Source organism: Aestuariimicrobium sp. Y1814 (assembly GCF_050113895.1).
Classification (GTDB): domain Bacteria; phylum Actinomycetota; class Actinomycetes; order Propionibacteriales; family Propionibacteriaceae; genus Aestuariimicrobium.
Genome location: NZ_JBNJRW010000001.1, coordinates 392,920 through 447,770 on the forward strand (window position 1 = coordinate 392,920; position 54,851 = coordinate 447,770).

A 54,851-nucleotide genomic window follows, 5' to 3' on the forward strand; every position below is an offset into this window, starting at 1 on the left:
GGGACAAGGTGATGCGCACGAAGGGCGCACGCCTCGACGAGGCCGGCCGGGCACAGCTGCAGGAGGATCTGATGAGCCCGTGCACCGAGGAGGTGGCCGTGTTCGGCGAGTTCTCCCACCTCGTGAGCCAAGCGCGGCGCCAATTCGTCGTCGTCGACACGGCACCCACCGGCCACACGCTGCTGCTGATGGATGCCACCGGTTCCTACCATCGCGACATCATGCGCGGGATGGGCTCAGCCACCCCCGTCACCCCGCTGATGCGATTGCAGGATCCGGAGCTGACGAAGATGGTGATCGTCACACTGCCGGAGGCCACACCGGTGCAGGAGGCCACCGACCTGCAGGAGGAGCTACGCCGCGCCAGCATCGAACCATGGGCGTGGGTGGTGAACCAGTCACTGGCGGCCTCGTCCACGTCATCCCCGCTGCTGAAGGCGCGGGCCTCGGCTGAAGAACCGCACCTCGACACCGTCGGGAAACAGGCCCATCGGACAGCGGTGGTCCCCCTGCTGGCCGCCGAGCCCACCGGCGCGGACGGACTCAGGGCTCTGATCGGCTCACTCCTCCCCTCCGGATAGGAGGCCGAGCAGGCACAACTTCACCTTCCGTTGATGGTTCAACTACTCTGGGTCATCCAGACGAAAGGTTGCACCCACATGAAGATCGGCATCATCCTCGGTTCCATCCGCGAGGGGCGCAAGGGCAAGTCCGTGGCGGACTGGGTCATGGGCATCGCGAACGAACGCACCGACGCCGAGTACGTGCTCATCGACCTGGCGCAGTTCGACCTGCCGCTCCTCAACGACGCGCAGGTGCCCGCCCTGCCCTCGGCGCACGATGAGTTGGCCATCCACGGAGTAGGCCCACACCCTGCCGGCCTCGAAGCCCAGACCACCGGCCCTGGTCTCGGGGAAGGCCACCAGGTCACCCTCGCGGGTGCCGGCGATGACCACCTGCACCTCGACATTGCGTACGCCGGCTGCCACCCCCACCGAGTAGTCACCCACCTGCACCAGCGTCGGCCGGATCGGACGCGACCAGCCGCCGTGGAAGTGCATCCAGTCCGACTCGGGGGTGATGGCCACACTGAGCTGCCCGAACTGCGAGAACGGGTCGTCCAGGGTGACCAACTGCCCCGGCCGCAGGCGCAGGGTGCCCAGCACCAGTCCCCCACGCCGGACGGCCAGGAACGGGGGGTCGACGTCCTCATGGGGGCGCAGCAGGTCGAGGTGTACCGTCACGTCGTCCAGTGGCACCGGGAAGCTGTCGGTCACGGTGAACCCGGCATAGCTCGGGGCCGCGGACTGCAGGTCGGTCGCGGCCTGCTCGTCATCGTCGCTGCTGCCCAGCATCCGCCACAGCGCGGTCCCGAGGGCGGCGATGGACAGGGTTGCGGCGCCGGCCGAGAGCAGCTGGCGCCGGGTTCGGTGGCGCCGGCCCGCTGTGCCACCTCCTGGTCGGACAACGCGACCTGCGGCCAGCCGGTGTCTGCGACGGTGTCGAGTCCTTCGGCCTGCCAGCGGAAGCCCTTGGCCTGCTTCAGCAGCTGGTCACGCAGTTCGGCGCGGGCACCGGCCTCGTCGAGCCGTGCCCAGCGGGCACGCACCGCAGCATAGGCCCGTTCAGCGAGGTCGGCGGCGGTGTCGGTGTCGCCGGTGAGGGCGAAGGCCAGCTGCGTGGTCCGATCCCTCGTGCGCGCGACAAACTCCGCGAAGTCGTCTTCGCCGGGGTCGACGAAGTCAGCATCGTCGCGTGCCATGGCCCCATCCTGCCACGGGCGGCCAAGCCGACCACCCACACCTCAGCAGGGATCAGGAGCCCAGCAGCACGCTGTAGTGCTCGCCCTCATACGTGGTCCATGACATCTCCAGGGCATACGGCTCGCTCTGGGGCGGCACCAGGCCGACGACCACGTTCTGGACGACCATGGTCACCTCCACCTCGTAGCGGGGGCCTTCGGGGATCGCGACGTCCTGGGCGTCCCACACCCCGAACACCAGGCTCCCGTCCCGCAGCCGGAGCTGGTGCATCGGCAGGCTGCCGACCGTCTGGAGGCTTTCCACCTCCTCGATGCCGCTGCGCGCGACCAACGAGTTGGCGGTCAGGTAGGCCCACACCGGCCTGCTCTGGAACCGGGTTCCCCACGCCCGCTCCTGGGGGAAGACGACCAGTTCGCCGTCGGGCGAGCCGCCCACCGCCAGCTCGACATTGTCGTTGACCGGGGCGAGCCCGATGCTGAGCCCGTCGACGGAGACCAAGGTGGCATGGGCGCCGGGGGCGGCCCGTTCGCCGTACACGTTCATCCACTCGACGGGGTCGCTCATGCCGACTGCCAGTCGTCCATGGTCCCGGGAGACCAGGGCCACCAGTTGGCCGCGCTGCAGGGTCAGCGTGCCCAGGACGAGCCCGTTGCTGCGGACCGCGAGCCACTGCCTGCCGCGTTCGTCGCGCAGGTGGTCGAGGTCCAGCGTGCCGTCGGCGAGGGGAACCGACTGGGTGCCCACCACCTCCAGCCCGGGGTAGTCCGGCGGTGGCGGCGAGCCGGGGGCCGACTGGTCGCCCGGCAGTGCGCGCCACACCCCGGCACCCAGCGCGGCCACTGCCAGCCCACCGAGCCCGGCGAACAGCACGGTGCGCCGGGTCCGGCGCTCCCCGGCCCGTTGCGCAGCAGCCTCCCCGGAGACAGGGATCTCGGGCCAGCCGACCTCGGCCACCTGCACGAGTTCCTCGTCCGACCAGGCCGACCCCTTGGCCAGGCTCAGCAGCTGGTCGCGCAGCTCGGCGCCGGCGCCGGCCTCGTCCAGCTCCGACCAGCGGCCCCGGACGCGGGCGTAGGCCCCCTCAGCCAGGTCGGCGGCGGCGTCGACGTCCCCGGTCAGGGCGTAGGCGAGCCGACCGGCCCGGGCCCGGGTGGCGGCGACGAAGTCGGTGAAGTCATCCTCGAGCGGGCTCGCGAAGTTCTCCTCGTCGCGCAACATTCAGCCCAGCTGCAGGTTCGCGATGACCTCGTCCAGGTCGTCGAGCTTGACCAGCACCTCGCGGGGCTTGGAGCCTTCCGAGGGGCCGACGACACCGCGGGTCTCGAGGATGTCCATCAGGCGACCGGCCTTGGCGAAGCCGACCCGCAGCTTGCGCTGCAGCATCGAGGTCGAGCCCAGCTGCAGCTCCACCACCAAGCGGGCGGCGTCGATCACCAGTTCCAGGTCGTCACCGATGTCCTCGGCCGGCTTGGCTGCCCCGCCGGCCGGGGCCACCACGTCTTCGCGGTACTGCGGCTTGACCTGGTCCTTGATCGTGTCGGCGACCTCGCGGATCTCCTTCTCGGTCACCCACGCACCCTGCACACGCACCGGCTTCGAGGCACCCATGGGCAGGAACAGCCCGTCACCCTGGCCGACGAGCTTCTCGGCGCCGGGCTGGTCGAGGATGACGCGGGAGTCGGTCATCGAGCTGGTCGAGAAGGCCAGCCGCGATGGCACGTTGGCCTTGATCAGGCCGGTCACCACATCGGTGGACGGACGCTGGGTGGCGAGCACCAGGTGGATGCCCGCGGCGCGGGCCAACTGGGTAATGCGGACGATGGAGTCCTCCACGTCACGGGGGGCCACCATCATCAGGTCGGCGAGCTCGTCGACGACGACCAGCAGGTAGGGGTAGGGCGCCAGTTCACGCTCGCTGCCCTCGGGCAGCTTGACCTGGCCGGCCCGGACGGCCTTGTTGTAGTCGTCGACGTGGCGGAAACCGAAGTTGGCCAGGTCGTCGTAGCGCATGTCCATCTCGCGCACGACCCACTGCAGCGCGTCGGCGGCCTTCTTGGGGTTGGTGATGATGGGGGTGACCAGGTGCGGGATGCCCTCGTAGTGGGTCAGTTCCACCCGCTTGGGGTCGACCAGGATCATCCGGACCTCGTCGGGGGTGGCGCGCATCATGATCGAGGTGATCAAGGAGTTGATGAAGCTCGACTTGCCCGAGCCGGTGGCACCGGCCACCAGCAGGTGCGGCATCTTGGCCATGTTGGCCACCACGAAACCGCCCTCGACGTTCTTGCCCAGGCCTACGGTCATCGGGTGGTGGTCGTTGACGGCCTTCGGGGAACGCAGCACGTCACCGAGGGAGACCACTTCCTTGTCCTGGTTGGGGATCTCGATGCCGATGGCCGACTTGCCGGGGATCGGCGACAGGATGCGCACGTCGGGCGAGGCGACGGCATAGGCGATGTTCTTGCTGAGCGCGGTGACCTTCTCAACCTTGACGGCGTGGCCGAGTTCGACCTCGTAGCGGGTGACGGTCGGGCCGCGGGTGTAGCCGGTGACGGTGGCGTCGATGCCGAACTGGGTCAGCACCTCGGTCAGTCGTCCCACGACGGCATCGGAGGCGGCGCTGCGGGCCTTGGGCGTGCTGCCGGGCTTGAGCACAGCGGGGTCGGGCAGGACGTACTGCACGTCGCCGGTGAGGGTGTGCTGTTCGACCCGCCCCTGCGGGGCCGGGCTGTGCTGTGGGGCCTGGATCTGGCCGGGTGCCGCACCCGGCGCCGAACCCGGGGCGAGGCCGGCGGTGGTCGGCGCGGCCGCCGGTTCGGGGGCACTGTTGAAGGCATCCAGGTCGAAGACCTCGTCCTCGTCGGGGGTGGCCGACAGCAGGTCGGTGGCCTCCAGGTCGTCCGGGGCGGCATCGAAGTCGGGCTCGTCCGGCTCGAACTCGTCGGGGTCGTCGCGCAGCAGCGGGCTGTCGTAGGCCTCGTCAACCCCGAGGTCGAGCTTCTGCTTGCGGGGCCGGGCGGCGCGGCGTTCGGCGGCCTGGACGCGAGCGGCCTGCAGCCGGTCGCCGATCTCGTGGATCGGCATGCCGATGATGACCACCAACCCGAACAGGGCGAGCAGCACCAGCAGCGGCACCGCCACCCAGGTCGTCAGCAGTTCGGTCAGCATGCTCGAGGAGATGTAGCCCAGTGCCCCACCGGCCGAGCGCAGCGCCGCCTGGTCGGCGGGAGTGGGCAGCCCACGGGCGATGTTGACCAGCCCCAGCACGCCGAACAGGGTGCACGACCAGCCGATGATCTGGCGGCCGGTGGCCCCGTTGCGTTCGGGGTGTCGCATGGTGCGGTAGGCCATCGCCAGGAAGCCGAGCGGCAGCACGTAGCTGAGCGCGCCGAACACGGTGGAGAACCCGATGCCGATCCAGCTTCCCACCGGGTCGGGCAGGCCGTACCAGAACTGGGCGGCCGTCACGATGGCCAGGCCGAGCAGGAACAGTCCCTGCCCGTCGCGGCGCACCTGCGGGTCGATGTCCTCGATGCCCTCACCCAGACCACGGAAGGCATTGCCCACCAGGTGGGCCAGCCCGTTCCACAGCGCGGCCAGGCCACGCAGGATCGGGTTTCCGCCCGACTGGCGCGCAGGTCGCGCGGCCGGCCGACGGGTGGTTGATTTCTTTCCGGACGACCGCGAACCGGAAGAGCGCGTGCTGCTGCTCTTGGCCCGCGGTGGGGAAGACACGCGGGTCGCCATGGTGGGTAGGTTACCGACCGTTGACCGGCGGGGTGCTCTGCCACACCGGTGCCATGCCGGATTCGGGTGGGCAGGCTCAGGCCGGACCCGGGTTCAGCTGAAGTGGTCCCAGCCGCCGGGGCCCTCTGGCTGGGTCCCGTCGACCAGGACGCAGGGGTCGGTGCCACCCGGCAACCGGCGGACCTCACCGATGGTGGTCCACCCCTCGGGGACGAAACCCTCGTCGAAGGTGGCCACCAGGGCCTGGTCCTCGCCGCCGGTGAGCGCGAACTCCAGCGGGTCGATACCGGTGGCCTGGCCGACGACGCGCAGCGGTTCGTCCACCGGCACCAGCGAACTGTTGATGTCGATCACCACCCCGGAGGCCCGGGCGATGTGGCCCAGGTCGGAGCGCAGCCCGTCGGAGACGTCGATCATCGCGGTGGCCCCGGAATCAGCGGCGACCCGGCCCTGGCCGTAGGGCACCTCGGGCATCCGCTGGGCTGCCACGGCGGCCCTCGGGGAGCGGAACCCGCGCTGCAGCGTGGTCAGCCCGGCCGCAGCCCAGCCGAGTCGTCCGGCGAAGGCCACCAGCTGGCCGGGGACCGCACCGGAACGCAGCACCGGCGGCTGGCCGTCGGTCTCCCCGATCACGGTGACGGCGATGGTGACCGACTCGCCGCGGGTGGTGTCGCCGCCCACCAGCACCAGCCCCGCCCGGGTCGCCTCGTCGACCATGCCGGCCAGCAGGTCGGCCACCCACGCCACGGGAGTGGTGGCGGGTGCGGCCAGCCCGACGACCATGGCCACCGGACGAGCGCCCATGGCCTCGATGTCGGAGGCGTTCACCGCCACGGCCTTGTGCCCGATCTCGCGCGCCTCGGCCCAGTCGCGACGGAAGTGGTTGCCCTCGACGAGCATGTCGGTCGAGACCACCGCAGACCCGCTGACCAGGAACACCGCAGCGTCATCACCGGGGCCCACCGAGACCGCCGGTGAGCCGGGCAGGCCGGCGAGGAGTTCTCGCAGCAGCCCGAACTCGCCGACCTCGCCGAGTGTGCGACCGCCCTGGTGACCCGGCGCCGACTGCGTCATGATGCCTCCCTGCTGCTGTGCTGGGGCCACGCTACCGTGGTGGGCGAAACCTATGTCGACGACGAGCTGGGGGACGGATGCGACGAGTGCTGGCGAGTGCTGTCGTGGCGCTGCTGGTGGCCGGCTGCAGTGCCGGCCCGCCGCCGTTGCCGCAGCCGAGCCCGACCGGGGTGGTGGCGCAGGAGTGTGCCGCGGTGATGGCGGCCCTGCCCGCCACCGTGATGGGCCAGGGCGACCGGGTGGTCGACGGCCTGGTGGCGACCTGGGGCGACCCGCGGATCAGTCTGCGCTGCGGGGTCGAACCACCCGCCGGCCTCGACCGGACCAGCCCCTGCGACGAGTTGAACGGCATCGGCTGGTACTCCGAGGAACCCGGTACCGCCTTCGCGTCGACGTGGCGGTTCACCACGATCGGGCGCAGCGGCTACATCGAGGTCATGGTCGACGAGGGGCACTCCCCTGCCGGTGATGCGCTGATGGATCTCAGCGGGGCGGTCAGCAAGATGATGCTGGTGACCCCCTGCGCCTGAGCGCAGGCCCCCTCAGCCCCGGCGAGTCAGCGCAGGCCCAGGGGGCGTGCGAGCGCCAGGCCCAGCAACTCGTCGATGAGTTCGGGGTAGCTCATACCAGTGGCCTGCCACAGCGAGGGGTACATCGAGTACTGGGTGAAGCCCGGCATGGTGTTGATCTCGTTGACCAGCACCTGGCCGTCGGGCAGGGCGAACATGTCGACCCTCGCCAGGCCCTCGGCGTCCATCGCCTCGAAGGTGCGCACGGCCAGGGCCTGGGCCGCGGCCTCGAGTTCGGGCTCGACGGTCGCCGGGATGTCGAGGGCGACCTGCTCCCCGGGAAGGTACTTGGCCTCGAAGTCGTAGAACCCGTCAGTCAGCATCCGCACCTCGCCGAGCAGCGAGGGTCGCGGCGGCGCCCCGTCACGGCCCTGCAGCACGGCGCACTCGATCTCACGCACCCCGGTCAGGCCGTGCTCGATGACCACCCGCGGGTCGTGTTCGCGCGCGGTCTCGATGGCGTCGGGCAGGTCGGCCAGGTCGGTGACCCGGGTGATGCCGATGGACGAGCCGGCCCGGGCGGGCTTCACGAACAGCGGCAGCCCCAGTTCGGCGACTCTGGCCAGGGTCTGTTCGCGGCGTTGGACCCAGTCGGGGTCGGTGACCAGTTGCCAGGGGCCCTGGGCAATCTGGTGGCGGGCGAAGCTGGTCTTCATCAGCGCCTTGTCCATGCCGTTGGCACTGGTGGCCACCCCCGAGCCGACGAACCGGATGCCGGCCATCTCGAACAGGCCCTGGATGGTGCCGTCCTCGCCGTAGGGGCCGTGCATCAGGCTCATCGCCACGTCGATGGTGGCCACCGGGCCGGGTTCCCCCTCGACCCGGTACAGCACTCCCCCGTTGCCCAGCACCACTTCGGGGTGCTCCCCGCTGACCGTCGGCAGCTGCCCGTCGACGGTCTTCATGGCGGCGGCCACCTCGACGGGCACCAGGGTCCAGCGTCCCTCGGCGGTGATCCCGACCGGGACCACGTCGTACTTGTCGGTGTTGATGGCCGCCAGCACGCTGGCCGCGGTCAGGCACGAGACCGGGTGTTCGGAACTCTTGCCGCCGAACACCAGCAGCACGGTGGGTCGCTCAGTTGCGGTCATCAGCGCCATCCTCGAGTTGGGGGGTCACAGGCTATCGGGGTCGAGCGTCGGCTTGCTCGCCACGCGCTGGCCGCTCTTGAAGTCCCAGCGGCCCTCCGCGGGCGGCTGTTCCTCACGCAGTTGGGCCAGCAGGTCGGTCAGGGAATCCATCACCCGGTCGGTGGCGGCCCGCACGGCCTCCGCCTCCCGCTTGGTGCCCAGGTGCACCCGCAGGTCGGACAGGTCGACGGGGTCGCCACAGACCACGCTGCAGTGCTTGCGGGGGATCAACCGGGGCCAGGTCGGCCGCCCGTTGGGCATGATCTCCTGCGCGCCCCACTGGGCGATCGGGATGAGCGGCCAGTCCCCCTGCAGCGCCAGTCGGGCGGCGCCGGTGTGGGCGCTCATCGGCCAGTAGTCGGGGTCGCGGGTCTCGGTGCCCTCGGGGAAGATCGTCACCGCGCTGCCGGCCTCCAGCGCTGCGCTGGCGGTGACCAATGCCTCACCGGCGCGCGCCGACTTGCGGTACACGGGGATCTGGCCGCACTGGCGCGCCAGCCAGCCGATCACCGGCATCGACCACAGCTCGGCCTTGCCGAGGAACCGTGGCCAGCGGCCCGACCAGATCATGTACTCACCCAGGATCAGGGCGTCCATGTAGGACATGTGGTTGCTCACCACGACCACTCCCCCGGTGCGGGGCAGCTTGTGGGAGTTGAACCAGGTGCGCCCGAACAGCACGGTGCAGGCGCCGTGGACGAGCCGGGCCAGTCCCCGGAACACCGGCTCTGCGCGTTCGGAGTTGGCCCGGCGCAGCGACCACCACCTCCGCTCGGAGGTGTCGTCCAGGACGACGTCTGGTGCCTGGGTGGCCATCGGTTCCCCTTTTCCTGCGCTGCCGCATGCTCTGCCACAGGCTACCGAGGAATGCCTCGACTGCGCGCGCAGGACGCACCGGCATAGACTGCCGGCCATGACCCAGCAGATGCTCACCCTCGGCCCGGCCACCGAGTCCGGCTGGTCGGCGGTCACCGACCGCGGTGAGCGCGTCGAGGTGCCCCGCGCGGTGGCCGGGGACCTGAGGCCGGTCACCGGGCAGCGGGTGGTGGCCGAACTGCACGAGCAGGGCTCGATCACCCGGATCACGATCGGCGGCACCGGCGTCGGGCTTCCCCTGCACCAGCCCTGATCAGCACCGACTGAAACAACAGCGCCCCGCCACTGGTCCTCAGTGGCGGGGCGCTGCTGGTCGGGCTGGGTCAGCCGGCGGTGCGGGCCGGCAGGGTCTTCGGCTTGAAGCTCGGACGAGCGGCCTCGTAGACGGCGATGTCGTCCTCGTGGCCCAGGGTCATCGAGATGTCGTCGAGGCCCTCGAGCAGTCGGTGCCGGGTGAACGGGTCGATGTCGAAGTTGACGCTGGTGCCGTCGGCCAGGGTGATGGTCTGGTCGACCAGGCTGACGGTGATCTCGCTGCCGGGGTTGGCCTCCACCCACTCCCACAGCTGCTCGACGACGTCCTGCTCGACCACGGCCACCAGCAGGCCGGCCTTGCCGGAGTTGTTGCGGAAGATGTCGCCGAAGCGGCTGCCGATGACGACCTTGAAGCCGTAGTTCTGCAGCGCCCAGACGGCGTGCTCACGCGAGGAGCCGGTGCCGAAGTCGGGACCGGGGATCAGGATCGTCGCGGCCTTGTAGGCGTCCTGGTTGAGGACGAACTCGGGGTCATTGCGCCAGGCGGCGAACAGCCCGTCCTCGAAGCCGGTCCGTGTGATCCGCTTCAGGTACACGGCCGGGATGATCTGGTCGGTGTCGACGTTGCTGCGGCGCAGCGGGACCGGGACACCGGTGTGGGTCGAAAACTTGTCCATGATCAGTCCTTCAGTTCTTGAGGTCGGCCGGGGAGCTCAGGTGACCGGTGATCGCGGTGGCGGCAGCAACGGCCGGGGAGACCAGGTGCGTGCGTCCACCCTTGCCCTGACGACCCTCGAAGTTGCGGTTCGAGGTCGAGGCGGCCCGCTCGCCGGGGCTCAGCTGGTCGGGGTTCATGCCCAGGCACATCGAGCAACCGGCCGCGCGCCACTCGGCGCCGGCGTCCAGGAAGACCTGGTCCAGACCCTCGGCCTCGGCCTCGATGCGCACCCGCGCCGAGCCGGGGACGACCAGCATGCGCAGGCTGTCGGCGATCTTGTGGCCCTTCAGCACGCTGGCGGCCAGGCGCAGGTCTTCAATGCGGCCGTTGGTGCAGGAGCCGAGGAAGACGGTGTCGACGGTGATCTCACGCATCGGGGTGCCGGCCTCCAGGGCCATGTACTCCAGGGCGCGTTCGGCAGCCGAACGGTCGACCGGGTCGGTGAAGGTCTCAGGGCTGGGCACCGCACCGGCCAGCGGGACACCCTGCCCGGGGTTGGTGCCCCAGGTGACGAAGGGGGTCAGCTCGGCGGCGTCGATGATGACCTCACGGTCGAAGACCGCGTCATCGTCGGTGCGCAGGGTCTTCCAGTACTCCAGGGCGGCATCCCAGTCGGCGCCCTCGGGGGCGTGCGGGCGACCCTTGATGTAGTCGAAGGTGGTCTGGTCGGGAGCGATCATGCCGGCCTTGGCGCCCCACTCGATCGACATGTTGCAGATCGTCATGCGACCTTCCATCGACAGCGACTCGATGGTGGTGCCACGGTACTCGACGATGTAGCCCTGGCCGCCGCCGGTGCCGACCTTGCTGATCAGGGTCAGCACCAGGTCCTTGGCGGTGACGCCCTCGGGCAGCTCACCGTTGACGGTCACGGCCATGGTCTTCGGCCGCGCCTGCGGCAGGGTCTGGGTGGCCAGCACGTGCTCGACCTCGGAGGTGCCGATGCCGAAGGCCAGCGCCCCGAAGGCACCGTGGGTGGAGGTGTGCGAGTCACCGCAGACGATCGTCATGCCCGGCTGGGTGATGCCCAGCTGGGGGCCGATGATGTGCACGACACCCTGGTCCTTGTCACCCAGGGAGTGGATGCGCAGGCCGAACTCCTTGGCGTTCTTGCGCAGGGTGTCGACCTGGGCCCGGCTGACCGGGTCGGCGATCGGGGCGAGAATGTTGAGCGTCGGGGTGTTGTGGTCCTCGGTGCACAGCGTGTTCTCGGGACGACGGACGCTGCGTCCGGCGAGCCGGAGTCCGTCGAAGGCCTGCGGGCTGGTCACCTCATGGACCAGGTGCAGGTCGATGTACAGCAGGTCGGGTTCGCCCTCGGCCTGTCGGACGACGTGTGCGTCCCAGAGCTTGTCGCTCAGCGTCTTGCCCATCACCACTCCGGATTGTCGTTGCTGCGCCATCCCCAGGGAGGGGACGGGTGTTCCATGAGGTCAACACTAACAGTTGGCATTTCACAGGTTGAGACCGTAGTCTCACTACATGGACGAAAGCTCAGGTGTCGGCGTACTCGACAAGGCAGCACTGGTGCTGGGAGCCCTGGAGGCCGGCCCCACCACCCTGGCTGGACTGGTCACTTCCACGGGCCTGGCCCGCCCCACGGCCCATCGACTCGCGGTGGCGCTGGAGCACCACCGGCTGGTCGGCCGTGACCTGCAGGGGCGTTTCGTGCTCGGCCCGCGGCTCGCCGAACTGGCTTCGGCCGCCGGTGAGGACCGCCTGCTGGCCACCGCCGGCCCCATTCTGGCACGCCTGCGTGACATCACCGGGGAGTCCGCCCAGCTGTTCCGCCGTCAGGGTGACGTGCGCATCTGCGCCGCCGCCGCTGAGCGCCCCTCGGGCCTGCGTGACACGGTGCCGGTCGGTTCGTCGCTGACCATGACCGCCGGCTCGGCCGCCCAGGTGCTGCTGGCCTGGGAAGAGGCTGACCGGATGCAGCGGGGCCTGGCCCAGTCGAGCTTCTCGGCAGTGGCGCTGGCGGGTGTGCGCCGCCGTGGCTGGGCCCAGTCGATCGCCGAACGTGAACCCGGGGTGGCCTCGGTTTCGGCGCCGGTGCGCGCCCCGTCCGGCAAGGTGATCGCCGCTGTGTCGGTGTCGGGCCCGATCGAGCGCCTGACCCGCCAGCCGGGTCGGCTCCATGCTCCCGCGGTGATGTCGGCCGCCGAGCGACTCTCTGAGGTGCTGCGCCGCGCTGCCATCACCGAATGAGCTGAGCACGAGCACCAGGGCAAAGCACAGGGCCCGCTCCCTCTGGGGAGCGGGCCCTTGTGTTGTTGGTACCCCCGACCGGATTCGAACCGGCGCTACTGCCGTGAGAGGGCAGCGTACTAGGCCGCTATACAACGGGGGCGAGCTAGAAGAGGCTAGCCGACTGCGGGGCAGTGACGCAAATCTTCTGCTGCGCAGGGGTACTAGGACTCGAACCTAGAACAAATGAACCAGAATCATCCGTGTTGCCAATTACACCATACCCCTAGGCTGCCCATTGCGCCCCTGACAAGCGCTTGTGACGCTCATCCGGAACCCGTGGGCAACGAGGAACAACTCTAGTGGATGCCTGCCGGGGTCGGCAAATCAGGGGGTCGTGGTGGCCACCTTGAGCCTGCGTCCGAGCCACCAGCAGGCCAGCGCCACCAGGGCGAAGCCGGCCACGTCCATCAGCGCCTGGGTGGGGCCGATGGCCTGGACGGCGCGGGTGCCCGCTACCGAGCCGGTGAACACCGCGTAGCCGAAGGCGAACACGTTGTTGGCGACGTGGGCGGCGATGGCCGCCTCGAGCCCGCCGGTGATCACCACCAGCAGCGCAGCCAGCAGCCCGAAGGCGAACCGGTCGATGAACAGCCAGATGTTCTGCACGCCGTGGAACAGGGCGAAGACCAGCGCTGAGGCGACGATGCCGACCCAGCGGTGGCGTGACAGTGAGCCGATGCCCTGCAGCAGGTAGCCGCGGAAGAAGTACTCCTCCCCCGCCGCCTGCAGCGGTGAGCACAGCACAATCACCAGCACCCACCACCACCAGCCGTGGGGGGCGCTGAACTCGGGGATCGAGCCCTGGCCGATCCACAGCACGAGGTTGAGCAGAACCGCGGCGATGGGCAGGCACAGCAGTAGGTAGCGCCAGCGCAACCCGGGTTGCACGCTGGAGAGGAACTGGCGGGGCCGGCGGTGCCACCCGACGACCATGACCATCGAGATCGGGATCAGGGTGGCCAGGGCGAGGTGGCCCGCCACCAGCCCCTGCGGCATCTCGTAGGCCGTGGCGCGGGCGAACCATTGCCCGAAGGTGGCGCCCTGCCCCCAGATGAGCCAGAACAGGCCGTTGAGCAGTTGGTTGACGATCGGGACGACCAGGGCGTAGCCGAACAGCGCGAAGGCCAACCCGAACCATGAGCGGACCGGCCAGTGGTCGGGGCCGCGCAGCACCGCGCTGTAGGCCACCCCCGATTCCGGGGGCCGGATGGGCTGCCGGCTGCCACCGAGGGCGATGACGGGGTCGTGCGGGGGCAGGTCTGCCGGGGGTCGTGCGGGGCTCACTGTTCTTCCGCCACCACGGTGTTGGTCAGCGTGCCGATTTCCTCGATGGTGATGCTGACCTCCTGGCCGGGTTCCATGGGGCCGACGCCGGCGGGGGTGCCGGTGAGGATCACATCACCGGGCAGCAGGGTGGTGAACGAGGAGATGAAGCTGATCAGCTCGGGGATGCCGAAAACCATCTGGTCGGTGTTGCCGTCCTGCTGGGTCTGCCCGTCGAGGGTGGTGGTGATGGCAAGGTTTGCCGCTTCGTCCAGCCCGAGGTGGGTGACGATCCACGGCCCGAGCGGGCAGAAGGTGTCCCAGCCCTTGCCACGGGCCCATTGGGGTTCGGCCTTCTGCAGGTCGCGGGCGGTGACGTCGTTGGCGATGGTGTAACCGAAGATCACTTCCGCGGCACGCTCCGGGGGGACCTGCTTGCAGATGCGTCCGATGACGACAGCGAGTTCACCCTCGAAGTTGAGGTCATTGGTCGCCGTGGGGCGCACGATCGCGTCCTGGGGCCCGATGACGGTGGTGTTCGGTTTGAAGAAGACCAGTGGGCTCTCGGGCACCTCGTTGCCGAGTTCCTTGGCGTGGGCGGAGTAGTTCCGCCCGACCCCGACCACCTTGGAGCGTGGGATCACCGGGGCGAGCAGGCGCACCTGCCCCAGGTCGTGGCGCACACCGGTGAAGTTCACCGGACCAGCCAGCGGGTCGGCGGTGAGGGCGGCAATCGTGTCTGGGTGGTCGCCGCCGTCGGCGGCGAGTTCGACGATGCCGTAGGCGGGGTCCTGACCGGGGGCGGAGAATCGAGCGATGCGCATGCCCCAAGACTAGGGGTCGTTGCCCCCGACCGGTTCGACGCTCGACTGGTCCGTCCGCCCGACTGGTTCGTCCGCCCGACTCGTTCGTCCGCCTGCGTGCCCGGGGTGCCCCTGCTCTGCCACACTGTCGCCATGTCTGAATTCGCGGTAGTGGAACTGATCCGGACCAAGCGCGACGGGGGCAGCCTCAGCGATGCGGAAATCGACTGGCTGATCCGTGCCTACACCCAGGGGGTGGTTGCCGACGAGCAGATGTCGGCGATGGCGATGGCAATCCTGTTCCGGGGCCTGGACGACCGCGAGTTGAGCACCTGGACGAACGCGATGATCAACACCGGCGAGCGGCTGGACTTCTCGGGGTTGTCGCGCCCGACGGCCGACAAGCACTCGACCGGTGGTGTCGGTGACAAGATCACCCTGCCGTTGGCGCCGTTGGTGGCGGCCTGTGGGGTCGCGGTGCCGCAGTTGTCGGGGCGTGGGCTGGGCCACACCGGTGGCACGCTGGACAAGCTGGAGGCGATTCCCGGGTGGCGCGCCGAGTTGACCAACGAAGAGGCCTACCGCCAGCTCGAGGACGTGGGGGCCGTGATCTGTGCCGCCGGTTCGGGCCTGGCACCGGCCGACAAGAAGCTCTATGCGCTGCGTGATGTGACCGGCACGGTCGAGGCGATCGCACTGATCGCGAGTTCCATCATGAGCAAGAAGATCGCCGAGGGCACCGGTGCGCTGGTGCTCGACGTGAAGGTCGGCTCGGGGGCGTTCATGAAGAACCTGGACGACGCCACCGAGTTGGCGCGCCGGATGGTGGCGCTGGGCACTGCGGCCGGGGTGAACACCACTGCCCTGTTGACCCGGATGGACACCCCGCTGGGGATGACCGCCGGCAATGGCCTGGAGGTTGCCGAATCGGTCGAGGTGCTGGCCGGTGGTGGCCCGGCCGATGTCGTGGAACTGACCCTGGCGCTGGCCCGCGAGATGGTGCAGGCCGCCGGGGTCGATGTCGACCCGGCCGCCCGGCTGGCCGACGGCTCGGCAATGGATGTCTGGCGCCGGATGATTCGTGCCCAGGACGGTGACCCGGACGCGCCGCTGCCGGGCGCCCAGCACGTCGAGGTGGTCAGCGCTGATCGTGACGGGGTGCTGGCCGAACTGGACGCGATGGCCGTCGGGGTGGCTGCTTGGCGTCTGGGCGCAGGTCGCTCACGCAAGGAGGACCCGGTGCAGGCGGCAGCCGGCGTGCGGATGCTCGCCAAGCCCGGTGACCGGGTCCAGGCCGGCCAGCCGCTGCTGGAGTTGCACACCGACACCCCCGACAGCATCGCCCGCGCGCAGGAGGCGCTGGTCGGTGGCTGGATGATCGCCGACCAGGCCCCCGAGTCGACCCCCCTGGTGATCGACCGCATCACCGCCTGACCCAGGGGCCAGCGCAACGGTGCAGGGGGTTCTCCCCCGCGAAGCAACCGCGTGGGCTGTGGCCACGGGAGATCAACGACCCGTGGCCTCACGACCCGCGGGGGGTGCAGGGGGTTCTCCCCCGCAACAGGCCCATCGCGCACTGGCCACGGGAGCGGAACGCCTTCCCCCTGACGACCCGCGGGGGGTGCAGGGGGTTCTCCCCCGCAACAGGCCCATCGCGCACTGGCCACGGGAGCGGAACGCCTTCCCCCTGACGACCCGCGGGGGGTGCAGGGGGTTCTCCCCCGCAAACAACTACGCGTAATGCTTGACCAGGCCGTAGAGGTAGGCGTCGGAGAGGGCCTCCCAGGAGGCTTCGACGACGTTGGTGCCGACGCCGACGGTGGTCCAGGTCTCGTCCTCGTTCACGGTGTCGATCAGCACCCGGACGATGGAGTCGGTGCCGTGGCCCTGTTCGACGATGCGCACGGCGTAGTCGACCAGGTTGTAGTGCTCGACGGCCGGGTGCTCCTCGACCAGTGCTTCGCGCAGTGCGGCGTCGAGGGCGTTCAGCGCACCGTTGCCGGTGTGTTCGTAGGTCTTGTCGCCGAGGTGGATGGTGGCCACCGAGTCGCCCTCACCGTCGGCGGCGTGGGTGGTCGAGACCGTCCAGGTGTCGACGATGAAGGGCTTGTCGAGGGTGCCGAGTTCGTCACGCAGCAGCAGTTCGAAGCTGGCGTCGGCCGACTCGTAGGAGTAGCCGTCGGCCTCCCGCTGCTTGACGGTGTCGGCCACTCGTGAGGCGGCCTCACGGTCGGTGAGCTCGACCCCGAGTTCCTCGGCCTTGATCAGCACGTTCGCGCGGCCGGACATGTCGGAGATCAGCATGCGCATGCGGTTGCCGACCAGGTCGGGGTCGATGTGCTGGTAGAGGTTGGCGTCGACGCGGATGGCGCTGGCGTGCAGGCCGGCCTTGTGGGCGAACGAGGAGCGCCCGACGTAGGGCTGGCGGGCCTGCGGGGACTGGTTGGTGATGTCGCTGATGGCGTGGCTGATCTTCGTCAGTGATTCCAGGCCGCGCCCACCGAGCACGTCCCAGCCGTACTTGAGCTGCAGGTTGGCGACCACGGTGGTGAGGTCGGCATTGCCGGTGCGTTCGCCGTAGCCGTTGATGGTGCCCTGCACGTGCATGGCGCCGGCCTCGAGGGCGGCCATCGAGTTGGCGACCGCGCAGCCGGTGTCGTTGTGGCAGTGGATGCCGAGGTCGACACCGATGGCCGTCGCGGCCGAGACGATGTCACCCATCCGGCTGGGCAGCATGCCGCCGTTGGTGTCGCACAGGACGACCACCTCGGCGCCGGCCTCGGCCGCGGTCCGCAGGACCTCCAGGGCGTAGGTGCGGTTCTCGAGGAAGCCGTCGAAGAAGTGTTCGCAGTCGACGAAGACGCGCTTGCCCTCACTGACCAGGTGGGTGACGGTGTCGCTGACCATGGCCAGGTTCTCGTCCAGGGTGGTGCGCAGCGCCTGCTCGACATGGCGGTCGTGCGACTTGGCGACCAGGCAGATCAGCTCGGTGCCGGCGTCACGCAGGCCGGCGACCTGCGGGTCGTCGGCGGCCTTGACCCCGGCCTTGCGGGTCGCCCCGAAGGCCACCAGCTGGGCGTTGCGCAGGTTCAGCTGCCGGGTGGCGGCCTCGAAGAATGCGGTGTCGTTGGGGTTGGCGCCCGGCCAGCCGCCCTCGATGTGACTGACGCCCAGTTCGTCCAGCAGGCCTGCGATGCGCAGCTTGTCGGCGACGCTGAGCCGCAGACCTTCCTGCTGGGCGCCGTCGCGCAGGGTGGTGTCGTAGATGTGCACCCGTTCGGGGGCCACCGGGCTGGTCGTCATTGAATCTCCAGATCAGGCATCAGGGTGTGGGTGCAGACCCCCACAGCCCACCCAGTCTCGCGCTCACCCTCCTGCGCGCCCGGTGGCGTCCGTCACGTGGGACACCTTGCCCGGGGCCGTCTGCCGCGCTGTGCAGCGGGGGGACGAGGTGAGATGTGCGCGGCCGGGTCGCGGTCGGGTCCTAGGCTTGGCGGCATGAATCAGACCCCCACCATCGCAGTCATCGGCGGAGACGGCATCGGCCCCGAGGTGACCGCGGAAGCACTCAAGGTCCTGCGGGCCACCGTCGGCGAGAACGCCTTCACCTTTGTCGACTACGACCTCGGCGCCACCTACTGGCAGCGCACCGGTGAGGTCCTGCCCGACACGGTGCTGGAGGAGTTGAAGGGCGTCGACGCCATCATCCTGGGTGCGGTGGGGGCGGCCCCCGGCTCGAGCGAGATCCCCAGCGGCCTGCTGGAACGCGGCCTGCTGCTGAAGCTGCGCTTCGCGCTGGACCATGCGGTCAACCTGCGGCCCAGCGTCCTCTACCCCGGGGTCGCCACCCCGCTGGCACCCTCGGTCGTCGAGGGACGCACCATCGACTTCGTCGTCGTCCGTGAGGGTACCGAGGGCCTCTACTGCGGCAACGGTGGTGCGGTGCGCGTCGGCACCCCCCAGGAACTGGCCACCGAGGTCAGCATCAACACCGCCTTCGGCGCCGAGCGGGTGATTCGGGACGCGTTCGAGCGGGCCACCCGGCGCCGCAACAAGCTGACGCTGCTGCACAAGCACAATGTGCTGGTCAATGCCGGCGGCTTGTGGAACCGACTGTTCAACGAGGTCGGTGAGGAATACCCGCACGTGCAGCGTGACTACCTGCACATTGACGCCGCCATGATCAAGATGGTCGTCGACCCCGCCCACTTCGACGTCATCGTCACCGACAACCTGTTCGGCGACATTGTCACCGACCTGGCGGCGGCCGTGACCGGCGGCATCGGGCTGGCTGCCTCGGCCAACATCAACCCCAGCCGCGAGTTCCCCTCGATGTTCGAGCCGGTGCACGGCTCGGCCCCCGACATCGCCGGCCAGCAGATCGCCGACCCGACCGCCGCCATCAGCTCCATGGCGCTGCTGCTCGACCACCTGGGCCGCCGCGAGGACGCCCAGCGCATCGAACAGGCGGTGCACGCCGACATCACGACACGCACGGGCGCGCGTTCCACCAGTGCCGTGGGTGACGCGATCGCCACCGCTGTGGCCGGCTGAACCCCCAGTATCACCAGCACTACCCCACCGCGCCCGGTGGCCTGCACGCATCGCGTTCAGCAGGCCACCGGGCGCGGTCGTTCGTGCACAGTTATCCACCCCTGCCCATGCGGGCAGGGTGGCTGCGGCTAGTGTGATTCACACATCCTTCGCGCCAGGGAACGCTTCGGTGGCTTCCCGTGGGGGCTCGGAACCACGGTGGTGTCGAGCACTGGAATCCCCACCGGTGGCTGCACTCACTGTGCGCGGGCTCACGTCGCGACAAAGGAGCTGCACAACATGAGCTACGTCATTGGAATGGACTTCGGAACCCTGTCAGGGCGCGCCATCGTGGTGAACGCTGAGACCGGCGAAGAGGTCGGCACCGGGGTGATGGACTACCCCAGCGCTGTCATCGACCGGGAGCTGGCAGGCAAGAAGCTTCCCCCGGACTTCGCCCTGCAGGACCCGCAGGACTACCTTGACGCGATGGTTCACTGCATTCCGACGGCCATCAAGGAAGCCGGGATCGACCCCAGCGAAGTCAAGGGCATCGGCCTCGACCACACCTCCGCCACCGTGCTGGTCACCACCGAGGACGGCACCCCGCTGAACCAGCTCGAGGAGTTCAAGGACAACCCGCACGCCTGGATCAAGCTGTGGAAGCACCACGGCGGCCAGGACCAGGCCGACCGCATCGTCGCCCTCGCCGAGGAGCGCAATGAGGACTGGCTGGGCCGCTACGGTGGCGTGCTGTCCTCGGAGCTGCTGATGCCGAAGGCCCTGGAGACCCTCGAGAAGGCCCCGGACGTCTACAACGCCGCAGTGCACATCGTCAACGCCCTGGACTGGATCCCGTGGCAGCTGACCGGGAACCTGGCCTACGCCGAGGGTGACTCCGGCTACAAGCGCCAGTACCAGGACGGCGCCTACCCGTCCAAGGAGTACCTCAAGGCCCTCAACCCCGACTTCGAGAACGTCTTCGAAGAGAAGATGCCGGCCCCGATCGTCCCGCTGGGTGCACCCATCGGCACGCTGACCCCGGAATGGGCCGAGAAGCTGGGCCTGGGCACCGATGTCACGGTGGCCTCCGGCAACATCGACGCCCACGTCACCGCCACGGCCGTGAAGGCCGTCGAGCCCGGCCAGCTGACCGGCATCCTCGGCACCTCGGTGTGCTGGGTCGTTTCCGGTGAGGACTACAAGGAGGTGCCCGGCACCTTCGGCATCGTCCACGGCGGCATCGTGCCCGGCTACTGGGGCTTCGAGGGTGGCCAGACCGCGGTCGGCGACATCTTCGCCTGGTTCGTCGAGAACTGTGTGCCCGGCAGCTACCAGGCCGAGGCGGACGAGAAGGGCGTCAGCCTGCACGCCCTGCTGACCGAGAAGGCAGCCTCCCAGGAGGTCGGCGAGCACGGCCTGCTGGCCATCGACTGGCACAACGGCAACCGGTCCATCCTGGCCGATGCCAACCTGTCGGGCCTGATCGTCGGCCAGACGCTGACCACCCGCCCCGAGGACCAGTATCGTGCGCTGCAGGAGGCCTGTGTCTTCGGCGCCCGTCGCATCATCGAGAACTTCGAGGAGCACGGCGTGCACATCAGCGAGATCGTCGGCGCCGGTGGCCTGCTGAAGAACGAGTTCCTGATGCAGCTCTACGCCGACATCACCCGTCGTCCGCTGTCGGTGGCCACCTCAACCCAGGCGCCGGCGCTCGGTGCGGCCATCTACGGCGCGGTCGCGGCGGGCCTGTACCCCGACGTGTTCGCAGCCTCGGAGGCGATGGGCGGCAAGGAGGAGAACAAGTACACCCCCGACGAGGAGCGTGCCGCCAAGTACGACCGGCTCTACGCCGAGTACGTCAAGCTGCATGACTACTTCGGTCGCGGCGGCAACGAGGTCATGCACACCCTCAAGCAGATCCGCCGGGAAGCCACGGGGGGGGAGTGATGGTTGCGCTGTCGGACTTCACCCCCGAGCAGCAGACCGAGATCCAGCGCACCCGTGAGGTGGTGGCCGCCCTGCACGCCGAACTCCCCCGCTGGGAGCTCATCGTGTGGACCGCGGGCAACGTCTCGCAGCGGGTCGCCGGGCTGGACCTGTTCGTGATCAAGCCCTCCGGGGTCTCCTACGACGAGTTGAGCGCGGAGACGATGGTGGTCTGCACCCTCGACGGCGAGAAGATCGACGACGGCACCCCCGAGCACCTACGTCCCTCCTCGGACACCGCGGCGCATGCCTACGTGTACGCGAACATGGACCGGGTCGGTGGCGTGGTGCACACCCACTCGACCTACGCCACGGCGTGGGCGGCCCGCGGGGAGGAGATCCCCTGCGTGCTGACCATGATGGGCGACGAGTTCGGTGGGCCGATCCCGGTCGGCCCGTTCGCGATCATCGGTGACGACTCGATCGGTCGCGGCATCGTGGAGACGCTGAAGGACTCCCGGTCCCGGGCGGTCCTGATGCAGAACCACGGCCCGTTCACCATCGGTTCGGATGCCAAGGACGCGGTCAAGGCCGCCGTCATGGTCGAGGAGGTGGCGCGTACCGTGCACATCGCGCGCCAGCTCGGGGACACCATCCCGATTCCCCAGGACAAGATCGACCAGCTGTTCGACCGCTACCAGAACGTGTACGGCCAGAAGTAGCCGGGCGCACACACGACCAAAGGCACGGGGCCTGGACGAAAGTCCAGGCCCCGTGCCTTGTGTGTCGTTGGTGCCGGACCGGCGGCGGGCCCGGTCAGCCCACCTGTCCGGGGATCACCGTGTTGTTCTCGGCGGCCTGCTCGGTGGCCACACCGGAGTACTTGCTGATCAGCGAGCTGAGGTCGACACCGGTGGTGTTCTTGATCAGCTCCATGGTCTGCACCACGTTGTCGGTGACCTGCTTGGGCAGTGCGGCCGCACCGTCGGTGGAGACCACGGTCAGCTTGTCGATGGCACCCATCGGGGCAGCGACCTTCTCGGCGACCTGCGGCAGCACCTCGACCAGCATCTGCAGCACGGCGGCCTCGTTGTACCGGGCGAAGGCCTCGGCGCGCTTGTTCATCGCCTCGGCCTCGGCCTGGCCGGTGGCCAGGATCGCCGATGCCTGCGCCTCACCCTCGGCACGCAGTGCCTCGGCCTCGGCGATACGGCGGGCCTTCTCGGCCTCACCGCGACGAGCACCCTCGATGGCTTCGGCCTCGGCCAGCGCCGAGCGGCGGGACTTGTCACCCTCACCGGTCAGGCGCGCGGTCTCGGCTTCTGCCTGGGCGCGGGCGATGGCGGTCTGCTTGGCCGCCTCGGCCTGGAAGATGTCGGAGTTCTTCTTGGCCTCTGCCTCGGTCTCGATGCGGTACCGCTCGGCGTCGGCCGGCTTGCGGACCTCGGTGTCGAGCTGGCGGTCCTTCAGGGCCGCCTGCCGCACGGCCACCTTCTCCTGCTCGGTGAGGATGGCCTGGTCACGGTCGGCCTGGGCCAGTGGGCCGGACGCAGCAGCCGTGGCGGCGGCCGCGTCGGTCTCGGACTTGATCTCGGCGGTCTTCAGCATCAGCTCACGCTGGCTGATCGCGATCTGCTGCTCGGCGGCGATCCGGGCCTGCTCGGCCTCCTGGCGGGCGGCGGCTTCGGCGACCGAGGCGATCTGCTGCACCTTCGCGGCCTCGGGACGACCCAGGTCGCTCAGGTAGGAACCGTCGTCGGTGATGTCCTGGATCTGGAAGGTGTCGAGCACCAGGCCCTGGCCGGTCAGCGAGGCCTCGGACTCATCGGCGACCCGCTGGGCGAAGGCGGCGCGGTCACGGATGATCTGCTCGACCGACAGCGAACCGACGATGGAGCGCAGTGAGCCTGCCAGGGTTTCCTGGGTGAAGGTCTCAATCTCGTCCTGCTGGGTGAGGAAGCGCTGGGCGGCGGCGCGGATGGAGTCCTCGTTGCCGCCGACCTTGACGATGGCCACACCGTCGAGGTTCAGCTTGATGCCCTGGCCGGAGACCGCGCCCCGGATCTGGACCATGATGCGGCGGCTGGACAGGTCCAGGTTGTGCAGGCGCTGCACGAACGGGATCACGAAGACACCGCCACCCATCACGACCTTCTGGCCGGACAGGTCCGTGGACACCACGCCGGTCTCGGGGTTGCGGACCTCACGCCCCTTCTGGCCGGTGACGATGTAGGCCTCGTTGGGGCCGGCGACCTTGTAGCGGCTGAGGATCAGCAGCACCAGCAGCACCAGCAGCACGACGAGCGCGCCGATGGCGATCCAGAGTACGGGCATGGTGTTTCTCCTTGTCGATGGGGCGGGAGCGGTAGGTGGGCGGGGGGATGAGGGGCAGGTGTCGGGGCCGAGCCTAGCGGGCGATGAGTTCGTCCGACCCGCGGGTGAGTGACGAGATGGTCAGCCAGTCCAGCCTCAGCCCCAGCTTGGCCAGCGAGGTGTTGGCGCGTGCCACCACCCGCTGGGCCAGGTCGACACGGTCAGCCAGCTGGTCGTCGGACGAGGCTGCCACCACCGCGGCGACGGCGGCTTCGATGAGCTCACCGGCCACGGGGTCGATGGTGTCCTCGGCCCCGGCGAAGTGCTTGGCTGCGGTGCGGATGGCGTCGTCGTCCGAGCCGACCAGGACGTCGGCGTCCATGACCACGGTGACCTCGGAGCCGTCGGCGGCGGGCACGGGGCCGGCGGTGGTGGTGATGGGTCGGGCCGCCAGGTCGAGGCTGCGCTTTCGCCGGGGCCACCAGACGAACCCGCCGGAGTTGGTGATCACGCGGGACCCGTAGACGTCGGCGCGGCCCTCACCGGCCATCTTGTGGGCTCCGGCGCCGTAGACGAACAGCGCGACGGCCAGGATGAACAGCCACATCGCGATGTCGATCAGTGTCTCCACGGGTGGTCCTCTCAGGGCAGGTTCTGGTCGGGGCCGGGTTCAGGGACACCGGGGGGCAGTTCATGGGTGGGGGTGACCTCCACGGCGGTGGCCGAGAGCACGTCGGAGATCCAGACGCTGGACCCGGCTTCGACCGCGACCTTGGCCTTGGCCGAGTACTTCGTCCGGTGACCGTTGACGCTGAGGCGGATCTCGCCGTAGCCGTCCTCGGGGATGGCGGTCAGTACGGTGGCCTCGCGGCCCACCAGCGAGCGAGTGTTGACCGAGGTGCCGGTGGCGGAGTTCTTGAGCTTGCGGGTGAGCCAGATCGTGAACCAGCTGAACAGCAGGCCCATCACCACGGCGACGGGCACAGCGATCCACAGCGTGGAGAAGATTTCCTGGGCGATGGCGCCGCCGAAGCCGAACGCGCCCACGAAGGCACTGATCGTGGCCACCGAGAAGACGTCGTTGTCGAGCATGCCTTCGAAGGGCACCGAGAGGTCGAGGAAGTCGCCGAGCACAAGTGCCAGAACCAGGACCACGAGTCCGATGCCGCCGATGATCAGGAACTCCATGCGCCCCCCTTCCGAGCGTCCAGTCTAGCGGGGACGGGTCTGGGGCCCGCTCCCCCGCAGGTGACGCGGGACGGGGCCGATCAACAGGGGCCCAGCAACAGGGGCCCGCTGCGGGCTGGTGTTGGCCCCCGCACTGCTATGCTTGGTCTTAGTTGTTTGAGGTTTACCCCTGCGTTTCAAGCTTCACGGCCTCCGTTCCCAGCGGATATGCCACAGGGTTGCGATAAAGGTTCGCCTCCAGCACCAAGAGGGCGCAACCGTGCTTTCGCTACACCTATGGAAAGGCCACATCATGGCTACCGGAACTGTTAAGTGGTTCAACGCTGACAAGGGCTTCGGCTTCATCTCCCCCGACGACGGCTCGGCCGACGTCTTCGTGCACTTCTCGGCCATCCAGTCGAGCGGCTACCGCACCCTGAACGAGAACGACAAGGTCTCCTACGAGGTCGAGCAGGGCCCCAAGGGCCTGCAGGCCGTCCAGGCCCAGGTCATCTGATCTGCTCCACCCGGTGAGCTGACCTGCTCAGCGAACTGAAACACCACAGCCCGCCCCTTTCGGGGCGGGCTGTGGTGTTTCTTGCCGGTGTCCTGGTGGACCCTCGTCAGCGCGAGACCGAACCCTCGACGTAGTCGGAGTCGGCGGGCTTGACCCACGACATCAGCTTGCGGAGGTCCTTGCCGACGGCCTCGATCTGGTGGGACTCACCCTCGGCGCGCAGCTGCTTGAACTCCGGGGCGCCGGCGTCCTGGTCATCGATGAAGCGCTGGGCGAAGGCACCGCTCTGGATGTCGGCCAGCACGGCCTTCATGTTTTCCTTCACGTGCGCGTCGATGACCCGCGGCCCGGAGACGTAGTCGCCGTACTCGGCGGTGTCGGAGATGCTCCAACGCTGCTTGGCGATGCCGCCCTCGTACATCAGGTCGACGATCAGCTTCAGCTCGTGGAGGCACTCGAAGTAGGCGATCTCGGGCTGGTAGCCGGCCTCGACCAGGGTCTCGAAGCCCTGCATGATCAGCTGCGAGGCGCCGCCGCAGAGCACGGCCTGCTCACCGAACAGGTCGGTCTCGCACTCCTCGGTGAAGGTGGTCTCGATGCCGCCGGCGCGCAGGCCACCGATCGCCTTGGCGTAGGCCAGGGTGAGGTCCTTGGCGTGGCCCGAGGCGTCCTTCTCGACGGCGACGAGCACCGGCACGCCACGGCCGTCGGAGTACTCGCGGCGCACCAGGTGGCCGGGGCCCTTGGGGGCGACCATGCACACGTCAACACCCTCGGGGGCGGTGATGTAGCCGAAGCGGATGTTGAAGCCGTGGGCGAAGAACAGGGCGTCACCCTCCTCCAGGTGGGGGGCGATCTCTTCAGCGTAGAGCTTGCGCTGCACCTGGTCAGGGGTGAGGATCATGATCAGGTCGGCTTCCTTGGCGGCGTCGGCCACGGACAGCACCCGCAGGCCCTCAGCCTCGGCCTTGGCGCGCGACTTGCTGCCCTCGGCGAGGCCGACACGCACGTCGACGCCCGAGTCACGCAGGTTCAGCGCGTGGGCGTGGCCCTGGGAGCCGTAGCCGATGATGGCGACCTGACGGTCCTGCAGCAGGGTCAGGTCGGCATCGGAGTCATAGAACATCGTGGCCATGGGTGGTGGTTCTCCTTCAGTGGATTTCTCCGCAGGCCATCGGCCGACGGATGGATGGGGGTTGTCTCGGGCTCAGCCCTGCAGCTCTCGCTGCCGGTCCGAACGGGTCTTGTCGGTGATGGCGCGCCCGCCCCGGGCCAGCGCGACGTGGCCGGAACGCACGAGTTCGAGGATGCCGAACGGTTCCAGCATCGCGACCAGGGCGTCGAGCTTCTCCCGGCTGCCGGTGGCCTCGATGGTGATCGACTCCTGGCTCACGTCGACGGCCTTGCCGCGGAACAGTGAGACGGTGTCGATCACGTTGGAGCGGTTCTCGATGTCGGAGCGGACCTTGACCAGCATGAGCTGGCGCTGCACGGCCGAGGCGTCGAGTTCGAGCACCTTGAGCACCTCGATCAGCTTGTGCAGCTGCTTGACGATCTGCTCGAGGATCTGTTCGTCCTCGACACCGGCGACCACGGTCATCCGGCTGACCTCGGGGTCATCGGTCATGCCGACGGTCAACGACTCGATGTTGAAGCCGCGCCGCGAGAACAGGCTGGCGATGCGGGCCAGGACGCCGGGGCGGTTGTAGACCAGCACACTCAGGGTGTAGGTGTTCACAGCACTTCCTCTTCCCAGTCAGGGGCCATGTCCCGGGCGATCTTGATGTCGTCATTGCTGGTGCCGGCAGCCACCATCGGCCACACCATGGCGTCCTTGTTGACGACGAACTCGACCACCACAGGGCGGTCGTTGATCTCCATCGCCTTCCGGATGACGTCGTCGACCTCGTCCACGGTCTCGGCGCGCAGGCCGACCGCGCCCATCGCCTCGGCGAGCTTGGGGAAGTCGGGCACCCGGGTGGAGTGGAGTTCGGTGTTGGAGTAGCGGGAGTCGTAGAACAGGGTCTGCCACTGCCGCACCATGCCCAGCACCTGGTTGTTGATCACGGCGATCTTGATCGGGATCTGCTCGAGAGAGCAGGTGGTGAGCTCCTGGTTGGTCATCTGGAAGCAGCCGTCACCGTCGATGCCCCACACGACGGCATCGGGGTTGCCGACCTGGGCACCCATGGCCGCGGGCACGCAGTAGCCCATCGTCCCGGCACCACCGGAGTTCAGCCACTTGCGCGGCTTTTCGTGGGGCAGGAAGTGGGCGGCCCACATCTGGTGCTGGCCCACGCCGGCGGCGAAGATCGTGTCGGGCCCGGAGATCTCGCCGATGCGCTTGATCACGTACTGCGGGCTCAGGGTGCCGTCCTCGGGCTCGTCGTAGCCGGTCGGGTAGCGACGCTTGAGGCTGGCGGTGTACTCGTTCCACTGGGTCAGGTCGGGCAGGTCGTGGTTGCGCAGCGCCTGCACCAGGCCGGACAGAACCTCCTGCGCGTCGCCCACGATCGGCAGGTCGGCGATGCGGTTCTTGGAGATCTCGGCCGGGTCGATGTCGGCGTGGATGACCTGCGCGTCGGGGGCGAAGGACTCCAGCTTGCCGGTGACGCGGTCGTCGAAGCGGGTGCCGATGGCGATCAGCAGGTCGGAACGCTGGAGGGCGCCGACCGCTGCGACGGTGCCGTGCATGCCGGGCATGCCCATGTTCAGTTCGTGGCTGTCGGGCAGGGCACCACGGGCCATCAGGGTGGTCACCACGGGGATGCCGGTCAGCTTGACCAGTTCAGCCAGTTCGTCGCTGGCCTCGGCCCGGACGACACCGCCACCGATGTAGAGCACCGGGCGCGACGACTCGGCGATCATGCGGGCGGCAGCCTTCAGCTGTCGGGCGTGGGGCCGGGTGGTGGGCCGGTAGCTCGGCAGCTTCACCGTCTCGGGCCAGATGAACGGTGCACTGTCCTGCAGCGCGTCCTTGGCGATGTCGACCAGCACCGGGCCGGGACGACCGGTGCTGGCGATGTGGAAGGCTTCCTTGATCGCCCGCGGGATGTCGGAGACGTGGGTGACCAGGTAGTTGTGCTTGGTGATCGGCATCGTGATGCCGCGGATGTCGGCCTCCTGGAAGGCGTCGGTGCCGATGAAGCTCGAGTTCACCTGGCCGGTGATCGCGACCAGGGGCACCGAGTCCATGTAGGCGTCGGCGATCGGGGTGACCAGGTTGGTCGCCCCGGGCCCGGAGGTGGCGATGCAGACGCCCACCTTGCCGGTGGAGGCCGCGTAGCCCTCGGCGGCGTGCCCGGCTCCCTGTTCGTGGCGGACCAGGATGTGGCGCACCTTGGAGTCGTAGAGCGGGTCGTAGGCGGGCAGGATCGCCCCGCCCGGGATCCCGAAGGCGACCTCTACACCCATCCGCTCGAGTGAGGTCACCAGTGCCTGTGCACCGGTGAGGATGGTCGGGGCTTCATCGCCTGCCATGTCGTGTCCTTTCACCGAGTTGGTCAGATGTGGGTGTGCGGGTCGAGTGTCCCATGCAACAAAAAACCCCCGAGGCCACTTGGGGCACACGAGGGAGCGCTGTCGTCTATCGGGACGGACGTCAGCGCTGGGGAACTACGAGAATTCGGAACTGCACACGTTCACAATGACCCATCCAATCGCCCCGGTCAACCCGACCCCGTCCGGTCTCAGGTGGTGGACGCCGGCCGGACACGGGTACGGCGCCGATCCCGCGGTGGAATCGGCGCCGGGCCAGCTGTGTGTCTGCGCGAGTCAGTGGCTCACTCGTCGCTGGGGGCGGGGGTGCCGGCGGCCACGGTCGCGGGCTTGATGGTGGTCAGCGCCCAACCGATCAGACCGAACATCAGGCCGAGACCGACCACGAGGGCGGACAGGCCGTAGGTGACCACCGAGGTGAACAGCGAGGAGCGCAGGAAGGCGGCATTCATCGCGGTGTTGCGCTGCTGGGTGGCCTTGTCGAGAGCGGCCTGGGCAGCTTCACGCTCGGAGTCGTTGGTGGCGGCCTCGAGGTCGGCGCGCGCCTTGGACTGGTCGGCACCGAGCTGGGCGTAGGTCTTGCCCTCAGCACCGGCCAGCGCGTGCTTGTTGATGGTCTCGGCCTGGCCGAAGGCGGTGATCGGTCCCTGGACCTTCTTGCCGGCAACAGTCATGCCCAACACCTTGTCGGCGTCACCGGGGACGGTGATCTGTTCCTGCTTCAGTTGGGAGGTCACGATGTTCCAGGTCACGATGCCGGCGATCACCATGACGAGGCCGGCGGCGATGGAGACAATGCCAATGATCTTGGCGGGCTTCGAACTCATCAGAGCCCTTTCTGGGTTGGGCGACGGAGTGACGCCAGGTGGGACAACTACGACGTTCTGTAGTCGATGAGAAGAGACTAGATCACCCCTGTGGCCTGCGCCACAGAGGGGGTCGTCAATTGGGTGTCTTTTCAACGACACGCGCGGCGACGGGCCGGGTCAGGGCAGGACGCGGGGGTGCCGCCACCCCAGCCACGGCAATCACGGCGACCCCCAGCAGGGGCCCGACAGCGGCCAGGGCTGACTCCCACGGGCCGGGCACGGCGCTGCCGGAGGCCACCAGTTGGGGCAGCGCCACCGCGGTCCACACCGCCAAGGTGGCTGCGGTGACGGCCAGCCCCTTGGGCAGCCGGTCCCAGCCCCGCAGCAGGCCGGCCCCGAGGACGACGACCCCGACGAACTGCCAGGTCCAAGCCGGGTTCAGCGGCATCAGTGACGCCAGCAGCACCACGCCCAGCGCCAGGACCGGTTGGTCACGCCACCAGCGTGAGGCCGCCCAGGCACCCGCCGCAGCGACCACCAGGGCCAGCACCCCGGCGAGGATCGGAGCCACGTGCCAGCGCGCCAGGGCCCCGGCCAGGGACTGGTTCGACGCCCACAGGGCACCGACCGGGTCCGGCCCGGCGAACTCCAGCAGGCCCTCGCTCTGCCCGGGCATCACGATCCAGCCGACCAGCAGGCAACTGGCCGCGGTGGCCAGACCGGTCAGCGCCACCCGACGGTGCCCGGCCAGCAGCAGCGCCAGCAGCACCCAGGCCGGGGTCAGTGCGATGCCGGCAGCGATCCCGGTGAGGACTCCGGTGGGCAGCAGTCGTCGGCGCGGCGGGGCCTTCGGCGACATCGGCGCCATCAGGTCGACCACCACCAGCAGCACCACCAGGAGGCTGATCTGGCCCACCCCGAGCGTGGTGCGGACCGGTTCGACCATGATCACGACAGCCACCCCGGCCAGCAGCAGCGCCCGCCCGTCCAGGCCCAGCAGCCTGCGCAGCAGGTGCACCAGCGCCGAGACGGTGGCCACGATGCTGCCCAGTTGCCACAGCAGCGGGCCCGACAGCGCCAAGGGCACCAGCAGGATCGCACCGAATGGGGTCCAGGCGAAGTTCGCGGTCGTGGCGGTGCCGAAGACGACCTGGCCCTCGATCATCTGGGTGGCAACCACGATCATGGTGCCCAGTTCGGTCATCACGGGTCGCCAGGGCACCACGGTGCCGCCCTCGATGACCAGGGGGGCGACCACCAGGGCGACCAGTACCACCGGCACGGTGGTGGAGAACCAGCGCAGCGCCGCGACTGCCCAGTCCTCTCCCCCCGCCCGTCCCCGGTGCTCCTGTGGGGGTGGGGTCATGCGCCGCTCAGCGCGTCCACCGCGGCCTGCGCATCTGCCGGCGGCTCGCTCCGCCCGTAGCGCGGGATCACGTGGACGTGCAGGTGGAAGACCTCCTGGCCGGCGCTCTCGCCGGAGTTGACGACCAGGTTCACCCCGTCGGCGCCGAGCCGCTCGCTGACCAGCCGGCTCACCCGGGCCACCAGCGGCGCGACGGCCACATAGGCATCAGCGCCGTCGCCCAGGTCAGCCACGTGCTGGTGCGGGATGACCAGCAGGTGACCCGGTGACTTCGGGTTGGCATCGGGGAAGGCCAGGCCGGCCTCGTCCTCGGCAATGCGGGCCACCGGGATCTCACCGCCGGCGATGGCGCAGAAGACGCAGCTCATGGGGTTCCTCTCACAGGCTCAGGTCACACGGTCAGGGGGCCGACGGTCACCACATTGGCCAGGGGCTCGCCAGTGGCCCAGGCCCGCAGCTGCGAGCGTAGCAACGCGTTGCGGCGGGGCTCGAAGGCGTTGGTGAAGCCGCCGACGTGCGGTGAGAAGAGGACGTTGGGGGTCTGTCGCAGGGGATGGTCTGCCGGTACCGGTTCGGGGTCGATCACGTCGAGTGCTGCCTGCAGGCGCCCCGAGCCGCATTCGGCGATGAGGGCCTCGGTGTCGACGATGGGGCCGCGTCCGGCGTTGACCACCATGGCCCCGTCGGGCATTGCCGCCAGCGCCTCGGCGCCCACCAGGCCCTCGGTGGCCGAGGTGTGCGGGGCGATGATGAACAGCACGTCCACCTCGGGCAGCAGGTCGAGCAGTCTGCTGACCTCCTGCACGTCGACCTGTTCACCGTCGAAGTCGACGCTGCGGGCCCGGGTGGCGACCCGGGTGATGCTGGCCGGTTCGAAGCCGCGCACGCGGCGCTCGATGGCTCGTCCGATGTTGCCGTAGCCCAGGATCAGGATGCGGGCGTCGGCCAGGCCGACCCCCCACTGCGGCTGCCAGCGGCCGGCGACCTGGTCGCGGGCGAAGACGTCGAGGTTGCGGCCCCGGGACAGGGCCAGGCTCACGGCCAGTTCCGCGGTGGCGGTGTCGTGCACCCCGGCGGCGTTGCAGAGGGTCACCCCCGCGGGGACGAGCGGGTTGATCGCGTCGGTGCCGGCCATCTGCCCCTGGATGACCTTGAGGTTGGTCATTTCGGGGGTGCGGGCGAAGACGGTGTGCTGCGGCACGCCGTAGGGCAGCACCATGAACTCGACCTGGTCGATGCCCTCAGGCGGGTTGGCGGGGTCGGTGAAGGGGCGCAGGTCGATGGGCAGGTCCTCGCCCAGGACGCGGCGGGCCTCCTGCTCACTCGCGAAGGGCACCCAGGCGACGGGACGGTTCATCGGTCAGCCCCTGCGGTCGTGGTCTGTTCGGTGGCAGGGTCAGCGGTGGGGTCGAGGCGGACCTCGAAGTCGGCCTCGCGCAGGGCCTGTTTGACCTGGCCGACCGACAGGGTCCCGAAGTGGAAGACGCTGGCGGCGAGCACGGCGTCGGCCCCCGCGCGGGCGGCGTCGACGAAGTGCTCCACGGCACCGGCGCCACCCGAGGCAATCAGGGGGACGTCGACGGCGGCGCGGACGGCCTCGAGCATCTCCAGGTCGTAGCCGTTGGTGGTGCCGTCGGCGTCCATCGAGTTCAGCAGCACCTCACCGACGCCCCGGTCGACGGCCTGCCTGGCCCATTCGACAGCATCCAGCCCGGCGCTGCGGCGACCACCGTGGGTGGTGACCCCGAAACCGGACGGCATGCCGGCCTCGCGACGGGCGTCAAGGCTGAGCACCAGCACCTGGTTGCCGAAGCGTGCGGCGATCTCGTTGATGGCCTCGGGGCGCCGGATCGCGCCGGTGTTCATGCCCACCTTGTCGGCACCGCAGCGCAGCAGCAGGTCGACGTCGTCGACGCTGCTGACTCCCCCACCGACCGTCAGCGGGATGAACACGTTCTCGGCGCAGCGCACCACCATGTCGCGGGTGGTCTCGCGGCCCTCGTTGGAGGCGGAGATGTCGAGGAAGGTGAGCTCATCGGCCCCGGCCCGGTCGTAGACCTTGGCCATTTCGACGGGGTCGCCCGCATCACGCAGGTTGACGAAGTTCACGCCCTTGACGACGCGGCCGTCATGGACGTCCAGGCAGGGGATGACTCTGATCGCGACTGACATGGCAGCCAGCCTAGCCCCGCCACGGGCGCTGCACGGTGCACAACAGTCACACCGTTTTGTCGGTGGCAGTCCCTACAGTGGAGGTCATGCCACTCCTTGACCCGGTGTTCACCGGACTCCCCCTGGACCAGTTGGCCGATGCCGCACTGGGTCGCGCCCGTGAACTGGGTGCCAGCCACTGCGATGTGCGCGTCGAACGCCACCGCGAGGCGGTCACTGCCCTGCGCGATGCGCGGGTGACCACCAGCAGCGACTCCAGTGACCTGTCGATCTCGGTGCGGGTGGTCCACCGTGGCTGCTGGGGGTTCGCCGCCGGGGTGGCCCTGACCACCGACGCCGCCGCCGGCCTGGCCGAACAGGCCTGCCGGATCGCGGAGGTCGCCGCCCCGCTGACCCCTCGTCCGGTCGAACTCGCCGACGAACCGGTGCACCGGGGCACCTGGGTGGGGTCCCACCAGGTCAACCCCTTCGACGTGGCCGAAGCCGAACGCAGCGCGCGGCTGGTGGAACTGTCGGAGGCGATCGGCGCCCAGGCCGGGGTCGACCACTCCAGCGCCTCCCTGCGGATCGCCCAGGAGGACACCTTCTTTGCGAACCTGGCCGGCACCCACACCCTGCAGCAGCGGGTGCGGATGCACCCCCAGTTCACGGCCATCTCGACCGCCGGCGGCCAGATCTCGACGATGCGGACCATCGCTCCCCCGACCGGGCGCGGCTGGGAGTACATGACCGGGGTGGGCACCGACTGGGACGAAGAGGTTGCCGGCCTGGGCGAGCTGCTGGCCGAAAACGTCGCTGCCCCGACCGTGGAGGCCGGGCCCACCGACCTGCTTGTCCACCCCAGCCAGCTGTGGCTGACCCTGCACGAGTCGGTCGCCCACGGCACCGAGCTGGACCGGGCACTCGGCTACGAGGCCGCCTACGCGGGCACCTCCTTCGCCACCATCGACAAGCTGGGGTCGCTGCAGTACGGCTCGCCGGTCATGAACGTCACCGGTGACCGGGTCACCGAGCACGGCCTGGCCACGATCGCCTGGGACAGCGAGGGCGTGGAGGCACAGACCTTCGACATCATCCGCGACGGGGTGCTGGTCGGCTACCAGTTGAACCGGCAGATGGCCGCCGAACGAGGCCTCAACGGGGGCCGGTCCAACGGCTGCGCCTATGCCGATTCGGCGGCCCACATCCCGATGCAGCGCATGCCCAATGTCAGCCTGGCGCCCGCCGAGCAGGACGTGACCCTCGACGACCTGCTCGCCCAGCTCGGTGACGGGCTCTATGTCGTCGGCGACAAGTCGTGGTCGATCGACATGCAGCGCTACAACTTCCAGTTCACCGCCCAACGCTTCCACCGGGTCAGGGGCGGACGCATCGTCGGGCAGGTGCGCGATGCCGCCTACCAGGCCACCACCACCGATTTCTGGGGGTCGATGGAGGCGGTCGGTGGCCCCTCGACATGGTCGCTGGAGGGCGCCTTCAACTGCGGCAAGGGCCAGCCGGGCCAGGTCGCTGCCGTCAGCCACGGGGCACCCCTGGGGCTGTTCCGTGGGGTCAACGTGCTCAACACTGCCGCCGAGGCCGGACAGGATGGACAGGACTGATGAGGAACTGGATCGAGACCGCCCTGGCGGCGGCGCAGGACCTGCCGGGCGCTGACCGCGGCTGCGTGGTGATCCTCACCGAGACCCACGAGGCGAATGTCCGCTGGGCCAACAACGCCCTGACCACCAACGGCCAGATGCACCGCATCAGCGCCGAGGTGGTGGCCCTGGCCGGGGTCGAGGGCGGGATCGCGTCGGGCTGCCTGCAGGGGCCGGTCACCGACGCCGAGCAGGTGGTCGACCTGGTGCGCCGGGCCGCGGCCATCGCCGCCGCGGGCGCCCCCGACGCCGATGCCCACGACCTGCCGGGCGGCAGCGTCGACTCCGATTTCGACGAGCCTGCGGCCACCACCAGCTTCGACGTGTTCGCCGACCTGGCGGCCGACCTGGGGGCCGCCTTCGAGCAGGCCGGTGACCAGCACCTGTTGTTCGGGTTCGCCGAACACACCGTGACCACCACCTGGCTGGGCAGCAGCACCGGGGCGCGTCGCCGCGCGGTGGGGCGCACCGGCCGCCTCGAGCTCAATGCCAAGCACCCCGACATGGTCGGCTCGGCCTGGGTGGGCCAGTCCACCGCCGACTTCACCGATGTCGACATGTCGGCGAAGGTCGCCGAGGCGCTGGAACGGCTCTCGTGGAGCGCGAACCGGGTCGACCTGCCGGCGGGGCGCTACGAAGTGATCCTGCCGCCGTCGGCTGTCGCCGACCTGATGATCTACGCCTACTGGTCGATGGCCGGTCGTGATGCCCGCGAGGGCCAGTCGGTCTTCGCCGGCCCGGACGCATCGACCCGGGTGGGTGAGCGGCTCGCCCCGATCGGGCTGGACATGTGGAGCGACCCGGCGGCCCCTGGGCTGGAACGGCCGCAGTTCGTCGCCACCGGGGCCTCCCAGGCGGGGCTGTTCTCGGTCTACGACAACGGTGCCGACGTCGGCCGGGTCGACTGGCTGACCGGGGGCCGGTTGGCGACACTCGTGGAAACCTCCCACGAGCAGCAGGCCAATGGCCTGACCGGCCCGCTGCCGCACCCCACCGACAACCTGTTCATCGACGGCCACGGCACCGCCGACCTGCAGGAGATGGTGGCCTCCACCCAGCGTGGGCTGCTGCTGACCTGCCTGTGGTACGTCCGCGAGGTCGACCCCGAGACGCTGCTGCTGACCGGGTTGACCCGCGACGGGGTGTACCTGGTTGAGAACGGCAAGATCGTCGGTGCGGTGAACAACTTCCGGTGGAACGAGTCGCCGGTCGGGTTGCTCGGGCGGATCAGCGAGGTGGGCCGCGCCGAGCGCACGCTGTGCCGGGAATGGAACGACTGGTTCAACCTGACGGTCGCACCGGCGCTGCGGGTGCCCGATTTCAACATGTCCACCGTCTCCCAGGCGTCCTGATGGCCCGCCCCGCCCCCCGACCTGAGCCGCAGCAGCAGGTCAAACCGCAGGAGCAGCCCAAGCAGGCCGGCGGCAAGGACGCTGACCAGGCCCAGCAGATGGAGATGCTGGCCAAGGTGCTCGACGACATCGTGACGTTGCCCGGTACCAACTTCGGTGTCGGCCTCGACGGCCTGCTGGGGCTGGTGCCCGGGGTCGGTGACACGGTGACCACCACGCTGGCCACCACCATCCTGGTCGACGCGGTGCGCCGTCGGGTGCCGATCCCGGTGCTGCTGAAGATGGCCTGGCACCTGCTGGTCGACACCATGCTGGGTTGGGTGCCGCTGGTCGGTGACGCGGCCGACTTCGCCCACCGGGCCAACCGCAAGAACTACCGCCTGCTGCGCCAGGCCATCGAGTCGGGTGAACGGGTCGACGACTCCTACCCCGCGTACATGGTCAAGGCGGTGGGCGTGGTCGTGGGCGTGCTGGTGCTGATGGTCGCCTCGGCGATCTTCGCCATCTGGGCCACCATCACCATCCTGGTGCACCTGCTCGGCTGAGCTCGCCTGCTGGGCCGGGCACGGGTTCACAGGGACGAGGGCGTCAGTCCTCGTCGGGGTCGAACTCGACCACACCCCGGCGCATCATGTCGACCACCAGCCGGCAGCGGCGGGCCAGGTCATCGGCCGGGCCCGGCGCCTCCCCGGCCAGCTGGCGCTGTTCGGCCCGCAGGCCGGCCGCGACAGCGATCTGGCCGGCCATGTCGGCGACCTGGCGCACCCAGCGGACGAAGTCACCGGCGGGCAGCTGCGCACTGAACAGCACGTCGGCCAGGGGTTGCCCGTCGGCCCACGCGTAGGCGGCCTCCGCGAAACCGATGTCGGGTTCGGGGGCCCGGTCCAACCGGTTGTCGCGCTCGACGACACCGACCTCGCGCCACAGGTTGCGCAGCTGCGACTGGGCCTGCTCGGAGGCGGCGTCGGGCATCCGGTGCATCCTGCCCTGGTCGTTGCGGCGGGCCTCATAGACCAGCGACGACAGCACGGCGGCCAACTGGGGGACGTCCAGTTCGTCGAAGACCCCGGCGCTGACTGCCTCGGCAGCGACCAGGTCGAGCTCGGAGTAGATCCGGGCCAGCATCCGCCCGGCCGGGGTGACCTGGTCGGGGTCGTCGGCGTCCAGGTAGCCCAGCGAGGTCAGCACGACGCAGATCTTGTCGAAGGTGTGGGCGATGGTGTTGGTGCGGGTGGCCAGGGCCCCCTGGGCGCGGGTGTGTTCACGTTCCAGCCGCATGGCGCGTTCGGCGAAACGGGCGTGGCTCTCCCTGTCGGGGCACCCGTGGCAGGGGTGGGCCCGCAGCTCGGCCCGCAGCCGGGCGATCTCGTCCATGATCTGGTCGTCGGGGCGCGAGACCTGCGGGGCGGGCACGGCAGGGTCGAGCTCGTTGAGGCGGTGGTGCAGGCTCGCGGCCAGCGCCTTGCGCATCGGTGGCTTGCGGGGGTCGAACTTCTTGGGGACCCGCAACCGCCCGACGGTGGTGGTGGGGGTCGGGAAGTCCTTGACGCTGAGGCGCACCAGTTCACGCTCGACGGTCATCACCAGCGGGTGGGGTTCGCGGTCGCGGCCGCGGCCGGGGTCGATGATGGTGGCCCAGCCCTCATGGCGGCCCCCGGTGACCCAGATGATGTCGCCCGGTTCGAGGTTTCGCAGCGACTCCTGGACCTCGGCGCTGAAGTCGCGGCGGCGCCCCCGGGCCTGTTCGGCCTCCAGTTCGCTGATCTGTTCGCGCAGCCGGGCGTACTCGGAGAAGTCGCCCCGGTCGCAGGCGGCGGCCTCGAGGTACTGCTCGATCGCCTCGGCGTCGCGGTGGACGGTGCGGGCCAGCCCGACGACGCTACGGTCGGTCTGGAACTGGGCGAAGCTCTGCTCCAACATGCTGCGGGCGGCTTCGCGGCCCATCCGGCCGACCAGGTTGACAGCCATGTTGTAGGTCGGGGCGAACGACGACTTGAGCGGGTAGGTGCGGCGAGACGCCAGCCCGGCGACCGCGCGGGGGTCCATGCCGGGGCTCCACACCACCACGGCGTGGCCCTCGACGTCGATGCCGCGGCGGCCGGCGCGGCCGGTGAGCTGGGTGTACTCCCCCGGCGTGATGTCGACGTGGGCCTCGCCGTTGTACTTGACCAGCTTCTCGATCATCACGGTGCGGGCCGGCATGTTGATGCCCAGGGCGAGGGTCTCGGTGGCATAGACCACCTTGATCAGCCCCTCGGCGAAGCCCTCCTCGACGATGGCCTTGAAGGCGGGCAGGATGCCGGCGTGGTGGGCGGCGACGCCCCGCTGCAGGGCCTCCAGGAAGAAGTCGTAGTCAAGCACCTGACGGTCGTGGTGGCTGAGGGTGCCGACGTGGCGCTCGGCGATGCGGGCCAGCTTCGCGGCCTCCGCGGCGGTGGTGAGCCGGGCCCCGCTGCCGACCAGTTGGCGCACCGCCTCGTCACAGCCGGCCCGGCTGAACACGAACACGATCGCCGGCAGCAGGTTGGCCCGTTCCAGGCTGATGACAGCCGACCAGCGGCTGGGCACCAGCCGCGGGCCCTGCTCGTCGCGGTCCCGGCCGCGGCCGTCGAGCTTGGAGGCAGCGCCACCGAATCGTCCTGACCCGTGGGTGGGCCGCTTGCCCTTGCCCGAGCGGCCCCTCGGACGCCGGGAGTCGTCACGCTGCCCGCGGACCTCCGACTTGGCGAGCTTGACCAGCTCCGGGTTCACCTCCGGGGTGACGGTGCTGGGCAGGGCGACGGCGGTGGGGGCATCACCGCTGAACAGGTCATAGAGGGTGCGCCCGGCCAGCACGTGCTGGTACAGCGGCACCGGGCGGCGTTCGGACAGCACGACGTGCACGTCGCCGCGCACCTCGTCGAGCCAGTCCCCGAACTCCTCGGCGTTGCTGACGGTCGCCGAGAGGCTGACCAACTGCACCCGCTCGGCCAGGCCCAGGATGACCTCTTCCCACACCGCGCCGCGGAACCGGTCGGCCAGGTAGTGCACCTCGTCCATCACCACGTAGCCCAGGTTGTGCAGGGTGCGCGAGTCGGCGTAGATCATGTTGCGCAGCACCTCGGTGGTCATCACCACGATCGGCGCCTCGCCGTTGATGGAGGTGTCGCCGGTCAGGAGGCCCACCCGGTCGGCGCCGTGGCGGGCGACCAGGTCGTGGTACTTCTGGTTTGACAGCGCCTTGATGGGGGTGGTGTAGAAGCACTTGCTGCCCTGCTCCAACGCGCAGAACACGGCGAACTCCCCCACCACCGTCTTGCCCGAACCGGTGGGCGCAGCGACCAGCACCCCGTGACCGGCTTCGACATGGGCGCAGGCCAACACCTGGTACTCGTCCAGGGTGAAGGGGTACATGCGGCTGAACGACTCGAACAGCGGCCCCGGGGCCGGCGTGTCATGCAGGTTCTCGATGCCGGTCTGGTCCATGGCTTCGACCCTAGTGCCCCTTGCGGTAGATGCTGAGGTGTTGGGGCCGTACGGCGACGGTGACGGGCACCTCCCCCAGCAGCTCACCATCGGCCATGGCGAACATGTCGTCGCCGTCGATGACCACCTCGCGGGCGCGGACCTGTTCGACGGCGGGGTCGTTGATGAACTTGCCGGTGTACAGGGTGGGCATCAACCGCAGCAGCGTGGCCCGGCTGACCGGGTGGATGATGGTGACATCAAGCAGGCCGTCGGTGACGTCGGCCCCCGGGGCGATCTGCATGCCGCCACCGATGTAGGCGCTGTTGGAGACCCCGACCAGCATCGCTGGCAGTTCCCACTGCTCACCGTCGATACTGATCCGGTACTGCAGCGGGTCGAACCTGGCCAGTTCGGTCAGGGCGACATAGCCGTAGGCCAGCGCCCCCAGTGGCAGGGTGATCGCATTGGCGCGCCGGTTCACCTTGGCGTCGTAGCCGGTGCTCACGGTGCAGCCGATGTGGCGGAACTCGGCGCCGTCGGCCAGCCGCCCGGTGGCCAGGTTCACATCGATGCGGTCACTGCGGCCCTCGGCGATCACCCGGGTGGCGGCGGGCACCGACAGCGGGATGCCCACGCCGCGGCAGAAGTCGTTGCCGGTGCCGGCGGGAATGATGCCCAGCCGCACATCGGTACCGGCGCAGGCGTTGACCCCGAGGTGGGCCATGCCGTCGCCACCCATCACCACCAGGGAATCGGTGTCATGGTCGGGGCGGCCGGGCCTGGCGCGTTCCACCGCCTGGATGGTGCGCAGCCGGGCATCGTCGAAGCTGGTCGCCTGGTGCACCTGCAGGTGCGCATCGGGGCGGGCGGCGACCAGTTGGGCGACCACCTTGGGAAGCACCCTGGCGGCCCGGCCACGCCCAGCTTTGGGATTGACCACCACCGTCATGGTGGGGCCGTCGAAACGACGCAGTGCCATCGAGGCTCAGTCGACCTCGTCGTCGAGCTCGATCAGCTGGCCCGAGGCGATCAACCTCTTGTCACGGGTCCGACAGATGACCTCGGCGATCAGGTACATCACGGCCATCGGCACCGACAGCGCCAGCATCGAGAACGGGTCCGTGCTGGGGGTGGCGATGGCAGCGAAGACGAAGCAGACGAAGATCGCCACCGTGCGCATCTTCGACAGCTGTTTGCCGCGGACCACGCCGAGCAGGTTGAGGGTCACCAGCACCACCGGCAGCAGGAAGCTGAGCCCGAAGATCAGCAGCATCTGCAGCTCGAAGGTGAGGTACTTGTTCATCTCGTTGATCTGCGTGGTGTCCGGCGGGTTGAAGGTCATCATGACCTCGAAGCCCTTCGGCATCACCATGTAGCCGGTGGCCACACCCATCAGGAACAGCGGGATGGAGGTGCCCATGAACCGCAACGAGTACTTCTTCTCGTTCTCGAGCAGGCCCGGCATGATGAACTTCCACAGGTGCCAGATCCACACCGGGCAGGTCAGGATCAGGCTGGCGATCGCCGCCATCTTCATCGACAGGGTGAAGCCACCCATGATGCCCTCGGTGGTGATCAGCACCACCTGGCCGGTCCGGGCCTCGTAGGCTTCCTTCGCCACGAACAGCGGGTAGGTCGTCAGTTCGTAGAACACGCGGAAGTTCATCTCGATGATGAGGGCCGCGATGAAGACCACCACGAAGGCCAGGAAGGACATGATCACCCGGTAGCGCAGCTCCCGCAGGTGGTCGACCAGCGCCATCGTGCCGTCGGGAGAGTCACTGACCGGTGGCTTCAGCCAGTCAGGGATGATCTGCCGACGACGTGAATCGTTCTCGATGACGCTCATGGTTCAGGGGGGTCCGCTCAGCCCTGGTTGTGGGGCTGCTCGGCGGGGGTGGTCTCGTCCACGATGGTGGCGTCGACGACCTTGTCCTCAGCGGCTTCCTTGGTCTCCACCTCGGCCGGCTTCTTGTCCGACCGCAGGTCCTTGGTCTCTTCCTTGAACTCGCGGATCGCGCGACCCGAGGCCTTGCCGATGCCGGCCAGACGGCTGCCGCCGAACAGCAGCAGCGCCACCGCCAGAATGATCAGAAGTTCCTGCCAGCCGAAGCCGCCCATGTCATGTTCCCTTGCTCGTGTCGGGGACTGTCCCCGACAGATGTGTCCAACCCCACACTCACGCAGGGCCGCAATGCCTCTTCATCTTAACCACCGCCGCTGGGCAAACCCCATCAGCGAGCCATTCGTTGCGCAAGCGTTGCGCGCGTTTCAGCCGGTGGTGGCCAGGTCCTTCGACGCCGGTTCCTCCCCCTGCGCACGCCGGGCCGGCGTCGCCCGCTCGCCCGTCGTGGTGGTCGGGGAGAGTTCCAGTTGCTCGACCAGGGCCTGGATCTCGCGGCCCCGCTGACCGAGCATCTTGATCTCGGAATAGACGTCGGCAGCCTTGTGGAACAGCCACACGCCGTAGCTGATCATGACCACCAGCCCCACCACGGCAATGGCGAGGAACACCCAGACCCAGATCATGCCCCCACCCTAGCGCCCGCTGCATTGCTCGCCGGAAGTTCGGCGTAGGCCGCCAGCGCCGCCTCAGCGACGGTGACCGCGTCCTGCTGGGCCTGGTGGGGCTCGGGCAGCCGGATCTGGTCGGCCAGCTGCAGCAGCCGGTGGGACAGGTAGGACCGGTCGGCCAGCGGCACCCTGGCCCAGCGCAGGTAGACCGGGTCGTCCAGCTCGCCGGACTCGCGGACGGGGTCGTACTCGAGCAGGTACAGCGCGGCGGCGGCCAGGTGCAGTTCCACCACGCTCGCGGTGTCAGCCCAGTCGACCTCCGGAGGGCTGCCGTGGTCGTGGGCGGGTTCACCGGTGGCCGAGGCCTCGGCGATCCGGTTGACCTTGTACAGCCGCCAGTCCTGCCGGGTCAGGCTCCAGGCCTGCAGGTAGGCCGACCCGTTGCGCACGATGATGGCGGCCGGGTCGACCTCGGGGCGGGTGGTGATGCCCCGGTTCACCCCGTCATAGACCAGTTGCAGCCGCTGCCCCGTGCTGATCGCGGTGTGCAGCACGCTGCGGACATCCTCGGCGCCGACGTCCATGGCCAGCTGCACATGCCCGGTGCGGTGGCCGGTGGTCTCCTCGAGCTTCTTGATCGCACTGCCCACGTGGCCGGCCGACTCGTCGTCGACCAGGGGCTGCACCGACTTCAGGGCGACCAGCAGGCTGAGTGCTTCGTCCACGGTGAGCCTCAGCGGCCGGGCGATGTAGGGCGAGGGGGTGACCACGACCCGCCCCGCCTCGGCTTCGTCGGGGTCGTACTCCAGTAGGTACTCATAGAACCCACTGGCGATCGAGTCAGGGTCCGAGCCGATCATCCACATCGTCTCGAGCTCGTGCAGCAGCCGTCGGGGGGTGATGCCAAACTCGGCGGCGGCCTCCTTCACGCTGATGCCGGGGTGGGCGGCGAGCCAGGGGACCATCTTGAACAGTCGGGAGATGTCCTCGGTCGCCTTCATGACTGCTGCTCCTGTGGTTCGGGCCCGTGGGCGGCGACGACGCGCCGGAAGTGGTCGCCCATTGCCTCACGCAGGTGCGCCGGTTCGAGGACGAGCACGTCGGCCCCGAACGGCGCCAGTTCCTGCACCAGGGCCTGCTCACGCAGATAGGTCAGGTCATGGGCGAGGTAGCCCTCGGGGGTGTCCGGGTGGGTGGTCGGGGTGCTGCGGCGTCGCACCGCGGGGGCGTACTCACCGCGGACGGCGACCACGGCGTGTTCCTGGCCCTGCTCGGGTCGAATCTCGTCCATCATCGCGGCGGGGTCGACGTCGTCGGGAACCTGGTAGGCGTTGGCCGGGCCGTAGGGTTCAGGCTCGCCGATGATGCGCGCCAACTTGAACTTGCGTGATTCCTGGCGGGTGCGGTCGAAACCGATCAGGTACCAGCCGCCGCCCCGCTGGCCGAGCACCCAGGGTTCGACATCGCGTTCACGCACCGCCCCGTTGGCGGCGCGGTAGGTGAACCGGACGCACTGGTGGGCGTTGTTGGCCTGCATCAGCACGTGCAGTGACGGGTCGCTGGTGAGGCTGGGCTGCAGCGCGCGGCCGGGTTCCTCGTCCAGTTCGACACCGGCGGCGGCCAGCTTGGACAGTGCCTCACGTGCCTGCTCACCGACCGAGTGCTCACCCCAGACCCGCTGCGCCATCGCCAGCATGGCCCGTTCGGGGGCGCTGAACTCGACCTCGGGCAGGACGACATCGCCGGTGGCCAGCAGGTAGCGTTCGTCGGCGCCTTCCCCGGTGACCACCAGGTCGACGCCCAGCTCACGCAGCACGACCTTGTCGCGTTCGAACATCCGGTCTCGGGAGGCCGGGCCGGCGTCGGCGTAGTCGGTGACCAGGTCGAGCAGCTGCGCCTTGCTGAGGGGTTGCCGGGCGGTTTGCAGCACGTACAACAGGTGCACGAGTCGCAGCGAGTTGGCGCGACCCTTCACGGCGCGTTGGACGGGCTTGTGCTGTGGGTCTGGCACCGCCATGTACCTCCGGGTGGGTCGCGAGCGGAATACTGGTGCGAGGCTATCAGCGCGACCATCGGGAGGAATGCGTGGCTGGACGTTTCGCCCCCAGTCCGACGTCGGACCTGCATGTCGGCAACCTGCGCACCGCGCTGCTGGCGTGGGTCTTCGCCAGGCGGTCCGGGCTCGGCTTCCTGGTGCGCATCGAGGACCTCGACCAGCAGCGGGTCGCCGCCGCCCCCGAGGTCGCCGCGCGGCAGTTGCAGGACCTGGCCGCGATCGGGTTGGACTGGCGCCCGCCGGTGACCCGCCAGTCGCAGCGCCTGGAGCACTACCGGCAGGCGATCGCCTCGCTGGAGACCTATGAGTGTTTCTGCACCCGGCGTGAGATCGCCGAGGCGGCCCAGGCGCCGAACGGGGCCACCCTGCCGCAGGGCGCCTACCCCGGCACCTGCGCCGACCTCACCGAGGACGAGCGGGCCCGGCGGCGCCGGGACCGTCCAGGTGCGCTGCGGGTGCGGGCCGGGGGTGTGTCGATGAGCGTGCAGGACCGGTTCGCGGGCACGGTCACCGGGGTGGTCGACGACTTCGTGGTCGCCCGGGGGGACGGGACCCCTGCCTACAACCTGGCGGTGGTCGTGGACGACGGCTTGCAGTCGGTCAGCCAGGTGGTGCGCGGCGATGACCTGCTCTCGTCGTCACCGAGGCAGGCGTGGCTGGCGCAGCAGTTGGGTTTCGCGGTGCCCGAGTACGTGCACGTGGGTCTGGCCGTCAACCCGGCCCGTGAGCGGCTGGCCAAACGCGACGGGGTGGTGAGCCTGGCCGACCTGGCAGCCGCAGGCCACGATGCCCGACAGGTGCGCGGCTGGCTGTTGGCCTCGCTCGGGATCGACCCGGAGTTGGACAACGACGAGTTGCTGGCCCTGCCGGAGCGGTCGTGGACGAGCGCCACCCGGGCGTGGGTAGTCGACCCCGACCGCTGGTGATCAGCGGCCGGGACCACCCGGATGACTAGCCGGAGGCGCTGGCGAACAGGATGTCGACGACGTAGACCAGCGTCTCACCGGCGGGGATCGACGGGGTCGCGTTGCCCTTGGGGTAGGCGTCGGCCGGCGGGACGATCAGCAGCACCCGCGAGCCGACGGGCTGGTTGACCAGGCCCTTCTGCCAGCCCGGGATCAGGGTGTTCAGCATGCCGGTCTCGGGGCCGGTGGTGTAGTTCTGGGCGAGCACCTCACCGTTCCAGCCGACGCTGGTGTAGTTCACGACGATGCCGTCGGTGTCCTTCACGGCAGGCCCGGTGCCGGTGATCAGCGGCTGGACGACCAGCTCGGTGGGCTTGGTGACATCGCTGCCGATGGTGATGGTCGGCGCATTGCCCTTGCCATTGTCGGTGACGGTCGGCAGCCCGGCCGGCGGGGTGACGGCGGTGCCGAAGGGCTCGTCGAGCTGGGCCGAGACGATGTCGACCACGAACACCAGCGAGTCGGTGGCCAGGATCCCGGCGCCGGGGTTGCCCTCGGCGTAGCCATCAGCGGGGGTCATCATGATCACGACGCGTGAACCGATCTTCTGGCCCTCCAAGCCGATCCGGAAGCCGGCGATCACCTGGTCGAGCGGGAAGGCGACCGGGGTGGCCACACCGTCGACCCAGGAGCTGTCGAAGGACTTGCCGTCACGAGCGTTGATGCCGGTGTAGTTGACCAGCACGGTGCCACCCTCGGCGACCTCGGGCCCGGCACCCTCGCTGAGCACCTTCACCTGGGTCTCGGCGATGGCCAGCGGCCAACTCGCGGTGACGGCAGGCTCGGCGCCGAAGGCACCGCTGACGTCCAGCGCGTCCAGGTTGCTGATGGTGCTGGGGGCGACCGACGGTGACGCGGAGCCCGAACCCGAAGCGCTGGGGTCAACGCTGGGCTCAGTGGTCACGACATTGGTGTCGGTCGGGTTGGGCGTCGGTTCATCTCCGCCACCGGTGCAGGCGGCCAGCGCCAGCGAAGCGGCCACGGCAGCGGCGACGATCGAGAGGCGACGCCGGCCGATGCGACGGGTGGGCGAAGGGGACGAGTGGTTCATGCGCACCAGTGCAGGTTACCCGACGCGCAGACCGCACCACGAACCGGTCAGACCAGCGGATCACCGGTGAAGCCGGCCGAGCGTGTGAGCCGGGGTTCGTGCTCCATCCGGGCGATCAGCGCGTCCACCCGGGGGTCCTCACTGGCCAGTGGGTCGGGCAGCACCACGGTGCCGTCGCTCAGGTCACGACAGGTGAAGGTCATCCAGTCGGTGGTGAAGTCGCGGTGGAAGGTGCGCGCCGCGCTGATCAGTCGTCCGCGCAGCCGGGCCCGGGTGGTGACCACGGGGTGGGTCATCGCCTGGCGCAGCTCGACCTGTTCGACCAGGTGGTTGACGTGGCCGGTGACCTCGGCGTGGGCGAACAGTCCGCGCGCCCGGGCATCCCCGCCGCGATGGATGTCGTGGTAGGCCAGGTCGAGCTCGGCCAGTTGGGGCGCCTGGTTGGTGAGCTGGTGGCGGTGGGCGTACTGCAGCATCAAGTGTTCCTTGATGGCCCAGTCGATGACCCGTTCGATCCGGGAGTGCTGGCGGTCGGCCACCGCCCCCATCACCAGCTGCCACAGGTCGAGCACCTGCTTGAGTTCCTGGTCGTCGGCGTAGGGGGCGACGATGCCGTAGTAGGCGTCCAGGATTTCCAGGGTGGTCGCCAGTCGTCCGCTGACCAGTTCCACCCGGGCGCGGCCGTCGCGGTGGCGGGCCACCTCGCGGATCGCGGCGGCGGGGTCGCTGAGGGCCCATTCCTCGAAGTCGTAGCCGTCCTCGATGGCCCGCAGCACCAGTTCGGTGGCGCCGATGCGCAGCAGCAGGGTGGGCTGGGACAGGGTCGAGTCACCGGCCATCACGTGCAGCCGGCGGTAGCGCTGCGGGTCGGCGTGGGGTTCGTCGCGGGAGTTCACCAGCGGGCGGGACCTGGTGGTCGTCGAGGAGACCGGGTCCCACAGGTGGGCGGCGCGCTGGGACAGCCACAGTTTGCCCTTGCCGTTCTCGACCACCCATTTCCCGGCGCCGCACAGCAGTTGCCGCACGACCAGGAAGGGGGTGAGGGCGGCGACCCACTGGCCCAGGGCCAGGTCGCGGGTGACCTGGTAGTTCTCGTGACTGCCGTAGGAGTTGCCGGCCGAGTCGGTGTTGTTCTTGTACAGCTGCAGCCGGGCGGTGGTGCCTTGCTCCTGCAGGATCGCCAGTGCCCGTTCGGCCAGGTCGTCGACGATCCGGTCACCGGCGCGGTCGGCGATGATGAGGTCGGTGATCCGGTCGCATTCGGGGGTGGCGTACTCGGGGTGCGAGCCGACGTCGAGATAGAGCCGTCCGCCGTTCTTGAGGAACGCGTTGGTGGTGGCCTGCTTGTTCACCAGTGGCCGGAACAGGTGCTGGGCTGCCTCATCGGCGCCCAGCGTCCGCCACATCTCCTCGGTGCGCCCGGCGACCTGGCGCTGCCGCAGGACCTGCATCGCCAGCCCGTACTCGGTCTCCAAGCCGCGGGCCCTTCTGCTCATCGGTGCCACAAGATCACCCTAGGTCACATGCCCACCAGGTCGAACAGCGCGCCGATCTCCTCCTTGGTCAGGTGCCGCGACTCCCCCGGACGAAGGTTCCCCAGCCGCACCGGGCCGATGGAGGTGCGGGTGAGCTTGTCGACGGGGTGGCCGACCGCGTCCATCATGCGGCGCACGATGCGGTTGCGCCCCTCGTGCAGGGTGATCCGGACGAGGCTGTGGCCGCCGGCGCTGTCGACCAGCTTCACCTTGTCGGGCTTCACTGGTCCGTCGTCGAGGCGCAGGCCCTTCATCAGCCGGTCGATCGTCTTGGGGGTGACCTCACCGAGCACGTCGGCCATGTACGACTTCGACACCTCGTAGCTCGGGTGCGCCAGCCGGTGGGCGAACTCGCCGTCATTGGTCAGCAGGATCACGCCCTCGGTTTCGGTGTCGAGGCGCCCGACGTGGAACAGCCGCTCCTTCTGCCGGTCCATGTAGCGGGTCAGGGTGACCCGGCCGAGCGGGTCGTCCATGGTCGAGACGACCCCGCGGGGCTTGTTCAGGACGAAGTAGAGGTGGTGCCTGGCCGGGGGGATCCGCTGCCCGTCGACCCGGATGGTGTCGCGGGCGGGGTCGACCCGCAGGCCCTGGACGTCGACGACGCGCCCGTTGACCTCGACGCGGCCCTCGTCGATCATGATCTCGGCGGCCCGGCGCGACGCGATACCGGCCTGGGCGAGCACCTTCTGCAGGCGGATCAGCTCGCGTTCGGGTTCCTCGGGGGCCCGGTAGTCCTCGGGGACGTCACTGACGTAGTCGTCGTCGGATTCCAGCTCCGGGTCCACCTGGGGGTCCTGCTGCGGGTCAGTGCTCATCGTCGTTCTCCTCGGTGGGGTTCTGCGGGTCGGGCTGCTCGGCGGGCGAAGGATCAACCATACGCGCCAACTCCGCCTCGAGCGCACCTGCGTCGGGCAGGTGCGGGGCCAGCGGCGGCAGTTCGTCCAGTCCTTCCAACCCCATCCTTTCCAGGAAGTAGTCGGTGGTGCGGAAGAGGGTGGCCGCCGAGCCCTCCTCGGCCGGGGCCTCCTCGATGAGGCCGCGCGACAGCAGGGTGCGCACGACCCCGTCGACGTTCACCCCGCGCACAGCTGAGACCCGGGAGCGGGAGACCGGCTGCAGGTAGGCGATCACCGACAGGGTCTCCAGGGCCGCCTGGCTCAGCCGGGACTGCTGGCCCTCCAGCACCCAGCGCCCGATCAGGTCGGCGTGTTCCGGCCGGGTCCACAGCCGCCAGCCGCCCCCGACGTGGCGCAGTTCGAAGCCGCGTCCGCTCTGGTCGTAGAACTCGACCAGCAGTTCGCAGGCCTGCGCGACGAGGTGTTCGGGGGCCTGGATGGCCTGCGCCAGGGTGGCGGTGGGCACCGGTTCGGTGGCCATCAGCAGCAGCGCCTCCACCGGCGCGGTCAGCTCCGCCGGTTCGAGCTGCTCCTGGTCGGGCTGCTCGGGTTCGGGCTGCTCGGGTTCGGGCTGCGTGGGTTCGGGCTGCGTGGGCTCGGCACTCATGGGCTCGGCACTCATGGGCTGTCCTCCTGTCCGGGGGTCTGGTCGAACTCGTCAGAGATCTCGTGCTCACCCTGGTCCGAGGTCCAGCGGATGGTCAGTTCGCCCAGCGGGGTGAGTTGTTCGAAGGTGACCGCCGCGTCACGGAACAGTTCCAGCAGCGCCAGGAAGCGGGCCACGGTGGTCAGCCGGTCGGCGTCGGCGGTCAGCGCCCGGAAGGTCAGCGTGCCGGCCGCCTGCAACCGGGCGACCACCAACCGCGCCTGTTCCTGCACGTTGACCGCCGCCCCGTGCAGGTGGCCGAGTTGCACGTTGACCGGTTCGTCGGCGACCAGCAGCCGGGCAACCAGCACGGCCAGCCGTTCCCCCGCGGGCAGCACCACCTCGGGCACGAGGGCGGCGAACTGCTCCTCGAGGCCACCAGGCCGGGCGAAGCGGGCCGACTCCTCCCCCAGCCTGGCCGCCAGCAGCCCCGAGACGGTCTTGAAGGCGCGGTACTGCAGCAGTCGCGCGAACAGCAGGTCGCGGGCCTCGAGCAGGGCGAGGTCCTCCAGGTCGTCCACCTCACCTGAGGGCAGCAGCCGGGCGGTCTTCAGGTCGAGCAGGGTGGCGGCGACGAGCAGGAACGAGGAGGTCTGGTCCAGGTCCCAGGCCTGGGCCCCGACCTTGATGTAGGCGATGAACTCGTCGGTGACCCGCGACAGGGACACCTCGGTCACGTCGAGCTTGTGCTTGCTGATCAGTTGCAGCAGCAGGTCGAAGGGGCCCTCGAAGTTGTCCAGCCGGACGGTGAACCCGGGGTGCTGGGCCTGCTCGTCGACCGGGTCGGCCACCCCGTGGCGCCGGCGTGGCGCGGCCATCACTGGGTCCGCAGCTGGTGGATCAGGTCGCTGTCCTCACCGCGCTCGGCCAGGTCGGCCAGGGCCAGCGCCACCGCCGCCCGGACGAGTCGTCCGCGGTCGACCTTGAGACCGTGTTCGGCGCGCAAGCCCAGCCTGGCCTGTTCCAGGGCGACCAGTTCGGTGGCGCTGACGTAGACGGTCATCTTCTCGTCGTGGCGCACGCGCCCGGTGTGGGCGCCCGCCTCAGTCACCGTTTCAGTCGCGGGTTCAGCCGAGGGCTGGGACGACGGCGCGGCAGCGTCGACCTCGTCCGGGGGCGCGCTCGCCCCGGGTTGGACCGGCCCGGGTTGACCAGGCCCGGGTTGACCAGGCTCGGGTTGGACAGGCTCGGGTTGGACAGGCTCGGGGGCCTCGGTGCGGCGGAACAGTTCGGAGGCGCCGGGCAGGCTCACCCGACGTGGCATCGGGCCACCACCTCCCGCGCGAGGGAGCGGTAGGCCTCGGCCCCCGGGGACGAGGAGGCGTAGGTGGTGATCGGTTCGCCGGCGACGGTGGTCTCGGGGAACTTGATGGTGCGCCGGATGACGGTGTGGAAGACCTTGTCACCGAAGGCCTGCACGACCCGCTCGAGCACCTCGCGGGAGTGCAGGGTGCGGGCGTCGTACATGGTGCCGACGATGCCGAGCAGTTCCAGGTCGGGGTTGAGCCGGTCGGTGACCTTCTCGATGGTGTCGGTCAGCAGCGCCACCCCGCGCAGCGCGAAGAACTCACATTCCAGCGGGATGATCACCTGGTCGGAGGCGGTCAGCGCGTTGACGGTCAGCAGGCCCAGCGAGGGGGCGCAGTCGATCAGGATGAAGTCGTAGCTGCCCTTGAGCTTGTCGAGGACCCGCTTCAGGGTCTGCTCGCGGGCCACCTCGCTGACCAGTTGCACCTCGGCAGCCGACAGGTCGATGTTGCTGGGCAGCAGGTCGAGCCGGTCGACCGGGCCCTCGACGATCACGTCCTCGGGGGTGTACTGCTTGCTGAGCAGCAGGTTGTAGATGCTGCGTTCCAGGGTGTGCGGGTTGACCCCGAGGCCCACCGACAGCGAACCCTGCGGGTCGAAGTCTACCAGCAGCACCTTGAAGCCGTACTCGGCCAGGGCTGCGCCGAGGTTGATGGTGGTGGTGGTCTTGCCGACGCCACCCTTCTGGTTGGTCATCGCGATGGTGACCGTCCTGCGGGGCCCGGGCCCCGGCGGGGTCGGTTCGGGCAGCTGCGGGAAGGGTCGGCCGGTGGGGCCGAGGTCGTCATCGGCGGCGGCCGCGGTCTCGACGGTGAACAGGGCGTCGCTGGGATCTTCAGCGGAGTCCTCGGCACCCCAGTCGTCCTGGTCGGGGGCCTCCTGGGGTCCCGGCTGGTCGATGAGGTCCTGATCGGTCCAAGTCACGTCGATCCCTTCCATCCGTCTCGCTCCCGCGAGTCTAGTGGGAGCCTGCCCGCGGCAGGCAGTCCCGGTTCAGCGTGCCCGGGGATGGGACTCGAGGTAGACCTCGCGCAGGTGTTGCACAGTGACCAGGGTGTAGATCTGGGTGGTGGTCACCGAGGAATGGCCCAGCAGTTCCTGGACGACGCGGATGTCGGCCCCGCCGTCGAGCAGGTGGGTGGCGAAGCTGTGGCGCAGGCTGTGCGGCGACACCTCGACCCCCAGGCCCGCGCTGCCGGCCGCCTGCTGCACGGCGGCCCAGGCCGATTGGCGTGAGAGCCGGTTGCCGCGGGTGTTCAGCAGCAGCGCCGGGCCGGGACGGGCCGAGCGGGCGGCCCAGTCGGGGCGCCCCCGCACCAGCCAGGCCTCGACGGCGCGGCGGGCATAGCTGCCCAGCGGCACCACCCGCTGCTTGCGGCCCTTGCCGAGCAGTCGCAACCCGGCGGCCGGGTCCTCGACGGCGCGGGAGACCTCGTCCACATCGAGGGCGCAGACCTCACTGATCCGTGCGCCGGTGCCGTAGAGCAGTTCGAGCAGGGCCGCGTCGCGCAGCCCCTCGACGGTGCTCGGGTCGGGGGCTTCGAGCAATCGGCGCACCTGGTCGTGGTCGAGGGCCTTCGGCAGCCGGGTGCCCACCGTGGGCGGGGAGACGTCGCGGGCGGGGTCGAGGGGGCGGTGCCCCTCGCGGGTGGCGAAACGGTGGAAGCCGCGCACGGCCACGACTGTTCGTCCGATCGACGAGGTGGCCAGCGGCTTGTGGCCGGGTCCCGGGGTGGCCAGGTCGGCGGCGAAGGCAGCGACGTCGGCTGCTGCGACCTCGGCGAGGCGGGTGATGCCACGGTCGGCCAGGAACCGCTGGTAGCGGGCCAGGTCGCGCCGGTAGGAAGCGACGGTGTTGGCCGCCAGTCCCCGCTCGACCGCCAGGTGGTCGAGGTAGTCCTCGACGACCCGGTTGATGTCGGGGTGGGGCTCAGCGGTCGCGCTGTTGGCGGGCATGGACCTCACGCACGGGCCAGGGGGCGTCGGGTTGGCGCAGGTGGTCGAGGCGGCCGGTGCCGCGGGCTGCGGCCAGCGCCATGATGCCGGCGACCAGCAGCGGCGACTGCAGGCGACCGGCGAGCACCCCGTCGACCAGGTCGTCGAAGGGCACCCAGCCGACCTGCATGTGGGCCTCCTCGTCCTCGGGGACGAACCCGTCGGGGTGGGGTGCCTCGCTCAGCCCGGTGGCCAGGAACACGCGGGCCGATTCCTCGGAGCCGCCGGGGCTGGTGCACACGTCGACCAGGATGCGCCAGTCGTCGGCCCGCAGCTGGACCTCTTCGGCGAGTTCGCGCTGTGCGGCGACCAGGAAGTCCTCACCGTCGACGTCGAGCAACCCTGCCGGGGGTTCGACGAGTTCGAGGCCGACGGGGTGGCGGTACTGGTTGACCACCGCGACCCGGTCCTGTTCGTCGACCGCGATGATGCCGACCGCGCCGGGGTGGGAGATGAACTGGCGGCTGAACGGCTCGCCGCTGGGCGGCACCACCGTTTCCTGGACGAAGTTGCACACCCGGCCTCGGGCGAGCACGTCGCTGGACGATACGGGCCAGGCCATCGGCCGGTCTGCGGGGGCGTTCACTACTGCTCCTGCTCGCTCGGCTGCACCTGATCGCTCGGCTGGGCCTGGGCGGTCTCGTCGCCGTCGACGGGCAGTCGGCTGGACCGGGAGCGGTTCAGCGCTGCTTCGACGAGCCCCTGGAACAGCGGGTGGGGGCGGGTGGGGCGTGACTTGAGTTCGGGGTGCGCCTGGGTGGCGACGTAGTAGGGGTGCACCTCGCGGGGCAGTTCGACGAACTCGACCAGGTTGCGGTCGGGCGAGGTTCCCGAGATCACCAGCCCGGCCTTCTCGAGCTCGGCGCGGTAACGGTTGTTGACCTCGTAGCGGTGCCGGTGGCGTTCCTCGACCTTGGTCTTGCCGTAGGCGCGGGCGACCACCGAACCGCGGACGAGTTCAGCCGGGTAGGAGCCCAGCCGCATCGACCCGCCGAGGTCACCCTCACCCTGGACGATCAGTTCCTGCTCGGCCATGGTGGCGATCACCGGGGAGCCGGTCTCGGGGTCGAACTCGGTGGAGGCCGCGTCTTCGATGCCGGCCAGGTTGCGCGCGGCCTCGATGACCATGCACTGCAGGCCCAGGCACAGCCCGAGGGTGGGCAGCTGGTTCTCACGGGCGAACTTGAGGGCGCCGAGCTTGCCCTCGACCCCGCGGATGCCGAACCCGCCGGGCACGCAGATGCCGTCGACGTCGGCCAGGTTCTCCCGGGCCCCCTCGGGGGTTTCGCAGGTGTCGGAGGCCACCCAGCGCAGGTTGACCTTCGCCTGGTTCGCGAAGCCACCGGCGCGCAGCGCCTCGGTGACCGAGAGGTAGGCGTCGGGCAGGTCGATGTACTTGCCGACCAGCGCGATGGTGACTTCCTCGGTGGGGTTCTCGACGCTGTCGAGCAGCTTGTTCCACTTGGTCCAGTTGACGTCGCGGAACTTCAGGCTGAGCCGGCGCACGACGTAGGCGTCGAGGCCCTCGTCGTGGAGCACCCGCGGAATCGCGTAGATGCTGGGCGCGTCGATGCAGGCGACCACGGCCTCCTCGTCCACGTCGCAGCTCATCGCGATCTTGCGCTTGATGCCCTCCCCGAGTTCCCGGTTGGCGCGGCAGACGATGGCGTCGGGCTGGATGCCGACCTCGCGCAGCTTGGCCACGGAGTGCTGGGTGGGCTTGGTCTTCATCTCACCGGAGGGCCCGATGTAGGGCACCAGCGAGACGTGCAGGAAGAACACGTTGTCGCGACCCACTTCGTGGCGCACCTGCCGGGCGGCCTCCAGGAAGGGCAGCGACTCGATGTCGCCGACGGTGCCGCCGATCTCGTGGATGACCAGGTCGATGCCGGGGCCGCCGACCGCGAGCATCCGTTCCTTGATCTCGTTGGTGATGTGCGGGATGACCTGCACGGTGTCACCGAGGTAGTCGCCGCGGCGTTCCTTGGCGATGACGGTGGAGTAGACCTTGCCGGTGGTGACATTGGCCGCACCGTCGAGGTTGACGTCGAGGAAGCGTTCGTAGTGGCCGATGTCCAGGTCGGTCTCGGCCCCGTCCTCGGTGACGAAGACCTCACCGTGCTGGAAGGGGTTCATCGTGCCCGGGTCGACGTTGAGGTAGGGGTCGAGTTTCTGCATGCTGACCCTCAACCCCCGGGCCACCAGCAGGTTCCCGAGGCTCGATGCGGTCAGTCCCTTGCCGAGGGACGACACCACGCCGCCGGTGACGAATAGATGCTTGGTTACCTTCGCGTTGCCCACGGACTGCCATCCTATGCCACATCGCGGCCCTCGCCGACCGCGGATCGCCGGTGCAATCCGGCCCCGTTCCAAGGCCGGGCCACAAACGTGGGAGACTGTCTGCATGCAGCTGCCCATTGATGTGCCAGTCGCACCGATGTTGGCACGCCTTGTCGGTGAGATCCCCGACACCGATTCGGTCCCCGGCGGCTACCTCTACGAACCGAAATGGGACGGCTTCCGCTGCATCGTGCTGCGCGACGGCGCGCAGATCGAGCTCACCAGCCGGATGAACAAGTCGCTGACCAGCTACTTCCCCGAGATCGTCGAGTACGTCCGTGACTCGCTGCCCACCCGGTGCGTCGTCGACACTGAGATCTTCGTGCCCAGCGGCCCAATGGGAGCCCAGCA

The 54,851-nt window shown here is 69.4% G+C and carries 53 protein-coding genes, 2 tRNA genes and 1 pseudogene (2 of these 56 only partly in view); 15 read left to right on the forward strand and 41 right to left on the reverse strand.

Annotated elements, in window-relative coordinates:
- Together arsA and ACQE3C_RS01935 are read left to right on the forward strand one after the other, a co-directional pair.
- A protein-coding gene (gene arsA / locus ACQE3C_RS01930; RefSeq protein ID WP_434537501.1) for an arsenical pump-driving ATPase crosses the window boundary here: on the forward strand, positions 1–581 show its final stretch. 1,174 nt of this gene lie to the left of the window's left edge; only the last 581 of its 1,755 coding nucleotides appear in the window; its start codon lies off the left edge, out of view; it ends in the stop codon at positions 579–581.
- A gap of 78 nt (positions 582–659) precedes the next feature.
- Positions 660–755: pseudogene (locus ACQE3C_RS01935) on the forward strand (NADPH-dependent FMN reductase); the annotation flags it as partial.
- A gap of 518 nt (positions 756–1,273) precedes the next feature.
- Here the strand turns inward: ACQE3C_RS01935 and ACQE3C_RS01940 are convergent.
- From ACQE3C_RS01940 to ACQE3C_RS01955, 4 genes are all read right to left on the reverse strand, one after another.
- Positions 1,274–1,762 (reverse strand): hypothetical protein, encoded by a 489-nt coding sequence (locus tag ACQE3C_RS01940; RefSeq protein ID WP_434537580.1) that lies wholly within the window; start codon positions 1,760–1,762, stop codon positions 1,274–1,276.
- 52 nt (positions 1,763–1,814) lie between these two features.
- On the reverse strand, positions 1,815–2,981 hold the full coding sequence (locus ACQE3C_RS01945) for a hypothetical protein (protein ID WP_434537502.1): 1,167 nt from the start codon (positions 2,979–2,981) through the stop codon (positions 1,815–1,817).
- Positions 2,982–5,510, reverse strand: coding sequence for a DNA translocase FtsK 4TM domain-containing protein (locus ACQE3C_RS01950; protein ID WP_434537503.1), 2,529 nt, complete (start codon positions 5,508–5,510; stop codon positions 2,982–2,984).
- Positions 5,511–5,603: 93 nt separating this feature from the next.
- Complete coding sequence (locus ACQE3C_RS01955) at positions 5,604–6,584, reverse strand: thiamine-phosphate kinase (RefSeq protein ID WP_434537504.1); 981 nt, start codon at positions 6,582–6,584, stop codon at positions 5,604–5,606.
- A gap of 86 nt (positions 6,585–6,670) precedes the next feature.
- Here ACQE3C_RS01955 and ACQE3C_RS01960 point away from each other — a divergent pair, with 86 nt between their 5' ends.
- A complete protein-coding gene (locus tag ACQE3C_RS01960; protein WP_434537505.1) occupies positions 6,671–7,114 on the forward strand; it encodes a DUF3515 domain-containing protein in 444 nt (147 codons plus the stop codon).
- Between the two features lie 26 nt (positions 7,115–7,140).
- On the opposite strand, the gene ACQE3C_RS01965 is transcribed toward ACQE3C_RS01960, so the two are convergent.
- Together ACQE3C_RS01965 and ACQE3C_RS01970 are read right to left on the reverse strand one after the other, a co-directional pair.
- Complete coding sequence (locus tag ACQE3C_RS01965; RefSeq protein WP_434537506.1) at positions 7,141–8,244, reverse strand: D-alanine--D-alanine ligase family protein; 1,104 nt, start codon at positions 8,242–8,244, stop codon at positions 7,141–7,143.
- Positions 8,245–8,268: 24 nt separating this feature from the next.
- Positions 8,269–9,099: a lysophospholipid acyltransferase family protein gene (locus ACQE3C_RS01970; RefSeq protein WP_434537507.1), complete on the reverse strand. Its 831-nt coding sequence runs from the start codon at positions 9,097–9,099 to the stop codon at positions 8,269–8,271.
- A 97-nt stretch (positions 9,100–9,196) separates the two neighbouring features.
- On the opposite strand from ACQE3C_RS01970, the gene ACQE3C_RS01975 reads away from it, so the two are divergent.
- Positions 9,197–9,412: a hypothetical protein gene (locus ACQE3C_RS01975; protein WP_434537508.1), complete on the forward strand. Its 216-nt coding sequence runs from the start codon at positions 9,197–9,199 to the stop codon at positions 9,410–9,412.
- Between the two features lie 70 nt (positions 9,413–9,482).
- On the opposite strand, the gene leuD is transcribed toward ACQE3C_RS01975, so the two are convergent.
- A complete protein-coding gene (gene leuD / locus ACQE3C_RS01980; RefSeq protein WP_434537509.1) occupies positions 9,483–10,091 on the reverse strand; it encodes a 3-isopropylmalate dehydratase small subunit in 609 nt (202 codons plus the stop codon).
- Between the two features lie 10 nt (positions 10,092–10,101).
- Positions 10,102–11,505: a 3-isopropylmalate dehydratase large subunit gene (gene leuC / locus ACQE3C_RS01985; protein WP_434537510.1), complete on the reverse strand. Its 1,404-nt coding sequence runs from the start codon at positions 11,503–11,505 to the stop codon at positions 10,102–10,104.
- A gap of 109 nt (positions 11,506–11,614) precedes the next feature.
- Here leuC and ACQE3C_RS01990 point away from each other — a divergent pair, with 109 nt between their 5' ends.
- Positions 11,615–12,340, forward strand: a complete 726-nt coding sequence (locus ACQE3C_RS01990; protein ID WP_434537511.1) for an IclR family transcriptional regulator — start codon at positions 11,615–11,617, stop codon at positions 12,338–12,340.
- A gap of 66 nt (positions 12,341–12,406) precedes the next feature.
- On the opposite strand, the gene ACQE3C_RS01995 is transcribed toward ACQE3C_RS01990, so the two are convergent.
- The 4 genes from ACQE3C_RS01995 to ACQE3C_RS02010 form a co-directional block, all read right to left on the reverse strand.
- Positions 12,407–12,482 (reverse strand) — tRNA-Glu (locus tag ACQE3C_RS01995).
- Between the two features lie 53 nt (positions 12,483–12,535).
- Positions 12,536–12,607, reverse strand: a tRNA-Gln gene (locus ACQE3C_RS02000).
- A gap of 99 nt (positions 12,608–12,706) precedes the next feature.
- Complete coding sequence (locus ACQE3C_RS02005) at positions 12,707–13,666, reverse strand: lysostaphin resistance A-like protein (RefSeq protein WP_434537512.1); 960 nt, start codon at positions 13,664–13,666, stop codon at positions 12,707–12,709.
- A complete protein-coding gene (locus ACQE3C_RS02010) occupies positions 13,663–14,469 on the reverse strand; it encodes a fumarylacetoacetate hydrolase family protein (RefSeq protein ID WP_434537513.1) in 807 nt (268 codons plus the stop codon). The genes ACQE3C_RS02005 and ACQE3C_RS02010 overlap by 4 nt, the downstream gene beginning before the upstream one ends.
- 132 nt (positions 14,470–14,601) lie before the next feature.
- Between ACQE3C_RS02010 and ACQE3C_RS02015 the strand changes: the two genes are divergently transcribed.
- Positions 14,602–15,882 (forward strand): thymidine phosphorylase, encoded by a 1,281-nt coding sequence (locus ACQE3C_RS02015; RefSeq protein WP_434537514.1) that lies wholly within the window; start codon positions 14,602–14,604, stop codon positions 15,880–15,882.
- Between the two features lie 297 nt (positions 15,883–16,179).
- Here the strand turns inward: ACQE3C_RS02015 and cimA are convergent, their stop codons facing one another.
- Positions 16,180–17,751: a citramalate synthase gene (cimA, locus tag ACQE3C_RS02020; RefSeq protein ID WP_434537515.1), complete on the reverse strand. Its 1,572-nt coding sequence runs from the start codon at positions 17,749–17,751 to the stop codon at positions 16,180–16,182.
- A gap of 195 nt (positions 17,752–17,946) precedes the next feature.
- Between cimA and ACQE3C_RS02025 the strand changes: the two genes are divergently transcribed.
- The 3 genes from ACQE3C_RS02025 to ACQE3C_RS02035 all read left to right on the forward strand — a co-directional run bounded on the left by ACQE3C_RS02025 (position 17,947) and on the right by ACQE3C_RS02035 (position 21,632).
- On the forward strand, positions 17,947–19,002 hold the full coding sequence (locus tag ACQE3C_RS02025) for a 3-isopropylmalate dehydrogenase (protein WP_434537516.1): 1,056 nt from the start codon (positions 17,947–17,949) through the stop codon (positions 19,000–19,002).
- 279 nt (positions 19,003–19,281) lie between these two features.
- Complete coding sequence (locus ACQE3C_RS02030; protein WP_434537517.1) at positions 19,282–20,931, forward strand: ribulokinase; 1,650 nt, start codon at positions 19,282–19,284, stop codon at positions 20,929–20,931.
- Positions 20,931–21,632 (forward strand): L-ribulose-5-phosphate 4-epimerase, encoded by a 702-nt coding sequence (locus ACQE3C_RS02035; protein ID WP_434537518.1) that lies wholly within the window; start codon positions 20,931–20,933, stop codon positions 21,630–21,632. Before ACQE3C_RS02030 ends, ACQE3C_RS02035 begins: the two co-directional genes overlap by 1 nt.
- A gap of 94 nt (positions 21,633–21,726) precedes the next feature.
- Here ACQE3C_RS02035 and ACQE3C_RS02040 read toward each other — a convergent pair whose 3' ends face one another.
- The 3 genes from ACQE3C_RS02040 to ACQE3C_RS02050 form a co-directional block, all read right to left on the reverse strand.
- Complete coding sequence (locus ACQE3C_RS02040) at positions 21,727–23,244, reverse strand: flotillin family protein (protein WP_434537519.1); 1,518 nt, start codon at positions 23,242–23,244, stop codon at positions 21,727–21,729.
- Positions 23,245–23,317: 73 nt separating this feature from the next.
- A complete protein-coding gene (locus tag ACQE3C_RS02045) occupies positions 23,318–23,854 on the reverse strand; it encodes a hypothetical protein (RefSeq protein WP_434537520.1) in 537 nt (178 codons plus the stop codon).
- Between the two features lie 11 nt (positions 23,855–23,865).
- On the reverse strand, positions 23,866–24,411 hold the full coding sequence (locus ACQE3C_RS02050; protein ID WP_434537521.1) for a hypothetical protein: 546 nt from the start codon (positions 24,409–24,411) through the stop codon (positions 23,866–23,868).
- Between the two features lie 292 nt (positions 24,412–24,703).
- On the opposite strand from ACQE3C_RS02050, the gene ACQE3C_RS02055 reads away from it, so the two are divergent.
- Complete coding sequence (locus ACQE3C_RS02055; protein ID WP_434537522.1) at positions 24,704–24,907, forward strand: cold-shock protein; 204 nt, start codon at positions 24,704–24,706, stop codon at positions 24,905–24,907.
- 106 nt (positions 24,908–25,013) lie between these two features.
- On the opposite strand, the gene ilvC is transcribed toward ACQE3C_RS02055, so the two are convergent.
- The 8 genes from ilvC to hisF all read right to left on the reverse strand — a co-directional run bounded on the left by ilvC (position 25,014) and on the right by hisF (position 32,752).
- Positions 25,014–26,042 (reverse strand): ketol-acid reductoisomerase, encoded by a 1,029-nt coding sequence (ilvC, locus tag ACQE3C_RS02060; protein WP_434537523.1) that lies wholly within the window; start codon positions 26,040–26,042, stop codon positions 25,014–25,016.
- A 72-nt stretch (positions 26,043–26,114) separates the two neighbouring features.
- Positions 26,115–26,645, reverse strand: coding sequence for an acetolactate synthase small subunit (ilvN, locus tag ACQE3C_RS02065; RefSeq protein WP_434537524.1), 531 nt, complete (start codon positions 26,643–26,645; stop codon positions 26,115–26,117).
- A complete protein-coding gene (locus tag ACQE3C_RS02070) occupies positions 26,642–28,387 on the reverse strand; it encodes an acetolactate synthase large subunit (protein WP_434537525.1) in 1,746 nt (581 codons plus the stop codon). Before ACQE3C_RS02070 ends, ilvN begins: the two co-directional genes overlap by 4 nt.
- A 302-nt stretch (positions 28,388–28,689) precedes the next feature.
- The gene (locus tag ACQE3C_RS02075) at positions 28,690–29,232 is read right to left on the reverse strand and encodes a hypothetical protein (protein WP_434537526.1); all 543 of its coding nucleotides are present in this window, start codon (positions 29,230–29,232) and stop codon (positions 28,690–28,692) included.
- Between the two features lie 115 nt (positions 29,233–29,347).
- Complete coding sequence (locus tag ACQE3C_RS02080; RefSeq protein WP_434537527.1) at positions 29,348–30,580, reverse strand: glycosyltransferase family 87 protein; 1,233 nt, start codon at positions 30,578–30,580, stop codon at positions 29,348–29,350.
- Positions 30,577–30,948: an HIT family protein gene (locus ACQE3C_RS02085; protein WP_434537528.1), complete on the reverse strand. Its 372-nt coding sequence runs from the start codon at positions 30,946–30,948 to the stop codon at positions 30,577–30,579. Before ACQE3C_RS02085 ends, ACQE3C_RS02080 begins: the two co-directional genes overlap by 4 nt.
- A 23-nt stretch (positions 30,949–30,971) precedes the next feature.
- Positions 30,972–31,937, reverse strand: a complete 966-nt coding sequence (locus ACQE3C_RS02090; protein ID WP_434537529.1) for a 2-hydroxyacid dehydrogenase — start codon at positions 31,935–31,937, stop codon at positions 30,972–30,974.
- Positions 31,934–32,752, reverse strand: coding sequence for an imidazole glycerol phosphate synthase subunit HisF (gene hisF / locus ACQE3C_RS02095; protein ID WP_434537530.1), 819 nt, complete (start codon positions 32,750–32,752; stop codon positions 31,934–31,936). The genes ACQE3C_RS02090 and hisF overlap by 4 nt, the downstream gene beginning before the upstream one ends.
- Before the next feature lie 86 nt (positions 32,753–32,838).
- Here hisF and ACQE3C_RS02100 point away from each other — a divergent pair, with 86 nt between their 5' ends.
- The 3 genes from ACQE3C_RS02100 to ACQE3C_RS02110 are packed head-to-tail and all read left to right on the forward strand — an operon-like array spanning position 32,839 to position 36,289.
- Positions 32,839–34,353: a TldD/PmbA family protein gene (locus ACQE3C_RS02100; RefSeq protein WP_434537531.1), complete on the forward strand. Its 1,515-nt coding sequence runs from the start codon at positions 32,839–32,841 to the stop codon at positions 34,351–34,353.
- On the forward strand, positions 34,353–35,744 hold the full coding sequence (locus ACQE3C_RS02105; protein ID WP_434537532.1) for a metallopeptidase TldD-related protein: 1,392 nt from the start codon (positions 34,353–34,355) through the stop codon (positions 35,742–35,744). Before ACQE3C_RS02100 ends, ACQE3C_RS02105 begins: the two co-directional genes overlap by 1 nt.
- Positions 35,744–36,289 carry a DUF4112 domain-containing protein gene (locus tag ACQE3C_RS02110; RefSeq protein WP_434537533.1) on the forward strand — a complete coding sequence of 182 codons (546 nt, stop codon included), beginning with the start codon at positions 35,744–35,746 and terminating at the stop codon, positions 36,287–36,289. Before ACQE3C_RS02105 ends, ACQE3C_RS02110 begins: the two co-directional genes overlap by 1 nt.
- Before the next feature lie 43 nt (positions 36,290–36,332).
- Here ACQE3C_RS02110 and ACQE3C_RS02115 read toward each other — a convergent pair whose 3' ends face one another.
- The 7 genes from ACQE3C_RS02115 to ACQE3C_RS02145 form a co-directional block, all read right to left on the reverse strand.
- The gene (locus ACQE3C_RS02115) at positions 36,333–39,137 is read right to left on the reverse strand and encodes a DEAD/DEAH box helicase (protein WP_434537577.1); all 2,805 of its coding nucleotides are present in this window, start codon (positions 39,135–39,137) and stop codon (positions 36,333–36,335) included.
- A gap of 82 nt (positions 39,138–39,219) precedes the next feature.
- Entirely contained in the window at positions 39,220–40,170 is a 951-nt protein-coding gene (locus ACQE3C_RS02120; protein WP_434537534.1) for a diacylglycerol/lipid kinase family protein, read from the reverse strand.
- 6 nt (positions 40,171–40,176) lie between these two features.
- Positions 40,177–41,040 (reverse strand): twin-arginine translocase subunit TatC, encoded by an 864-nt coding sequence (tatC, locus tag ACQE3C_RS02125; protein ID WP_434537535.1) that lies wholly within the window; start codon positions 41,038–41,040, stop codon positions 40,177–40,179.
- Positions 41,041–41,057: 17 nt separating this feature from the next.
- Positions 41,058–41,312: a twin-arginine translocase TatA/TatE family subunit gene (gene tatA, locus ACQE3C_RS02130; RefSeq protein WP_434537536.1), complete on the reverse strand. Its 255-nt coding sequence runs from the start codon at positions 41,310–41,312 to the stop codon at positions 41,058–41,060.
- Positions 41,313–41,462: 150 nt separating this feature from the next.
- Positions 41,463–41,720 (reverse strand): hypothetical protein, encoded by a 258-nt coding sequence (locus ACQE3C_RS02135; RefSeq protein ID WP_434537537.1) that lies wholly within the window; start codon positions 41,718–41,720, stop codon positions 41,463–41,465.
- Positions 41,717–42,706 carry a helix-turn-helix transcriptional regulator gene (locus ACQE3C_RS02140; RefSeq protein WP_434537538.1) on the reverse strand — a complete coding sequence of 330 codons (990 nt, stop codon included), beginning with the start codon at positions 42,704–42,706 and terminating at the stop codon, positions 41,717–41,719. Before ACQE3C_RS02140 ends, ACQE3C_RS02135 begins: the two co-directional genes overlap by 4 nt.
- A complete protein-coding gene (locus ACQE3C_RS02145) occupies positions 42,703–43,716 on the reverse strand; it encodes a helix-turn-helix transcriptional regulator (RefSeq protein WP_434537539.1) in 1,014 nt (337 codons plus the stop codon). The genes ACQE3C_RS02140 and ACQE3C_RS02145 overlap by 4 nt, the downstream gene beginning before the upstream one ends.
- A 74-nt stretch (positions 43,717–43,790) precedes the next feature.
- Here ACQE3C_RS02145 and gluQRS point away from each other — a divergent pair, with 74 nt between their 5' ends.
- Complete coding sequence (gluQRS, locus tag ACQE3C_RS02150; protein ID WP_434537540.1) at positions 43,791–44,687, forward strand: tRNA glutamyl-Q(34) synthetase GluQRS; 897 nt, start codon at positions 43,791–43,793, stop codon at positions 44,685–44,687.
- 25 nt (positions 44,688–44,712) lie between these two features.
- Here gluQRS and ACQE3C_RS02155 read toward each other — a convergent pair whose 3' ends face one another.
- From ACQE3C_RS02155 to ACQE3C_RS02200, 10 genes are all read right to left on the reverse strand, one after another.
- Positions 44,713–45,777, reverse strand: coding sequence for an FKBP-type peptidyl-prolyl cis-trans isomerase (locus ACQE3C_RS02155; RefSeq protein WP_434537541.1), 1,065 nt, complete (start codon positions 45,775–45,777; stop codon positions 44,713–44,715).
- 47 nt (positions 45,778–45,824) lie between these two features.
- Complete coding sequence (locus ACQE3C_RS02160) at positions 45,825–47,273, reverse strand: proteasome accessory factor PafA2 family protein (protein WP_434537542.1); 1,449 nt, start codon at positions 47,271–47,273, stop codon at positions 45,825–45,827.
- A 23-nt stretch (positions 47,274–47,296) separates the two neighbouring features.
- Entirely contained in the window at positions 47,297–48,130 is an 834-nt protein-coding gene (locus ACQE3C_RS02165) for a pseudouridine synthase (RefSeq protein ID WP_434537543.1), read from the reverse strand.
- Positions 48,120–48,833 (reverse strand): SMC-Scp complex subunit ScpB, encoded by a 714-nt coding sequence (scpB, locus tag ACQE3C_RS02170; protein WP_434537544.1) that lies wholly within the window; start codon positions 48,831–48,833, stop codon positions 48,120–48,122. The genes ACQE3C_RS02165 and scpB overlap by 11 nt, the downstream gene beginning before the upstream one ends.
- Positions 48,830–49,675, reverse strand: coding sequence for a segregation and condensation protein A (locus ACQE3C_RS02175; protein ID WP_434537545.1), 846 nt, complete (start codon positions 49,673–49,675; stop codon positions 48,830–48,832). The genes scpB and ACQE3C_RS02175 overlap by 4 nt, the downstream gene beginning before the upstream one ends.
- Complete coding sequence (locus tag ACQE3C_RS02180; protein ID WP_434537546.1) at positions 49,675–50,121, reverse strand: hypothetical protein; 447 nt, start codon at positions 50,119–50,121, stop codon at positions 49,675–49,677. The genes ACQE3C_RS02175 and ACQE3C_RS02180 overlap by 1 nt, the downstream gene beginning before the upstream one ends.
- Positions 50,106–51,065 (reverse strand): ParA family protein, encoded by a 960-nt coding sequence (locus ACQE3C_RS02185; RefSeq protein ID WP_434537578.1) that lies wholly within the window; start codon positions 51,063–51,065, stop codon positions 50,106–50,108. The genes ACQE3C_RS02180 and ACQE3C_RS02185 overlap by 16 nt, the downstream gene beginning before the upstream one ends.
- A 93-nt stretch (positions 51,066–51,158) precedes the next feature.
- Positions 51,159–52,121, reverse strand: a complete 963-nt coding sequence (locus tag ACQE3C_RS02190) for a site-specific tyrosine recombinase XerD (protein ID WP_434537547.1) — start codon at positions 52,119–52,121, stop codon at positions 51,159–51,161.
- Positions 52,096–52,722 (reverse strand): NUDIX domain-containing protein, encoded by a 627-nt coding sequence (locus ACQE3C_RS02195; RefSeq protein ID WP_434537579.1) that lies wholly within the window; start codon positions 52,720–52,722, stop codon positions 52,096–52,098. Before ACQE3C_RS02195 ends, ACQE3C_RS02190 begins: the two co-directional genes overlap by 26 nt.
- Positions 52,723–52,745: 23 nt before the next feature.
- Positions 52,746–54,461, reverse strand: coding sequence for a CTP synthase (locus ACQE3C_RS02200; protein ID WP_434537548.1), 1,716 nt, complete (start codon positions 54,459–54,461; stop codon positions 52,746–52,748).
- A gap of 103 nt (positions 54,462–54,564) precedes the next feature.
- Here ACQE3C_RS02200 and ACQE3C_RS02205 point away from each other — a divergent pair, with 103 nt between their 5' ends.
- Positions 54,565–54,851 carry the start of an ATP-dependent DNA ligase gene (locus tag ACQE3C_RS02205; RefSeq protein WP_434537549.1) on the forward strand. Its footprint extends 766 nt past the window's final position, so the window shows 287 of its 1,053 coding nt (coding positions 1–287); it begins with the start codon at positions 54,565–54,567; its stop codon lies off the right edge, out of view.

Excerpts from the sequence above, each read along its gene's own strand:
- ACQE3C_RS02025 (WP_434537516.1), top strand. The coding sequence starts at position 17,947 with ATGAATCAGACCCCCACCATCGCAGTCATCGGCGGAGACGGCATCGGC.
- ACQE3C_RS02085 (WP_434537528.1), bottom strand. The coding sequence starts at position 30,948 with ATGAGCTGCGTCTTCTGCGCCATCGCCGGCGGTGAGATCCCGGTGGCC.
- ACQE3C_RS02180 (WP_434537546.1), bottom strand. The coding sequence starts at position 50,121 with ATGCCACGTCGGGTGAGCCTGCCCGGCGCCTCCGAACTGTTCCGCCGC.
- scpB (WP_434537544.1), bottom strand. The coding sequence starts at position 48,833 with ATGAGTGCCGAGCCCATGAGTGCCGAGCCCACGCAGCCCGAACCCACG.
- ACQE3C_RS02075 (WP_434537526.1), bottom strand. The coding sequence starts at position 29,232 with ATGAGTTCGAAGCCCGCCAAGATCATTGGCATTGTCTCCATCGCCGCC.
- leuD (WP_434537509.1), bottom strand. The coding sequence starts at position 10,091 with ATGGACAAGTTTTCGACCCACACCGGTGTCCCGGTCCCGCTGCGCCGC.
- ACQE3C_RS02165 (WP_434537543.1), bottom strand. The coding sequence starts at position 48,130 with ATGAGCACTGACCCGCAGCAGGACCCCCAGGTGGACCCGGAGCTGGAA.
- tatC (WP_434537535.1), bottom strand. The coding sequence starts at position 41,040 with ATGAGCGTCATCGAGAACGATTCACGTCGTCGGCAGATCATCCCTGAC.
- ACQE3C_RS02050 (WP_434537521.1), bottom strand. The coding sequence starts at position 24,411 with ATGGAGTTCCTGATCATCGGCGGCATCGGACTCGTGGTCCTGGTTCTG.
- ACQE3C_RS02155 (WP_434537541.1), bottom strand. The coding sequence starts at position 45,777 with ATGAACCACTCGTCCCCTTCGCCCACCCGTCGCATCGGCCGGCGTCGC.
- ilvC (WP_434537523.1), bottom strand. The coding sequence starts at position 26,042 with ATGGCCACGATGTTCTATGACTCCGATGCCGACCTGACCCTGCTGCAG.
- ACQE3C_RS02040 (WP_434537519.1), bottom strand. The coding sequence starts at position 23,244 with ATGCCCGTACTCTGGATCGCCATCGGCGCGCTCGTCGTGCTGCTGGTG.
- ACQE3C_RS01970 (WP_434537507.1), bottom strand. The coding sequence starts at position 9,099 with ATGGCCACCCAGGCACCAGACGTCGTCCTGGACGACACCTCCGAGCGG.
- ACQE3C_RS02070 (WP_434537525.1), bottom strand. The coding sequence starts at position 28,387 with ATGGCAGGCGATGAAGCCCCGACCATCCTCACCGGTGCACAGGCACTG.
- ACQE3C_RS02105 (WP_434537532.1), top strand. The coding sequence starts at position 34,353 with ATGAGGAACTGGATCGAGACCGCCCTGGCGGCGGCGCAGGACCTGCCG.
- ACQE3C_RS02015 (WP_434537514.1), top strand. The coding sequence starts at position 14,602 with ATGTCTGAATTCGCGGTAGTGGAACTGATCCGGACCAAGCGCGACGGG.
- leuC (WP_434537510.1), bottom strand. The coding sequence starts at position 11,505 with ATGGGCAAGACGCTGAGCGACAAGCTCTGGGACGCACACGTCGTCCGA.
- hisF (WP_434537530.1), bottom strand. The coding sequence starts at position 32,752 with ATGTCAGTCGCGATCAGAGTCATCCCCTGCCTGGACGTCCATGACGGC.
- ACQE3C_RS02030 (WP_434537517.1), top strand. The coding sequence starts at position 19,282 with ATGAGCTACGTCATTGGAATGGACTTCGGAACCCTGTCAGGGCGCGCC.
- ACQE3C_RS02140 (WP_434537538.1), bottom strand. The coding sequence starts at position 42,706 with ATGAAGGCGACCGAGGACATCTCCCGACTGTTCAAGATGGTCCCCTGG.
- ACQE3C_RS02090 (WP_434537529.1), bottom strand. The coding sequence starts at position 31,937 with ATGAACCGTCCCGTCGCCTGGGTGCCCTTCGCGAGTGAGCAGGAGGCC.
- ACQE3C_RS02120 (WP_434537534.1), bottom strand. The coding sequence starts at position 40,170 with ATGGCACTGCGTCGTTTCGACGGCCCCACCATGACGGTGGTGGTCAAT.
- ACQE3C_RS01990 (WP_434537511.1), top strand. The coding sequence starts at position 11,615 with ATGGACGAAAGCTCAGGTGTCGGCGTACTCGACAAGGCAGCACTGGTG.
- ACQE3C_RS01945 (WP_434537502.1), bottom strand. The coding sequence starts at position 2,981 with ATGTTGCGCGACGAGGAGAACTTCGCGAGCCCGCTCGAGGATGACTTC.
- ACQE3C_RS02080 (WP_434537527.1), bottom strand. The coding sequence starts at position 30,580 with ATGACCCCACCCCCACAGGAGCACCGGGGACGGGCGGGGGGAGAGGAC.
- ACQE3C_RS02010 (WP_434537513.1), bottom strand. The coding sequence starts at position 14,469 with ATGCGCATCGCTCGATTCTCCGCCCCCGGTCAGGACCCCGCCTACGGC.
- ACQE3C_RS01975 (WP_434537508.1), top strand. The coding sequence starts at position 9,197 with ATGACCCAGCAGATGCTCACCCTCGGCCCGGCCACCGAGTCCGGCTGG.
- ACQE3C_RS01940 (WP_434537580.1), bottom strand. The coding sequence starts at position 1,762 with ATGGCACGCGACGATGCTGACTTCGTCGACCCCGGCGAAGACGACTTC.
- ACQE3C_RS02135 (WP_434537537.1), bottom strand. The coding sequence starts at position 41,720 with ATGATCTGGGTCTGGGTGTTCCTCGCCATTGCCGTGGTGGGGCTGGTG.
- tatA (WP_434537536.1), bottom strand. The coding sequence starts at position 41,312 with ATGGGCGGCTTCGGCTGGCAGGAACTTCTGATCATTCTGGCGGTGGCG.
- ACQE3C_RS01950 (WP_434537503.1), bottom strand. The coding sequence starts at position 5,510 with ATGGCGACCCGCGTGTCTTCCCCACCGCGGGCCAAGAGCAGCAGCACG.
- ACQE3C_RS02035 (WP_434537518.1), top strand. The coding sequence starts at position 20,931 with ATGGTTGCGCTGTCGGACTTCACCCCCGAGCAGCAGACCGAGATCCAG.
- ACQE3C_RS02115 (WP_434537577.1), bottom strand. The coding sequence starts at position 39,137 with ATGTACCCCTTCACCCTGGACGAGTACCAGGTGTTGGCCTGCGCCCAT.
- ACQE3C_RS02110 (WP_434537533.1), top strand. The coding sequence starts at position 35,744 with ATGGCCCGCCCCGCCCCCCGACCTGAGCCGCAGCAGCAGGTCAAACCG.
- ACQE3C_RS02055 (WP_434537522.1), top strand. The coding sequence starts at position 24,704 with ATGGCTACCGGAACTGTTAAGTGGTTCAACGCTGACAAGGGCTTCGGC.
- ACQE3C_RS02160 (WP_434537542.1), bottom strand. The coding sequence starts at position 47,273 with ATGAGCAGAAGGGCCCGCGGCTTGGAGACCGAGTACGGGCTGGCGATG.
- ACQE3C_RS01955 (WP_434537504.1), bottom strand. The coding sequence starts at position 6,584 with ATGACGCAGTCGGCGCCGGGTCACCAGGGCGGTCGCACACTCGGCGAG.
- cimA (WP_434537515.1), bottom strand. The coding sequence starts at position 17,751 with ATGACGACCAGCCCGGTGGCCCCCGAACGGGTGCACATCTACGACACC.
- ACQE3C_RS02190 (WP_434537547.1), bottom strand. The coding sequence starts at position 52,121 with ATGCCCGCCAACAGCGCGACCGCTGAGCCCCACCCCGACATCAACCGG.
- ACQE3C_RS02175 (WP_434537545.1), bottom strand. The coding sequence starts at position 49,675 with ATGGCCGCGCCACGCCGGCGCCACGGGGTGGCCGACCCGGTCGACGAG.
- ACQE3C_RS02195 (WP_434537579.1), bottom strand. The coding sequence starts at position 52,722 with ATGGCCTGGCCCGTATCGTCCAGCGACGTGCTCGCCCGAGGCCGGGTG.
- ACQE3C_RS02100 (WP_434537531.1), top strand. The coding sequence starts at position 32,839 with ATGCCACTCCTTGACCCGGTGTTCACCGGACTCCCCCTGGACCAGTTG.
- ACQE3C_RS01965 (WP_434537506.1), bottom strand. The coding sequence starts at position 8,244 with ATGACCGCAACTGAGCGACCCACCGTGCTGCTGGTGTTCGGCGGCAAG.